This window comes from Phenylobacterium sp., assembly GCF_035309685.1.
Classification (GTDB): domain Bacteria; phylum Pseudomonadota; class Alphaproteobacteria; order Caulobacterales; family Caulobacteraceae; genus Phenylobacterium.
In genome coordinates this window covers 55,775-109,147 of record NZ_DATGEX010000023.1, presented here as the reverse complement: position 1 = coordinate 109,147, position 53,373 = coordinate 55,775, and the positions used below count along the sequence as shown (strand labels likewise).

General features: G+C 69.1%; 55 protein-coding genes and 1 tRNA gene (2 of these 56 only partly in view). 26 read left to right on the top strand and 30 right to left on the bottom strand.

The window, feature by feature from the left end; all coding sequences use genetic code 11:
- A protein-coding gene (locus tag VKQ35_RS07165) for a LysR family transcriptional regulator (protein ID WP_324359981.1) crosses the window boundary here: on the bottom strand, window positions 1-361 show its 5' portion. 566 nt of this gene lie to the left of the window's left edge; only the first 361 of its 927 coding nucleotides appear in the window; its start codon is at window positions 359-361; its stop codon lies beyond the left edge, outside the window.
- Window positions 362-551: 190 nt separating this feature from the next.
- Here VKQ35_RS07165 and VKQ35_RS07160 point away from each other — a divergent pair, with 190 nt between their 5' ends.
- Complete coding sequence (locus VKQ35_RS07160) at window positions 552-1,028, top strand: hypothetical protein (RefSeq protein WP_324359979.1); 477 nt, start codon at window positions 552-554, stop codon at window positions 1,026-1,028.
- A gap of 53 nt (window positions 1,029-1,081) precedes the next feature.
- Here the strand turns inward: VKQ35_RS07160 and VKQ35_RS07155 are convergent, their stop codons facing one another.
- Window positions 1,082-2,395 (bottom strand): MFS transporter, encoded by a 1,314-nt coding sequence (locus VKQ35_RS07155; RefSeq protein ID WP_324359977.1) that lies wholly within the window; start codon window positions 2,393-2,395, stop codon window positions 1,082-1,084.
- Between the two features lie 170 nt (window positions 2,396-2,565).
- On the opposite strand from VKQ35_RS07155, the gene VKQ35_RS07150 reads away from it, so the two are divergent.
- From VKQ35_RS07150 to VKQ35_RS07130, 5 genes are all read left to right on the top strand, one after another.
- Window positions 2,566-3,156 (top strand): sigma-70 family RNA polymerase sigma factor, encoded by a 591-nt coding sequence (locus tag VKQ35_RS07150; RefSeq protein WP_324359975.1) that lies wholly within the window; start codon window positions 2,566-2,568, stop codon window positions 3,154-3,156.
- The gene (locus VKQ35_RS07145; RefSeq protein ID WP_324359973.1) at window positions 3,086-4,081 is read left to right on the top strand and encodes a FecR family protein; all 996 of its coding nucleotides are present in this window, start codon (window positions 3,086-3,088) and stop codon (window positions 4,079-4,081) included. Before VKQ35_RS07150 ends, VKQ35_RS07145 begins: the two co-directional genes overlap by 71 nt.
- 105 nt (window positions 4,082-4,186) lie before the next feature.
- Entirely contained in the window at window positions 4,187-7,009 is a 2,823-nt protein-coding gene (locus tag VKQ35_RS07140; RefSeq protein ID WP_324359971.1) for a TonB-dependent receptor, read from the top strand.
- A 21-nt stretch (window positions 7,010-7,030) separates the two neighbouring features.
- A complete protein-coding gene (locus VKQ35_RS07135; protein ID WP_324359969.1) occupies window positions 7,031-9,154 on the top strand; it encodes an acylase in 2,124 nt (707 codons plus the stop codon).
- Window positions 9,155-9,165: 11 nt separating this feature from the next.
- Window positions 9,166-9,636 (top strand): hypothetical protein, encoded by a 471-nt coding sequence (locus tag VKQ35_RS07130; RefSeq protein ID WP_324359967.1) that lies wholly within the window; start codon window positions 9,166-9,168, stop codon window positions 9,634-9,636.
- A gap of 60 nt (window positions 9,637-9,696) precedes the next feature.
- On the opposite strand, the gene VKQ35_RS07125 is transcribed toward VKQ35_RS07130, so the two are convergent.
- Window positions 9,697-9,773 (bottom strand) — tRNA-Arg (locus VKQ35_RS07125).
- A gap of 67 nt (window positions 9,774-9,840) precedes the next feature.
- On the opposite strand from VKQ35_RS07125, the gene VKQ35_RS07120 reads away from it, so the two are divergent.
- Window positions 9,841-11,133, top strand: coding sequence for a dicarboxylate/amino acid:cation symporter (locus tag VKQ35_RS07120; protein WP_414692320.1), 1,293 nt, complete (start codon window positions 9,841-9,843; stop codon window positions 11,131-11,133).
- Here VKQ35_RS07120 and VKQ35_RS07115 read toward each other — a convergent pair.
- From VKQ35_RS07115 to VKQ35_RS07075, 9 genes are all read right to left on the bottom strand, one after another.
- Entirely contained in the window at window positions 11,130-12,410 is a 1,281-nt protein-coding gene (locus tag VKQ35_RS07115; protein ID WP_324359963.1) for a cytochrome P450, read from the bottom strand. The two genes, VKQ35_RS07120 and VKQ35_RS07115, sit on opposite strands and share 4 nt — an antisense overlap.
- A 120-nt stretch (window positions 12,411-12,530) precedes the next feature.
- Window positions 12,531-13,040 (bottom strand): CarD family transcriptional regulator, encoded by a 510-nt coding sequence (locus VKQ35_RS07110; RefSeq protein WP_324359961.1) that lies wholly within the window; start codon window positions 13,038-13,040, stop codon window positions 12,531-12,533.
- A gap of 318 nt (window positions 13,041-13,358) precedes the next feature.
- Complete coding sequence (fdxA, locus tag VKQ35_RS07105) at window positions 13,359-13,700, bottom strand: ferredoxin FdxA (RefSeq protein ID WP_324359960.1); 342 nt, start codon at window positions 13,698-13,700, stop codon at window positions 13,359-13,361.
- A 121-nt stretch (window positions 13,701-13,821) separates the two neighbouring features.
- A complete protein-coding gene (locus VKQ35_RS07100; protein ID WP_324359958.1) occupies window positions 13,822-14,268 on the bottom strand; it encodes a DUF805 domain-containing protein in 447 nt (148 codons plus the stop codon).
- Between the two features lie 32 nt (window positions 14,269-14,300).
- On the bottom strand, window positions 14,301-14,594 hold the full coding sequence (locus tag VKQ35_RS07095; RefSeq protein WP_324359956.1) for an RNA-binding S4 domain-containing protein: 294 nt from the start codon (window positions 14,592-14,594) through the stop codon (window positions 14,301-14,303).
- A gap of 79 nt (window positions 14,595-14,673) precedes the next feature.
- The gene (locus VKQ35_RS07090) at window positions 14,674-17,235 is read right to left on the bottom strand and encodes a helicase-related protein (protein ID WP_324359954.1); all 2,562 of its coding nucleotides are present in this window, start codon (window positions 17,233-17,235) and stop codon (window positions 14,674-14,676) included.
- A gap of 43 nt (window positions 17,236-17,278) precedes the next feature.
- Entirely contained in the window at window positions 17,279-17,695 is a 417-nt protein-coding gene (gene cdd, locus VKQ35_RS07085; RefSeq protein ID WP_324359952.1) for a cytidine deaminase, read from the bottom strand.
- Window positions 17,696-17,752: 57 nt separating this feature from the next.
- Window positions 17,753-18,487 (bottom strand): 5'-methylthioadenosine/S-adenosylhomocysteine nucleosidase, encoded by a 735-nt coding sequence (gene mtnN, locus VKQ35_RS07080; protein WP_324359950.1) that lies wholly within the window; start codon window positions 18,485-18,487, stop codon window positions 17,753-17,755.
- A gap of 151 nt (window positions 18,488-18,638) precedes the next feature.
- The gene (locus tag VKQ35_RS07075; RefSeq protein WP_324359948.1) at window positions 18,639-19,694 is read right to left on the bottom strand and encodes a glycosyltransferase family 2 protein; all 1,056 of its coding nucleotides are present in this window, start codon (window positions 19,692-19,694) and stop codon (window positions 18,639-18,641) included.
- Between the two features lie 192 nt (window positions 19,695-19,886).
- On the opposite strand from VKQ35_RS07075, the gene rpmB reads away from it, so the two are divergent.
- Window positions 19,887-20,183, top strand: coding sequence for a 50S ribosomal protein L28 (gene rpmB, locus VKQ35_RS07070; protein WP_324359946.1), 297 nt, complete (start codon window positions 19,887-19,889; stop codon window positions 20,181-20,183).
- Window positions 20,184-20,258: 75 nt separating this feature from the next.
- Here the strand turns inward: rpmB and VKQ35_RS07065 are convergent, their stop codons facing one another.
- Genes VKQ35_RS07065 through VKQ35_RS07055 form a run of 3 tightly spaced genes read right to left on the bottom strand, consistent with a single transcriptional unit; the run spans window position 20,259 to window position 23,730 of the window.
- Window positions 20,259-21,002, bottom strand: a complete 744-nt coding sequence (locus VKQ35_RS07065) for a dienelactone hydrolase family protein (protein ID WP_324359944.1) — start codon at window positions 21,000-21,002, stop codon at window positions 20,259-20,261.
- Between the two features lie 30 nt (window positions 21,003-21,032).
- The gene (cobT, locus tag VKQ35_RS07060; RefSeq protein ID WP_324359942.1) at window positions 21,033-22,982 is read right to left on the bottom strand and encodes a cobaltochelatase subunit CobT; all 1,950 of its coding nucleotides are present in this window, start codon (window positions 22,980-22,982) and stop codon (window positions 21,033-21,035) included.
- A 58-nt stretch (window positions 22,983-23,040) separates the two neighbouring features.
- On the bottom strand, window positions 23,041-23,730 hold the full coding sequence (locus tag VKQ35_RS07055) for a hypothetical protein (RefSeq protein WP_324359940.1): 690 nt from the start codon (window positions 23,728-23,730) through the stop codon (window positions 23,041-23,043).
- A 108-nt stretch (window positions 23,731-23,838) separates the two neighbouring features.
- Here VKQ35_RS07055 and VKQ35_RS07050 point away from each other — a divergent pair, with 108 nt between their 5' ends.
- Window positions 23,839-24,018, top strand: a complete 180-nt coding sequence (locus VKQ35_RS07050; protein WP_324359938.1) for a DUF1328 family protein — start codon at window positions 23,839-23,841, stop codon at window positions 24,016-24,018.
- A gap of 182 nt (window positions 24,019-24,200) precedes the next feature.
- On the opposite strand, the gene VKQ35_RS07045 is transcribed toward VKQ35_RS07050, so the two are convergent.
- The gene (locus VKQ35_RS07045) at window positions 24,201-25,388 is read right to left on the bottom strand and encodes a DUF3089 domain-containing protein (RefSeq protein ID WP_324359936.1); all 1,188 of its coding nucleotides are present in this window, start codon (window positions 25,386-25,388) and stop codon (window positions 24,201-24,203) included.
- A 125-nt stretch (window positions 25,389-25,513) separates the two neighbouring features.
- On the opposite strand from VKQ35_RS07045, the gene VKQ35_RS07040 reads away from it, so the two are divergent.
- Window positions 25,514-25,795, top strand: a complete 282-nt coding sequence (locus VKQ35_RS07040; protein ID WP_324359934.1) for a type II toxin-antitoxin system RelE/ParE family toxin — start codon at window positions 25,514-25,516, stop codon at window positions 25,793-25,795.
- Window positions 25,770-26,090 carry a HigA family addiction module antitoxin gene (locus tag VKQ35_RS07035; protein ID WP_324359932.1) on the top strand — a complete coding sequence of 107 codons (321 nt, stop codon included), beginning with the start codon at window positions 25,770-25,772 and terminating at the stop codon, window positions 26,088-26,090. Before VKQ35_RS07040 ends, VKQ35_RS07035 begins: the two co-directional genes overlap by 26 nt.
- A 10-nt stretch (window positions 26,091-26,100) precedes the next feature.
- Here VKQ35_RS07035 and VKQ35_RS07030 read toward each other — a convergent pair whose 3' ends face one another.
- The gene (locus VKQ35_RS07030) at window positions 26,101-26,268 is read right to left on the bottom strand and encodes a hypothetical protein (RefSeq protein ID WP_324359930.1); all 168 of its coding nucleotides are present in this window, start codon (window positions 26,266-26,268) and stop codon (window positions 26,101-26,103) included.
- 16 nt (window positions 26,269-26,284) lie between these two features.
- Entirely contained in the window at window positions 26,285-27,286 is a 1,002-nt protein-coding gene (gene cobS / locus VKQ35_RS07025) for a cobaltochelatase subunit CobS (protein ID WP_324359928.1), read from the bottom strand.
- Between the two features lie 109 nt (window positions 27,287-27,395).
- On the opposite strand from cobS, the gene VKQ35_RS07020 reads away from it, so the two are divergent.
- Complete coding sequence (locus tag VKQ35_RS07020; protein ID WP_324359926.1) at window positions 27,396-28,262, top strand: TauD/TfdA family dioxygenase; 867 nt, start codon at window positions 27,396-27,398, stop codon at window positions 28,260-28,262.
- 168 nt (window positions 28,263-28,430) lie between these two features.
- On the opposite strand, the gene VKQ35_RS07015 is transcribed toward VKQ35_RS07020, so the two are convergent.
- Window positions 28,431-28,925: a hypothetical protein gene (locus VKQ35_RS07015; RefSeq protein ID WP_324359924.1), complete on the bottom strand. Its 495-nt coding sequence runs from the start codon at window positions 28,923-28,925 to the stop codon at window positions 28,431-28,433.
- 138 nt (window positions 28,926-29,063) lie between these two features.
- On the opposite strand from VKQ35_RS07015, the gene VKQ35_RS07010 reads away from it, so the two are divergent.
- Window positions 29,064-30,905 carry a gamma-glutamyltransferase family protein gene (locus VKQ35_RS07010; RefSeq protein ID WP_324359922.1) on the top strand — a complete coding sequence of 614 codons (1,842 nt, stop codon included), beginning with the start codon at window positions 29,064-29,066 and terminating at the stop codon, window positions 30,903-30,905.
- A gap of 4 nt (window positions 30,906-30,909) precedes the next feature.
- On the opposite strand, the gene VKQ35_RS07005 is transcribed toward VKQ35_RS07010, so the two are convergent.
- Both VKQ35_RS07005 and VKQ35_RS07000 read right to left on the bottom strand, forming a co-directional pair.
- A complete protein-coding gene (locus VKQ35_RS07005; RefSeq protein WP_324359920.1) occupies window positions 30,910-31,395 on the bottom strand; it encodes a response regulator in 486 nt (161 codons plus the stop codon).
- A gap of 136 nt (window positions 31,396-31,531) precedes the next feature.
- Window positions 31,532-32,821: a metal-dependent hydrolase family protein gene (locus VKQ35_RS07000; protein WP_324359918.1), complete on the bottom strand. Its 1,290-nt coding sequence runs from the start codon at window positions 32,819-32,821 to the stop codon at window positions 31,532-31,534.
- A gap of 69 nt (window positions 32,822-32,890) precedes the next feature.
- On the opposite strand from VKQ35_RS07000, the gene VKQ35_RS06995 reads away from it, so the two are divergent.
- The gene (locus VKQ35_RS06995) at window positions 32,891-33,364 is read left to right on the top strand and encodes a helix-turn-helix domain-containing protein (protein ID WP_324359916.1); all 474 of its coding nucleotides are present in this window, start codon (window positions 32,891-32,893) and stop codon (window positions 33,362-33,364) included.
- A gap of 2 nt (window positions 33,365-33,366) precedes the next feature.
- A complete protein-coding gene (locus VKQ35_RS06990; RefSeq protein WP_324359914.1) occupies window positions 33,367-33,735 on the top strand; it encodes a DUF4180 domain-containing protein in 369 nt (122 codons plus the stop codon).
- Here VKQ35_RS06990 and VKQ35_RS06985 read toward each other — a convergent pair.
- On the bottom strand, window positions 33,732-35,636 hold the full coding sequence (locus VKQ35_RS06985) for a pyrroloquinoline quinone-dependent dehydrogenase (protein ID WP_324359912.1): 1,905 nt from the start codon (window positions 35,634-35,636) through the stop codon (window positions 33,732-33,734). The two genes, VKQ35_RS06990 and VKQ35_RS06985, sit on opposite strands and share 4 nt — an antisense overlap.
- 212 nt (window positions 35,637-35,848) lie before the next feature.
- Here VKQ35_RS06985 and VKQ35_RS06980 point away from each other — a divergent pair, with 212 nt between their 5' ends.
- Both VKQ35_RS06980 and VKQ35_RS06975 read left to right on the top strand, forming a co-directional pair.
- Window positions 35,849-36,862, top strand: a complete 1,014-nt coding sequence (locus tag VKQ35_RS06980) for an aldo/keto reductase (protein WP_324359910.1) — start codon at window positions 35,849-35,851, stop codon at window positions 36,860-36,862.
- Window positions 36,863-36,980: 118 nt separating this feature from the next.
- A complete protein-coding gene (locus VKQ35_RS06975; protein ID WP_324359908.1) occupies window positions 36,981-37,655 on the top strand; it encodes a glycine zipper 2TM domain-containing protein in 675 nt (224 codons plus the stop codon).
- 6 nt (window positions 37,656-37,661) lie between these two features.
- On the opposite strand, the gene VKQ35_RS06970 is transcribed toward VKQ35_RS06975, so the two are convergent.
- Together VKQ35_RS06970 and VKQ35_RS06965 are read right to left on the bottom strand one after the other, a co-directional pair.
- Window positions 37,662-38,621, bottom strand: a complete 960-nt coding sequence (locus VKQ35_RS06970; protein ID WP_324359906.1) for a hypothetical protein — start codon at window positions 38,619-38,621, stop codon at window positions 37,662-37,664.
- 58 nt (window positions 38,622-38,679) lie between these two features.
- Window positions 38,680-39,330, bottom strand: a complete 651-nt coding sequence (locus VKQ35_RS06965) for a J domain-containing protein (RefSeq protein ID WP_324359904.1) — start codon at window positions 39,328-39,330, stop codon at window positions 38,680-38,682.
- Window positions 39,331-39,382: 52 nt separating this feature from the next.
- On the opposite strand from VKQ35_RS06965, the gene VKQ35_RS06960 reads away from it, so the two are divergent.
- From VKQ35_RS06960 to VKQ35_RS06940, 5 genes are all read left to right on the top strand, one after another.
- A complete protein-coding gene (locus tag VKQ35_RS06960; protein WP_324360016.1) occupies window positions 39,383-39,655 on the top strand; it encodes a BolA family protein in 273 nt (90 codons plus the stop codon).
- Window positions 39,656-39,702: 47 nt separating this feature from the next.
- A complete protein-coding gene (locus VKQ35_RS06955) occupies window positions 39,703-40,209 on the top strand; it encodes a 2Fe-2S iron-sulfur cluster-binding protein (protein ID WP_324359903.1) in 507 nt (168 codons plus the stop codon).
- Window positions 40,206-41,171 (top strand): xanthine dehydrogenase family protein subunit M, encoded by a 966-nt coding sequence (locus VKQ35_RS06950; protein ID WP_324359902.1) that lies wholly within the window; start codon window positions 40,206-40,208, stop codon window positions 41,169-41,171. The genes VKQ35_RS06955 and VKQ35_RS06950 overlap by 4 nt, the downstream gene beginning before the upstream one ends.
- Window positions 41,168-43,435: a xanthine dehydrogenase family protein molybdopterin-binding subunit gene (locus tag VKQ35_RS06945; RefSeq protein ID WP_324359901.1), complete on the top strand. Its 2,268-nt coding sequence runs from the start codon at window positions 41,168-41,170 to the stop codon at window positions 43,433-43,435. Before VKQ35_RS06950 ends, VKQ35_RS06945 begins: the two co-directional genes overlap by 4 nt.
- An 84-nt stretch (window positions 43,436-43,519) precedes the next feature.
- Window positions 43,520-43,957 (top strand): hypothetical protein, encoded by a 438-nt coding sequence (locus VKQ35_RS06940; RefSeq protein WP_324359900.1) that lies wholly within the window; start codon window positions 43,520-43,522, stop codon window positions 43,955-43,957.
- A 292-nt stretch (window positions 43,958-44,249) separates the two neighbouring features.
- Here VKQ35_RS06940 and VKQ35_RS06935 read toward each other — a convergent pair whose 3' ends face one another.
- The 4 genes from VKQ35_RS06935 to VKQ35_RS06920 all read right to left on the bottom strand — a co-directional run bounded on the left by VKQ35_RS06935 (window position 44,250) and on the right by VKQ35_RS06920 (window position 47,681).
- Window positions 44,250-44,627: a response regulator gene (locus VKQ35_RS06935; protein ID WP_324359899.1), complete on the bottom strand. Its 378-nt coding sequence runs from the start codon at window positions 44,625-44,627 to the stop codon at window positions 44,250-44,252.
- A gap of 104 nt (window positions 44,628-44,731) precedes the next feature.
- Complete coding sequence (locus VKQ35_RS06930; protein ID WP_414692318.1) at window positions 44,732-46,012, bottom strand: HlyC/CorC family transporter; 1,281 nt, start codon at window positions 46,010-46,012, stop codon at window positions 44,732-44,734.
- Complete coding sequence (gene aroB, locus VKQ35_RS06925) at window positions 46,012-47,136, bottom strand: 3-dehydroquinate synthase (RefSeq protein WP_324359898.1); 1,125 nt, start codon at window positions 47,134-47,136, stop codon at window positions 46,012-46,014. Before aroB ends, VKQ35_RS06930 begins: the two co-directional genes overlap by 1 nt.
- On the bottom strand, window positions 47,133-47,681 hold the full coding sequence (locus tag VKQ35_RS06920; RefSeq protein ID WP_324359897.1) for a shikimate kinase: 549 nt from the start codon (window positions 47,679-47,681) through the stop codon (window positions 47,133-47,135). Before VKQ35_RS06920 ends, aroB begins: the two co-directional genes overlap by 4 nt.
- 66 nt (window positions 47,682-47,747) lie before the next feature.
- On the opposite strand from VKQ35_RS06920, the gene VKQ35_RS06915 reads away from it, so the two are divergent.
- Together VKQ35_RS06915 and VKQ35_RS06910 are read left to right on the top strand one after the other, a co-directional pair.
- Window positions 47,748-49,040: a hypothetical protein gene (locus VKQ35_RS06915; RefSeq protein ID WP_324359896.1), complete on the top strand. Its 1,293-nt coding sequence runs from the start codon at window positions 47,748-47,750 to the stop codon at window positions 49,038-49,040.
- Window positions 49,037-49,954 (top strand): tyrosine recombinase, encoded by a 918-nt coding sequence (locus VKQ35_RS06910; protein ID WP_324359895.1) that lies wholly within the window; start codon window positions 49,037-49,039, stop codon window positions 49,952-49,954. The genes VKQ35_RS06915 and VKQ35_RS06910 overlap by 4 nt, the downstream gene beginning before the upstream one ends.
- 83 nt (window positions 49,955-50,037) lie before the next feature.
- On the opposite strand, the gene VKQ35_RS06905 is transcribed toward VKQ35_RS06910, so the two are convergent.
- Entirely contained in the window at window positions 50,038-50,901 is an 864-nt protein-coding gene (locus VKQ35_RS06905) for a hypothetical protein (protein ID WP_324359894.1), read from the bottom strand.
- 214 nt (window positions 50,902-51,115) lie between these two features.
- On the opposite strand from VKQ35_RS06905, the gene VKQ35_RS06900 reads away from it, so the two are divergent.
- A complete protein-coding gene (locus VKQ35_RS06900) occupies window positions 51,116-52,078 on the top strand; it encodes an acetyl-CoA carboxylase carboxyltransferase subunit alpha (protein WP_324359893.1) in 963 nt (320 codons plus the stop codon).
- Window positions 52,079-52,082: 4 nt separating this feature from the next.
- Here the strand turns inward: VKQ35_RS06900 and VKQ35_RS06895 are convergent, their stop codons facing one another.
- Window positions 52,083-52,853 (bottom strand): class I SAM-dependent methyltransferase, encoded by a 771-nt coding sequence (locus VKQ35_RS06895; RefSeq protein WP_324359892.1) that lies wholly within the window; start codon window positions 52,851-52,853, stop codon window positions 52,083-52,085.
- 109 nt (window positions 52,854-52,962) lie between these two features.
- Between VKQ35_RS06895 and VKQ35_RS06890 the strand changes: the two genes are divergently transcribed.
- Window positions 52,963-53,373 carry the 5' end (the start) of a nitronate monooxygenase family protein gene (locus VKQ35_RS06890; RefSeq protein WP_324359891.1) on the top strand. The gene runs 585 nt beyond the window's last position, so only the first 411 of its 996 coding nucleotides appear in the window; its start codon is at window positions 52,963-52,965; its stop codon lies off the right edge, out of view.

Here is a 53,373-nt window from a genome sequence, read left to right as displayed (position 1 = left end):
AGCGCTCCAGGAATTCGGGAAGGATCGGGGCGATCCGCAGCACGCCGAACGACATCGGCGCCGCCAGGCGGATGTGGCCGCGCGGGGCGGCGGCGTTGGCGATGCCCTCGGCCTCGGCGGCTTCGCCTTCCGCCAGGATGTGGGCGGCGCGTTCGGCGAGTTGCTTGCCAGCCTCGGTCAGCGACAGCCGGCGCGAGGTGCGGTTGAACAGCCGCGCGCCCAGCTTGACCTCCAGCCGGCTCACCGCCTTGGACACCGTGGCCTTCGACAGCTGCAGCTCTCCAGCCGCCCGCGCGAAGGATTGCATCTGCAGGACCTTGGCGAAGATCGCCAAGCCCTCGAAGTCCGGCAGCTTCGACATGTCGGTTTCCGCAACGATCCAGGTCGTCGATTTCTATTTCTGATTCATAGCCCTGTCGACGCCAGGCTCGGACCGTTGCGGCGCCGGGAACACCGGGTCGCTGGCCGCGCGGCTACCCGGCGGGCCGGGACGGGCCCAGATGTTGCGGGTGAGGCGCCACCGCGGCGCGTCCCCCTCACAGGAGCTTTCGATGTTCCGCCCGATCGTCCCCGCGGCTCTCTCCCTCGCCCTGGCGCTGGCTTTGGCGGCCTGCGCGGCGTCCCCCGCGCCAAGCGCCGGAGCTTCGTCGGCGCAGCCCATCGCCGAAGTCCAATCCGGCGATCACCTGGTGATCGGCGGTCAGACGATCGTCCTGGCTGACGCCGAAACCCCCCAGGCCGGCGACTACGCCATGTGCCGGGCTGAAGCGGTCGCCGCGCAACAGACGGCGGCAAGGGTTCGCGCCCTGCTCGCCGACGCCCGCCAGGTCGAGGTCCATCGGGTTGCCAAGGGCCATCGGGCGCTGGTGCATGTGGATGGGCTGGACCTTGGCCTGACCCTGATCTCCGAGGGGCTCGCGGTTCGCCGGGGTCCCGCGGCGACGAACTGGTGCGTCTCGACGCGCCCGTGGAGCCAGCTCTCGGCGCGCCGGCCGCTTGTCAGCCCGGTTTGGGGCGGCCACGCCTGATCCCGCGCCGGCCAGGGCTCGCGACCGTAGCCCAGACGGCGTGGCGGTGCGCGTCAGTCCTCCGCAATCTGGCTGCGGTTGCGGGTCTCAGGCATCCGCAGATAGACCGCCAGCGAAACGCCAATCATCACGGTGACATAGATATAGAAGCCGCTCTCCACCCCGCGGCTCTTGAACCACAGCGCGACATATTCCGCCGTGCCGCCGAACAGGGCGTTCGCGACCGCATAGGGCAGGGAGACGCCGAGCGCGCGGATATGGGCGGGGAACAACTCGGCTTTGACCACCGCGTTGATCGCCGTGTAGCCGGTGACGATCAAGAGGCCGCCCAGCACCAGCAGGAAGGCCAGGAAGCTGCTCGATACGGTCTCAAGCGACTTGAAGATCACCCAGGTGAGGGCGACGCCGCCGATCCCGAAGCCCACCAGCAACGGCTTGCGCCCGACCCGGTCGGACAGCGCGCCCGCCGCCGGCTGGGCCAGCATATAGACCAGGAGCGCGGCGGTGGTGATCTCGGTGGCCGATTCCCGGCTGAACCCCGAGGTGTTGACCAGGAACTTCTGCATGTAGGTCGAGTAGGCATAGAAGGCGAGCGTGCCGCCGGCGGTCATGGCCGCCACCGTCGCGGCCTCCCGCGGGTGTTCGCGCAACAGCAGCCAGCCGCTGGAGGCCGGTCCAGCCCGCTTCTGGGCGGCCTTGTAACTGGCGGTCTCCGCCAGGCCGCGGCGCAGGTAGAACACCGCGATCGCCAGCACCCCGCCGATGGCGAAGGGGATGCGCCAGCCCCAGGCCTCCAGGTCCTTGACCGGCAGCACGCCCTGCAGGAGCAGAAGCACGCTGAGCGCGATCAACTGGCCGCTGATCAGGGTGACGTACTGGAAGCTGGAATAGAACCCGCGGTGGCGCCGCCCCGCCATCTCCGAGAGATAGGTGGCCGAGGCGCCGTACTCCCCGCCCACCGACAGCCCCTGCATCAGCCGGGCGAGCACCAGAAGGGCCGGCGCGGCGACGCCGATGCGGCTGTAGCCCGGCGTCACGGCGATCAGGAGCGAGCCCGCGCACATCAGGCTCACCGAGACCACCAGACCCGCCTTGCGGCCCCGGCGGTCCGCGTAGACACCCATGATCCAGGCGCCTATCGGGCGCATGATGAACCCCACAGCGAACACCGCCGCCGCGCTGAGCAGCTGGGCGGTGGGGTCGTCCGACGGGAAGAAGACCGGCGCGAAATAGAGGGTGAAGGCCGAGTAGACGTACCAATCGTACCACTCGACGAGATTGCCCGCGGACCCGCCGATGATCGACCTCAGCCGCTGCCCCCGGCCGGGCGCGACCTCACCGTGAACCTGCCCAACGCTCAACTGCAAACCTGCGTCCCCCGCCCTGTCGCCTACCGAAAAAACGGTCGGCGGACAAAAATCCACCATGCGCCGAAGGCTGGGGCCGGACCGCCGCGTGGTTGCTGGACAAGCGCCATGAACTATGGATCGCTCGGAGGTCGGGATGGGGGCTCGGCTCCTGAACGGGGGACCCGGCCGTGGACGAGCTGGTCAAGCGTCTGGAGTGGTTCAAGGCGGTGATCCTGCCGCAGGAAGCCGCGCTGAAAACACGCCTGCGGCGGCTGTGCCCGCCGGGTTTCGATGTCGAGAACCTGGTCGCCGAGAGCCTGGCGCGCGCCTACACGGCCGCTGACATCGACAGGATCACCTATGGCCGCGGCTATCTGTTCGCGATCGCCCGGAACCTGCTGATCGATGCGGCGCGGCGCGACACCATTGTCTCGCTCGACTTCGTCGCCGACCTCGATAATTTGCGCGCCGCCGACAACACGACGGAGGCGGCGATCTCGGCGCGGGCCGAGCTTCGCTGGCTGCAGGCGTTCGTCGACACCCTGCCGCCCCAGTGCAGGCGCGTGTTCCTGCTGCGGCGGGTGCACGACCTTTCTCTCGGGGAGATAGCGGGTGAGATGGCTTTGTCCGTTTCTACGGTGGAGAAGCATCTCGCCAAGGCGGTGATGCTTCTGGCCAAGGCCTTGGCCGAACGCGAGGAAAGCGGACTTGAGCGAACGACCCGCGACTCCGGACGAACGGCAGGCGATCGACGCCGAGGCCTCGGCGTGCGTCGCTAGGCTGCAGGCCGAGCCGGGCGCCGCCGAGCGCCAGGCCGTCTGCGACTGGATCAACGCCGACCCGCGCCACGCCGTGGCCTTCGCCAGGGCTGAAGCGGCCTGGGAAATGTCGCAGCGGCTGTGCGCCGACCCGCCGGTGGTGGGCGCGCTCCCCTGGGCCGGCGACGACGTGGTGGCCATGCTCTTGTCGCGGCGCGGCCTGGTGGGCGGCCTGCTGGCCGCCTCCTCCGCCGCCGTCGTGGCCACCGCCGCCTGGCGTTACGAGAGAGACGTCCAGCTTTACCGCACCCAGATCGGTGAGCGTCGCATCGTCGTCCTGAGCGACGGTTCGCGGGTGCAGCTGAACACCGGCTCGACCATCGAGGCGGCGATGACCGCCAAGGCCCGGAAGATCCGGCTGGTGCGCGGGGAAGCGCTGTTCGAGGTGGCCCACAACAAGGCCCGGCCTTTCCTGGTCGACGCCGGGACCGCCCAGCTTCGCGCCGTCGGCACCGCGTTCAACGTGCGCATTCGCGACGAGGTGGTGGAGCTCACGGTCACCGAAGGGGTGGTGGCGGTCAGCTCCGGCGGCCAGGTGCTGCGCAGCGCCGCCGCGCCGCACATCGCCGCCGGCGGCGGGGCGGTGATCCGCCCAGGCGCCGTGGCGCCGACCCAGCTCGACGATGCCGAGATGCGCCAGCGGACGGCCTGGCGGGAAGGCGTCATCGAACTGGACGGCGAGACGCTCGCCCAGGCGGTCGAGGAGTTCAACCGGTATCGCAGCGCCCCGATCATCCTGGGCGACGCGCGGCTCGCCAACATCCGCGTCGGCGGCCGCTTCGAGGTGGACGAGGCCGACAAGTTTCTCCTCGCCCTGGAGACCGGCTTCCCGATCCGCGCCATGCCCGCGTCCGACGGCAGCCTGCTGCTGGTCGCCAAGCCGTGATCCGCGCACCGACAAAATTTTCCACCGTAAGATAGCGGTTCGCCGAGCCCCCGCCCGTTCATCAGAACGACATATGTCGACTCTGGCGCAGGGGGCTTCCCAGACATGACGATCCACTTCCGGCGTGGCGCATGGCGCCATCAGATACTCTCCAGCGCGATGGCGGTCGCCGCGGCGAGCGTCGCCCTGCCGGCCGCGGCCGCGGAGTCCGCGGACTTCCACATCGCCGCCCAGCCCGTGCAGAGCGCGCTTAAGGCCTTGTCCGAACAGTCGGGCGCGCGACTGCTCTATCCCTTCGACGAGGTCGCCGGTCTGCGCTCGCAGGCGGTGAGCGGACGTATGTCCACGCGCCAGGCGCTGGAGAAGATCATCGCCGGCACGCCGCTGAAGATCGCCATGATCCAGGACGGGCTGATCGCGCTGACCGGCCCCGCGCAGAGCGGGGGACTGATCAAGACCAGCGCCGGCGCCGGCGCCGCGCCTCTGTCGGCCACGGCGGCGGCGACGCCCGCGGCCGCCACCGGCGACGCCACGGGCGCCGCCTCGCCCAAGGTCAGCGACGTTCAGGAATTGATCGTCACCGGCGTCCGCGGGGCGCCGCGCACGGTGACCGACAGCCCCACGCCGGTGGACGTCATCAGCAACACTGAGCTGGAGAAAACCGGACGCATCGGCGCGCTTCAGGCGCTCTCGACGCTCGTGCCGTCATTCAACCTGCCGGCGCGCGCGGGGGGCGGCACCGCCACGGTGATCGCCACCGGGGGCCTGCGGGGCTTGAACCCGGACCAGACCCTGGTCCTGGTGAACGGCAAGCGCCGTCATAAGACCGCGCTGATCAACGCCGTTTCCTCGCTCTACAACGGTTCCGTCCCCGCCGACCTCGACATGATCCCGACCTCGGCGATCGGCCGCATCGAGGTGCTGCGCGACGGCGCGGCGGCCCAGTATGGGTCCGACGCCATCGCCGGCGTCATCAACATCATCCTGAAGGACACCGAGGGCGGCTTCGTCTCGGCGAGCGACGGTGAGAACTTCGACCGCCACGACGGGCGCCTGATCCAGGTGCAGGGCGACTACGGCGTGAAGTTCGCCGACGACAAGGGGTTCGTGAATCTGTCGATCGCCACCAAGGAACAGGACCTCTCCAACCGCGCGATCCCCGTCGATCCCTCGGTGCAGATCTATCCGAAGCTGGTGCCGTCCGGCCTGCCCGACCCGCGCGAGCTGACGGTCAATCGGCTGGTCACGCTCAACTACGGCGTCCTGCCCCAGGAAGGCGTGAACTTCGGCTGGAACGGCCACTACGACCTGTCCAGCGGCGCCGAGGTCTATTCCTTCGGCACCCTCGGCCACCGGCTCACCGACCTGCCCTTCACCTTCCGCTCGCCCAACAACGTCAACACCCTGCCGCAGATCTATCCCGAAGGTTTCAGGCCCGACCTGGTGATCCGCGAACTCGACTACGAGGCGGCTATCGGCGTCCGCGGCGACTGGAACGGCTGGTCCTGGGACCTGTCCACGGACTTCGGCTCCAACCACGCCACCGAAAACACCTCGGATACGCTGAACGCCAGCCTGGGCCCGACGAGCCCCACCAGCTTCTACGTCGGCGCGCTTACGTCGACGGAGTGGGACACCTCCATCGACCTGACCAAGGCCTACAAGCTCGCCAACGACGGCAACCTGCAGGTCTCTCTCGGCGCCCAGTACAGGCGCGAGACCTACCGGGTCGACGCCGGCGACCCGAACAGCTATGCGGCCGGCCTCTATGTGATCCCGGCCGGTCAGCCCTTCGCCGGCCAACGGCCGGCGACGGAGGCCCAGGCCACGCCGGGCTTCCAGCCGAGCGACGCGTCGTCCTCGAGCCGCGGCAGCTACGCCGCCTATGGCGAGCTGGACTGGACGCCGAGCAAGCGCTTGGACCTGGGCGTTGCAGCTCGATATGAGGACTATGACGACGGCTCGGGCGACACCTTGGTGGGCAAGGCCAATGGGCGCTTCGCTTTCACCGACTGGCTGGCGATCCGCGGCGCGGTGTCCACCGGTTTTCGCGCGCCGGGCCTGGCCCAAGAGCACTACGCAGCCTCATCGAGCCAGTTCCGGCTGGTGAACAGCGTCCTGGATCTCCTGCTGATCAAGACCTTGCCGGTGAGTTCGCCCTCGGCGATCGCGCTGGGCGCCAAGCCCCTGCAGCCGGAGACCTCGACCAACTACAGCCTGGGCCTTGCCTTCGATCCGACGTCGTCGCTGACGGTGACGCTCGACGCCTACCGCATCGACATCGACAAGCGGATCGCCATCACCAGCACGCTGACCGGCGCGGCGGTCAGCAACATCCTGATCGCCCACGGCCTGTCCGGCGACCTTTCCGCCCAGTACTACACCAACGCCATCGACACCGAGACCAACGGCGTCGACCTCGTGGCCACCTGGCGGCACGACTTCGGCGATTGGGGCGCGCTGCACGCCAGCGCGGGCTACAACTACAACAAGACCAAGATCACCGGGATCATTCCCAATCCGCCGGCGCTGAGCGCACTCGGCCCGACCTTCGTGCTCTTCGATCGCGCCAGCCAGAGCAACCTGACCACCGCCTTCCCGAAGGACAAGATCGCGCTCGAGGTCAACTGGACCTTGGGGAATTGGTCGGTGAATGCGCGCGACACCCGCTTCGGGACCTACACGATCCTGCAGGACACGCCCTCGCAGGACCGCTCGTTCGGGGCCAAGTGGATCGCCGACCTCGAGGTCGCCTACAAGCTGCCGCATGACGTGACGCTGGCGGTCGGCGCCAACAACCTGTTCAACGTCTATCCGGACGCCAACGGCATCTTCAACGCCACGACCGGTTCCGGGCAGTATCCCGGCACCTCGCCCATGGGCTTCACCGGCGGCTCCTACTACGGCCGCATCCAGTGGAATTTCTGATCCGGCCGGGAGTCAGACCTGATGCGTAAACGGACCTTCCTCGGCGCCTCGCTGTTCCTGGGGTTGGGCGGCCTGCCGGCGGTGCTGGCGGGCGTGGCCGATGCGGCGGCGCCTAAGAAGAAGGCCGTCCACGGCCGCGGCGAGATCCTCTGGGACACCTATGGCGTGCCGCACGTCTACGGGAAGGACGAGGCCTCGGTGTTCTACGGCTTCGGCTACGCCCAGGCCCAGAACCACGGGGACATCGTCGTCCATCTCTATGGCGAGGCGCGCGGCCGCGCCGCCGAGTACTGGGGCCCGCAGTTCGCGGCCTCTGACCGCTGGATGCTCTCCAACGATGTGCCGGCCCGGGCGCTCGCCTGGTACAAGGCCTCGACCCCTCAGTTCCGCAAGGACCTCGACGCCTTCGCCGAGGGGATCAACGCCTACAACGCAGCCAACCCCGGCAAGATCGATCCGAAGATCGCCGTGGTGCTGCCGGTCAGCGGCGTCGACGTCATGGCCCACGCCCACCGGCTGATGAACTTCATCTACGTCGCCCCCATGGAGCGGACCATGGGCGCGCCGGTCCCAGGCGCCGGCAACAACGGCTCCAACGCCTGGGCCGTGGCGCCGTCCCACTCGGCCAGCGGGAACACCATGCTGCTGGCCAATCCGCACCTGCCCTGGCCGACCAGCTACTTCACCTATTTCGAGGCCGACCTGAATGGGCCCGGCATCAAGATGTACGGCGCGACCCAGGTGGGCCTGCCGGTCCTAAGATTCTGCTTCAACGATCACATGGGCTTCACCAACACCGTCAATTCCATATTGGGCGCCACCAACTACGAACTGAAGCTCTCCGGCGACGGCTATCTGTTCGATGGCAAGGTGCTGCCGTTCAAGACCCGCACCACCAGCTTCAAGGTCAAGCAAGCGGATGGCTCCCTGAAGACCGAGAGCCTGACGATCCGCGAGTCAGTGCACGGCCCGGTCTTCACGCGCGCCGACGGCAAGACCCTGGCCCTGCGCGTCGCCGGTCTCGACCGGCCCGACGGTCTCAAGCAGTACTGGGACATGGGGATGTCGAAGAACTTTGCGGAGTTCGAGACCATCCTGAAGCGGCTGCAGGTGCCGACCTTCAACATCGTCTACGCCGACAAGGCCGGCCACATCCAATACATGGACAACGGCATCCTGCCGAAGCACCCCAAGGGCGACATGGCCTTCTGGCGCGGCGACGTGCCCGGCGACACCTCAGAGACGCTGTGGACCGAGGTGCACAGCTACGCGGACCTGCCCAAGGTCGTCGACCCGCCCACCGGCTGGATCCAGAACACCAACGATCCGCCCTGGGTCGCCACCTATCCGCAGGTCATCCGTTACGAGGACTATCCGTCCTATGTGGCGCCGCCCGGGCCGGAATCGCTGCGCTCGCAGCAGTCGGCGCACCTGCTCGCTGACGACAAGAAGCTGAGCTACGACGACTTCGTCGCCCACAAGCTGTCGACCCACACGCTGATGGCCGACCGCGTCCTGCCGGACCTGGCCGCCGCCGCCCAGGGCGATCCCGATCCGGAGGTCCGGGCGGCGGTGAGCCTGCTGAAGGCCTGGGACCGCCAGACCGTCGCCGACAGCAAGGCGGCGCTGCTGTTCGAGACCTGGGCCAATCTTTTCGCGCCCAACAACTTCACCAGCCTCGCCAACTACAAGGTCAAATGGCAGGCCGCCGATCCCATCGGCACGCCCAAGGGGATCGCCGACCCGGCCAAGGCCGTGGCGATGCTGAAGGCCGCCATCGTCGAGATGAAGCAGCAGTACGGCGCCATCGACCGCCCCTTCGGCGAGGTCTCGCGCTTCGCCATCGACAAGGTCGACCTGCCCGGCAACGGCGGTTTCGGCAACACCGGCATCTTCCGCACCATCACCTGGGGCCCGCTCAAGGACGGCAAGCGCGTTCCGGTGCACGGCGAGACCTGGGTGTCGCTGGTGGAGTTCTCAACCCCGATCAAGGCCAAGGGCCTGATGAGCTACGGCAACGCCAGCCAGCCCGGCTCGCCGCATCGCTCCGACCAGTTGCAGCACCTATCCGACAAGACCCTGCGCACGCTCTGGTTCGCCCGCGCCCAGGTCGAGCAACACCTCGAAGGCCGCACGGCCCTCTAAAGGAGATGAAGATGATCCGCCGCACTGCGCTCCTCGGCCTCGCCGCCGCCTGCGTTCTCACCGCCGCCCCGGCCCTGGCCGCCAACCCGCATGACGGCAACTGGACAGCCGTTGTCTCCAAGGCGCCGGGCAGCACGATTCCCGAGGGCTTCAAGCTGACCATCAACTTCAAGTTCGGCGACAACCACCTCGTCTACCACTCGGCCAACACCACCAACGCCGCGAAGCCCTATATCAGCGACCACGAGACCACCCTGGACGGCAAGGTCGCGCCCTTCCCGAACCAGGAGCGCTTCAACCAGGTGTCGGTGACCCAGACCGACCCCGACAACCTGCAGATCCTCAAGATGAAGGACGGCGACGTCATCGCCGGCGAGTTCTGGACCTTCAGCAAGGACGGCAAGACCGCTGTGCGCCGCGGGATCGGCAAGAATCCCGACGGCAAGTCGCATGCCTATCAGGAGCACTTCGTCCATCAGTAGTCCGGAGGGGATGAGCTCCTGACGACGACGAGGTTCAGCGGCGCCGTCAGACTGATTGGTTGGCGGCCCGGGAGGGACTCGAACCCCCGACCTTAGCTTTAGGAAAGCTCTGCTCTATCCGGCTGAGCTACCGGGCCACGCGAGGCGCGTGATAGCCTAACCGGAGGGGCGTGGGAACGCCGGGAGTCGGGGGTAGGTCGGCGGATGGGTTTCTTGCGGGTTTTCCGGCAGCTCTGGGTGCAGGTGCTGATCGGCACGGCGCTGGGCGCGCTCGTCGGCTGGCTCTGGCCGCACTTCGGCGCCTCGCTCAAGCCGCTGGGCGACGCCTTCATCAAGCTGGTCAAGATGGCGATCGCGCCGGTGATCTTCTGCACGGTGGCCGCCGGCATCGCGCGGATGGGCGACCTGAAGGCCTTCGGGCGGCTGGGCGTGCGGACGCTGGTCTATTTCGAGGCGGTCTCGACCTTCGCCCTCCTGATCGGCCTGGTGGTCGGAACCGTGCTGCATCCGGGCGCCGGCTTCAACATCGACCCCAGGACGCTGGATCCCTCCATCGGCGCCGGCTACGCGGCCAAGGCCGCGCACGGCGAAAGCCTGGTCGACCACCTGATGAACCTGATCCCGGACACCTTCCTGGGCGCGTTTGCCGGCGGCGACCTCCTGCAGGTGCTGCTGATCGCCATCCTGACGGGGTTCGCCTGCACGGGCCTTGGCGCGTTCGGCGACAAGACCGCCGGCGTGCTGGAGGGAGTCGCCAAGCTGTTCTTCGGGATCATCGGGGTGATCGTGCGGCTGGCGCCCCTGGGCGCCTTCGGCGCCATGGCCTTCACCATCGGCAAGTTCGGCGTGGCGTCGCTCGCGCAGCTGGGCGCGGTGGTGGGGACCTTCTACCTGACCAGCCTGCTGTTCGTGCTGATCGTGCTGGGGGTTATCGCCCGGCTGAGCGGCTTCTCGATCCTCAAGTTCCTGGCCTACATCCGCGACGAGCTGCTGATCGTGCTGGGGGCCTCGTCGTCGGAGGCGGCGCTGCCGCTGATCATGGCCAAGCTGGAGCGGCTGGGGGCCGGCAAGACCACGGTCGGGCTGGTGATCCCCACCGGCTATTCGTTCAACCTCGACGGCACCAACATCTACATGACGCTGGCGACCCTGTTCCTGGCCCAGGCGACGAACACGCCGCTCAGCCTCGGGCAGGAGGCGACCCTGCTGGGCGTGGCCATGCTGACGTCCAAGGGCGCGAGCGGCGTGGCCGGCGCGGGCTTTATCACGCTCGCCGCCACCCTGGCGGTGATCCCCGACCTGCCGATCGCGGCGCTCGCCCTGCTGGTGGGCGTCGACCGGTTCATGAGCGCCTGCCGCGCGCTGACCAACTTCGTTGGCAATGGGGTCGGAACCCTGGTGATCGCCCGCTGGGAAGGCGACCTCGACCGCGAGAAGCTGACCGCCGAGCTGGACAAGGGTCCGGGCGAGGAAGTGGCCCTGCTGGACAGCGTCTAGGCGACGATCCGCACCGGCAGGGCCGTGTAGCCCTTCACGAAGTTGGACTGCAGCCGGCCCGGCTCGCCCACCACCTCGATGCGCTCGAAGCGCTTGAGGATCTCCTCCCAGACGACGCGCAGCTGCATTTCGGCCAGCCGGTTGCCGACGCAGCGGTGGATGCCGAAGCCGAACGCCACGTGCTGGCGCGGCCGCTCGCGGTCGATGATGAAGCGGTCCGCGTCGGGGATCACCTCCTCGTCGCGGTTGCCCGAGACGTACCACATGATCACCCGGTCGCCCTTCTTGATGGCCTTGCCGCCGAGCTCGGTGTCGCGGGTGGCTGTGCGGCGCATGTGGGCCACCGGGCTCTGCCAGCGCACGATCTCCGGCACCGCGGAGTCCAGCAGGGCCGGGTTGGCGCGCAGCCGGTCGTAGGCGTCGGGATAGTCCTGGAAGGCCATCAGGGCGCCGGTGATCGAATGGCGAGTGGTGTCGCTGCCGGCCACGGTCAGCAGCATGATATTGCCGAAATAGCCTTCCGGCCGATCGCCCTTGCGGGTCACCGGGTCGTGGCTCAGCAGCGAGATCAGGTCGTTGGCCGGCGGGCCGTCCTTGCGCGCGTCCCACAGGCCGATGAACGGCATGACGAGCGGCATGAAGGCCTGCTGGCGCTCCATCATCTGTTCCATGGTCATGTCGGCCGGCGGCGGGCCGGAAAGCGCCATGTCGGAGATCTTCGGCAGGTTGCGGCGCTGGTCGAAGGGATAGTCGAAAAGGGTCGCCAGCATCTGGCTGGTCAGCTCGATCGAAACCTTGTCGACGAAGTCGAAGGTCTCGCCCACCGGCAGCTCGTCGAGGATCGCCGCGGCGCGTTCGCGGATCAGCGGCTCCATGGCCGCCATGCCGGCGGTGGAGAAGGTCGGCGTCACCACCCGGCGCTGGGCGTCGTGGTCCGGCGGGTCGAGCGCGATGAAGCTGGAATCGTCGCTCGGCTCCTTGGCGTCGGCGATCATGATGCCGCCGAGCTCGGAGGACGAGGAAAAGACCTCGTGGTTGGAGTCCACCGCCACGATGTCCTGGAACTTGGTCACCGACCAATAGGGGCCGAACTCGCTGTCGGCGCAGTAGTGGACCGGGTCCTCGCGCCGCAGCCGCTCGAACCAGGGCCAGTGGGTGTCGCTGGTGAAGTGGCTGACGTCCGAGACGTCGAAGGCGTCGAGCGGCGTGGAATAGGCCCGCTCGCGGGCCTCCTTGGCTAAGGCGTTCCGGGCGATCGCGCTGGCGTCATCGGCCATGACCTTCGTCTCCCCACCATCCGCTGCTGGCCGGAGGCTCGCGCCATTGCGGACAAGGGGTCAAACGAAAACGCCCGAAGCGAACTCCGGGCGTCTCGTCATCGCGATGGATCGCGCGACCTAGGCCGCGACGGCCTTGATCAGCGACTTGTTGAGGATGCCGATGGCGGCGTCGCGGTCGATGCGCTCGATGGCGGCGACTTCGCGGGCCATGCGGTCCAGCGCCGATTCATAGAGCTGACGCTCCGAATAGGACTGTTCCGGCTGGTTCTCGGCGCGGTGCAGGTCGCGCACCACCTCGGCGATGGAGATCAGGTCGCCGGAGTTGATCTTGGCTTCGTACTCCTGGGCGCGGCGCGACCACATGGTGCGCTTCACCCGGGCGCGGCCCTTCAGCGTGGTGAGCGCCTGGGTCACGACATTGGTTTCGGCGAGCGCGCGCAGGCCCGAGGCGCGAGCCTTGGCGGTCGGCACCCGCAGCGTCATCTTCTCGTGGTCGAAGGTGATGACATAGACTTCCAGTTTCAGACCGGCGACTTCCTGGGTTTCGATCCCCTGCACCTGACCAACCCCGTGGGCCGGATAGACGACGTGATCGCCAACCGAGAAATCATGACCGCTCTTGCTCATAGAAAACCCTCTCAAAATGCCGGGTCCGGACGAACGCGGACCGCAGATGCGCTACCGCCAAGCGACAAAGCCATGCTCTCCGCGAAAAGGCCGCGGCGGCATCGTCGTTTGGGGCGGAAGTAGACCTCTTAAGACACCCTTCGCCTGTCGCCGGAGCTATCCCTCATGGACTGCGCCGCAACGGCGTTTCTTCAGATCGATGAGCAAGGCTGAAGTCAGCCTGTGCGCCACATCGTCCCTAACGGTAACATAAAATGAAGCCGAATGAAAGGCTTGCCCCGGAAGGGGCGCCGGCGCGTTCCGACGGGGCCCGCGAGCTCAGGAGCCGCGGCCGGGCTTCTCGGAGAAGTATTTCTCAAGCTTGCCGGTCTCGCGCTCGAAGTCTTCGGCGTCGGCGGGCGGTTCGCCCTTGACCGTGATGTTCGGCCAGACCTTGGCGTAGTCGGAATTGATCCGCAGCCACTTGCCGTCCGGGTCGTCCTCGGTGTCGGGCTTGATCGCGTCGACCGGGCACTCCGGCTCGCAGACGCCGCAGTCGATGCACTCGTCCGGATTGATCGCCAGGAAGTTCTCGCCCTCGTAGAAGCAGTCGACCGGGCACACCTCCACGCAGTCCATGAACTTACATTTGATGCAGGGATCCATCACGATGTAGGTCATGGCGGGCGAGGGGCCTTCCGGACTGCCGAGGTAGGGCGCGGGTTTTTCACGGTCCGGCGGCGGGATGTCAATGGCGCCGCGTCGAGGGCTCCCCGAAGGAATTCTGGCAGCGGCGTCAGGTCTAGCTGAAGGTGTCCGCGAGGCGCTTCCCGGCTGGACGTCCCGGCGGGTCGCCATATTCGTTGCGCTTGGCTTCGCCGGGGAGCGCACCCAGGCCGACGATGGCGATCAGGGAGATCAGAGCGCCCGCGAGCGTCGCGGCCATCGGCGGCAGGAAGCCCTTCGCTGCAAACAGCATCACGGCCACGAAGACATTGATCACCGGTGCAAACCAGCCCGAGTAGCCAAGGTCGTGAAGCCGCCGGATCATGGCGAGCAGCATCGGCAAGCCACAAAGCTGAGCGAACGCTGCGGCGCCGGTCATCCCGATGACGATTTCGAGGATCAGCAGGGGCACGAGCCAGGCCCAGTATTCCCGCCGCCGGCCGCGGCCCGCGATCCACTTGGCGAAACCCCGCTGTTTCGGCTCGGCCTTTCCGTCGGCGAGCCCGCGGACGTCGTTGGTCATCTGCCGCCCCCACAATCCGGGACGACTGTGGCTCAGCTTGCCGGCAGCGTCGAGTAGAGCGTTCGCGCCTCTTTCGGCGGCCCGCGGCGTTCGCCGAGCGACTCGATCTTCACCGCGATCAGCTTGCCGCCGAGCGCGAAGACCAGGGCGTCGCCGACCTTCAGCGAGCGCGCCGGCTTGTCGACGCGGTTCTCGTGGCCGGCGCGGGTCAGGCGGATGCGGCCTTCTTCGATGAAGTCGGCGGCCAGGGTGCGGGTCTTGAAGAAGCGGGCGCGCCAGAGCCAGACGTCGGCCCTCGTGGCTTCGGTGGGGGCCGGTTCGCTCATCTTGCTTCGCTCCTGGCGGAGCTTCGCAGGACGGGTCCGGCGCTGGGGGCACGTCCTCCGAAGCCTTGGCGAAGGAGGGTCATGAGCGGCCTTGCGCGGCGCGGCGCCGGCGGCGGGGCCGGCGGGCGGGCGCGGGCTCCCCCTGCAGGGCGGCCAGCGCCGCGAACGGCGAGTTGGGGGCGACGATGGGACGATGTTCCACGGCGAAGTCACGCTCAGCGCGACGCCGCCAGGCGGTGGCCTCGCCGGCGCGCTTGATCGCAGCATAGCCCAGGCCCTTGAGGATTTCGCGGGCCTCGTCCGGGCTCCAACCGAGCTCCTCGCGGGCGGCGTCGGAGAACAGCACGCCGCCGCCCTGCCTGACGCCGGCCCGCAGCAACTCGTCCAGCCGCTCCAGCTGCTCCACCGGCACGGCCCAGGCCTTCACCGCCCGCAGGCCGAAGGCGGAGAGCGCGCGCGGCGAGGGCGTCTGGGGCGGCAGGCGGCTCGGCTTGTAGCCCACCGGCCGCCAGCCCGGTGCGTCACGGCCGGCCAGCGCCTGCGTCAGCAGCCGCGCGTCCGGCCGCAACAGGCTCGGCATATAGACGCTGAACGCCCCGAGCTTGACGCCGAGGCCCCGCAGCATGCGCCGTTCCACCTGACTTAGCGCCCGGGCCTCGGCGCGGACCTGGGCGCGGTCCAGCACGCCGCCGGCCTCGATCAGCCGGAAGGCGAGGCCGCGGGCCAGGCCCTTGATCCTGCCGTCGGCGACCGCGGCCTCGAGCTTGCGAAGCCCGCTGAGGCGCCGTCCCGCCTCGCCGGCGACGAAGGCCTCCAGCCGATGCGCCGCCCGCTGGCGCGCCGCCTCGTGGCCAAGCTCCCCCAGCAGCCGCACGCGGGGCCGGAAGGGCTCGCCGCCGGCCAGCACGCCCGCCGCCTCGCCCTGCCACAGCACCACGCCGTCCGGCGTCAGCGCGAACGCCTCGTCGGGCTCCGCCGCCAGCTTGCCGAGGCGCCGCGCGATCTCCGGCCCGACCGCATGGGTCGCCGCGGCCCGCAGCGCCTTTTCCTCCAGGACCGACGAGCCCTGCGCCGCCTCGAACCGCACGCCGGTCAGCCGGCCGACGAAATGACCCTCGACGGTCACCGCGCCGTCGGCGCCGACCCCGGCCAGCATGTCCTCGCGCACCCGAAGACCGCGCATCAGCGCGCTGGTCCGCCGGTCGACGAACCGGGCCATCAGCTTCTCGTGCAGGGTGTCGGAGAGCCTGTCCTCCAGCCCCCTCATCTTCCCCTGCCAACCACTTGGGTCGGCCAGCCAGTCCGGCCGGTTGGCCACATAGGCCAGCGTGCGGACGCTGGAGAGACGCTGCGCCAGCGTGTCGATCTCGCCGTCGGTGCGGTCGAGCTGGCCGTACTGCCTGGCGATCCAATCCTCCGGAATCCGCCCCCTATTTGTGCTGTGGGGGCCGGTGGTCAGGTGGAGGAAGAATTCCTTGGCCAGGGCCAGGTGCTCGTCGAGCGCCAGCTTGCGGAAGTCCGGCGTCTGGCAGCATTCCCAGAGCCGCTCGATCGCCGCGCGGCCTTTCGCGCGGTCGGCGATCAGCGGGTCCTGGGCGAGGTGACGCAGGGTGGTCTCGTCCAGCGCCTCGGCCGACAGCTTCAGCCCCTCGCGGTCCGGCGTCTTGGCCAAGGACTTCAGCAGGCCCGGCAGGGAGCCGAAGTCGAGCCTGGAGTTGCGCCATTCCGCCCCGGTGACCGGCTCGAAGCGGTGCTCCTCGACGGCCAGCACCAGGTCCTCGTCCATGTCGTCGGCCTCGCCGGTGACCCCGAAGGTCCCGTCGCGCTGATAGCGGCCGGCGCGCCCGGCGATCTGGCCGACCTCCTGCGGATAGAGGAAGCGCGTCCGCTTGCCGTCGAACTTGGTGAGGCCGGCGAAGGCCACATGGTCGACGTCCATGTTGAGGCCCATGCCGATGGCGTCGGTGGCCACCAGGAAGTCGACCTCGCCCGACTGGTAGAGCGCCACCTGGGCGTTGCGGGTGCGGGGCGAGAGCGAGCCCATCACCACCGCTGCGCCGCCCCGCTGGCGGCGGATCAGCTCGGCGATGGCGTAGACCTGGTCGGCGCTGAAGGCGACGACGGCGCTGCGCCGGGGCAGGCGGGTGAGCTTCTTCGGCCCCGCGTAGGTCAGCGAACTGAACCGCTCCCGCGTGATGATCTCGGCGTGCGGCAGCAGGCGGCGCACCAAGGGCGCCATGGTTCCTGCGCCCAGCAGCATGGTCTCCGCCGTCCCCCGCGCATGCAGCAGGCGGTGGGTGAAGACGTGGCCGCGCTCCGGGTCGGCGCAGAGCTGGATCTCGTCGACCGCCAGGAACTCGACCTCGCGGCTGAGTGGCATGGCTTCGACCGTGCAGACGAAATAGTGCGGCCGCGGCGGGACGATCTTCTCCTCGCCGGTGATCAGGGCCACCGAACGGGCGCCGCGCAGCTTGACGATGCGGTCGTAGATCTCGCGGGCCAGCAGGCGCAGCGGCAGGCCGATCATGCCCGACGCGTGGCCCAGCATCCGTTCGACCGCCAGGTGCGTCTTGCCGGTGTTGGTGGGGCCGAGCACGGCCACCAGCCGGGGAGGGGCCACGCCTGTGGTGCGGTCGCTCATGTGCTTGAACTTGGGGTCCCCAGCGGAGTCGGGCAAGCGGCAGTTAGACGCGGTGGCCGGCTCCAGGTTCCAGGCGGAAGCCCAGAGGCAGCAATTGCTCGATTGTCCGGCGCGCAAGCTCGCCATCGGGCGAGACGGCGACGATCTCGCAGCCGTCCTGCGCGAACTCGAAGATCTTCTGGCGGCAGCCGCCGCAGGGCCAGACGGTTTCGGGCAAGGAGGAGGCCACATAGACGCAGCTGATCCGCGTGGAGCCCTGGGTCACCGCCGCGGAGATGGCGCTGGCCTCGGCGCAGAGGCCCTGCGGATAGGCGGCGTTCTCGACGTTGACGCCATAGCAGACGCGCCCGTCGGTGGTTTCGACCGCACAGCTCACATGGACGCCGGAATAGGGCGCGTGCGCATTGGGCAGCAGGCGTTGCAGTTCGGCGACGATCGCGCGGGTGTTGGCTCGGCTCATGAAGGGGGTGCGTCCCGGAAGCCTGTGGGACGAAGAACTCTAGGGCGGGGCGTTGCGTCAGTCCATCGCGGCGAGGATCGCCAGGAGGTCCAGCACGCAGAGCGCCGAGTTGTGCGCCGCCATCTGGGCCATCTGCGGATAGGTCAGGTGGCTCTCCTCGCCGGCCAGGTCCGAGAGGGTGCGGATGACGTAGAGTGGAACGTCCCAGGCCTGCGCGACCTGGTTCACCGCGCCGGACTCCATGTCGATGGCCTGGGCGGCGAAGCGGGCGTGCAGGGCCTCGCGGGTCTCGGCGCAGTTCAGGAAATAGTCGGCGGTGACGATGCCGCCCAGCCGCACCGGGGCTTCCACCTGGCCGGCCAGAACCTCAGCCAGGCGCCGCAGGGTTTCGCGGACCGCGGCTGGGACCGGCGATAGAAAGGCGAGCTCCGGCGCGCCGAGCGGCACGAGACCCGACTCCGTGGAGGTCAGCCGCCCGTTCGCCATCACCCCGTAGTCGTGGATCGCCAGCCGGTCGGCCAGCAGCACCGCGCCCACCGGCAGCTCAGGATCGAGGCCGCCGGCCACGCCGCAGAAGATCAGCCGGGTGGCGCCAAAGACGCTCAGTAGCAGGGTGGCCGCGGCCGCGGCGTTGACCTTGCCGATGCCGGCCTGGGCCAGCGCCAGCGGCTCGCCCTCGAAGCGGCCGCGCCAGACCCGTGTCGGCCCATGCCGTTCCGGCTCGGCGTCCACGTCCAGCCGGGCGCGGAGCGCGGCGATCTCCTCGACGGTGGCGCACAGGATGCCGAACACGACTTGGCCTGAAAGAGGATGGCTAACGACTTGGCGCGGTTGGGCGGGAACAGGGGCAAAACGAATCGGGACCGAATCAGCTATCGCGCCAGATTCAGCCTTTGTTCACCGCAACATATTGTATCTCAACGAGCTTCGACCACAAGGCCATTTAACCCTGCGCGCGCAGGCGCTGGGCGAGGGCGGCGTATTCGGCGGCCTTCTGCGGGTCGCCCAGGGTCTCGTGGAAGATCGCCAGGTTGTGCGCCGCCATGTGGCCGCCGCAGCCGTAGACCGCGCCCTCCAGATCGGGACGCTCGCCGATTTCCAGGCAGCGCTTCCAGGCGGATTCGGCGATCGGCAGGAAATGCTCCTTGGCCATGCTCGGGGCCTCGCCGGCGGCTTCCAGGTAGATGTGCCCGACGATGAAATAGAAGTCGGGCGAGTCCTCGAAGTTGGCGACCTCGGCGTCGGCGAGCGTCAGCGCCTCGGCCAGCTGCCCGTTGGCCTTCAGCATCATCAGGGTGCGCACCACCAGGGGATGGCGGTAGCCGGCGTCGGGCGGCGCGAGCCGCAGCGCCTCGGTGAAGCAGAAAGCGGCCTGCGGATGGCGCTGGCGGGCCTGGTGCTCCTTGGCGAGCTGGAACCAGAGATAGGGGTCGTCGGGCGTCGCCTCGAGTTCGCGCATCAAGAGGGTCTCGTTGCGCGCGCCTTTGCGGTCCAGGTTCTCGGCGGTGTAGCCGTCGTGGCCGATCTCCAAGGGCAGGGGCCGCTGGGGCAGGTCGCTGACCGGCTGCTCGTGGATTCGGCCGGCATAGCGCACGCCGCGCGGCAGAACGCGCGCGATCCAGGCCTGGCTGGCCGCGCCCGGCTGATCGTCGATCAGGCTGCGGACCCGGATGGCGCCCAGGAAGCCACCGCCGCCGGGCGGCAGGACCTCGGCGCTCAGGCCGTCGGTCCCACGGTCCAGCCATTCGTCGGCGTCGAGGATGAGGTTCCAGTCCGCGTCGGAATGGTTGAGCGCGGCGTTACGCGCCGCGGCGAAATCGTCGCACCAGACGAACTCGTGGACCTCCGCCCCAGCGGCGCGGGCGATCTCGCGCGTGGCGTCGGTCGAGCCGGTGTCGAGCACGATCATCCGGTCGACGTGGGCGCGGGCGCTTGTCAGCGCGCGGGCGATCGAGCGCGCCTCGTCGCGGGCGATCATCACCAGGGCCAGCCGGGTCACCTGCCTCGTCCTCCACTCATCCTCGTGCGCCCGTCCGTGTATAGGGAGGGTCGCCGCCTGAGGGAAACTTCGCCAGGGCGGGCTCGAATTGGCCGCCTTACCTTGACGTGGAGGCCGCCCTTCCTCTATATCGCCCGCTCTCGCGCGGGGCCCGCCCCGCTGCGTCCCTATTCTCGCGAAGGTTTTCGTCCCATGTCGCGTCGTTGCGAACTCACCGGTGTCGGCCCGATGGTCGGCCACAATGTGAGCCACTCGAACATCAAGACCAAGCGCCGCTTCCTGCCCGCGCTGTCGCCCGCGACCCTGCAGTCGGACGCGCTGGGCCAGTCCTATCGCCTGCGCATCACCAATGCGGCGCTGCGGACGCTGGATTTCCGCGGCGGGCTCGACGCCTTCCTGCTGAAGGCCGGCGACGACGAGCTGTCGCCCAAGGCCCTGAAGATCAAGCGCCAGGTGAAGGCCAAGCTTGCCGAGCAAGCCGCCGCCTGACCCGCGCTGAACGAGGTGTCGTTCCGAGGAGGGCCGCTGGCGACAGCGGCCCTTTTTCGTGCCCGATAGTCCGGGCTACTTCAGCACGCTGTCGAACAGCGCGACCAGCTCGATCCAATGCCGCTCGGCCGCGTCCTTGTCGTAGACCGGCATGTCGGTGGGCACCCAGCCGTGCCGGGCGCCTTTCCAGATGGAGACCTGCGCGTCGACGCCGGCGGACTTGAGCGCCGCGTCCAGCCGTTCGCACTGGGCCTCGTCGAAGCTGCGGTCCTCATCGGCCCCGGCGATCAGCAGCTTGGCGGTGATCTTGGGCGCCAGGTTGTGCGGGCTGTCCTCGGCGTCCGTGGCGAGGTTGCCGCCGTGGAAGGAGGCGGCCGCGGCGATCCGATCGGGGAAGGTCCCGGCGGCGCGCAGCGCTATGCCGCCGCCCATGCAATAGCCGGTGACCCCGACCTTGCCGGGCTTGGCCTGCGGCTGCGTCGTCAGCCAGTCGAGGTAGGCCTTGGTGTCCGCCATCTGCTTTTCGGCGTCGGTGGAGGCGCGAAGCTTCGCGAACAGCGCGCCCATCTCCGGGTCGCCGGCGCGGGCCTTGACGATATCCAGCGGCGGATAGGGCCCGGCGCGCCAGAAGACGTCGGGCAACAGGACGTAGTAGCCCGCCTGCGCCAACCGCTCGCCCATCTCGAACATCGCCGGGCGGATCGCCGGCGCGTCCATGTAGAGGATCGCCGCGGGCCAGGGGCCGTCGCCACTGTCGGGGGTGAAGACGAAGGCCCGGGCGTCGCCGTCAGGCATAGAAATGGAAACGTCGGTCTTCATCGGACTGCTCCCGTAGAGATGTTGTCGGTGTCAGGCGACCGCGCGGCGCACTTCCTTGAAGGTCGACCGCTTCGCGGGGCCTGAGGGGCCCTGGGTGTTCGGCGGCGGCGCCAGCAGGTTGGCGTTGCGACGGGTGACCGCGCGCGGCTCCTCCTCGAAGAGCTCGGCCAGCTGATCGGTGATGGCGCCGGCCAGCTGCTCCACGTCGACGATGGTGACGGCGCGGCGGTAGTAGCGGGTGACGTCGTGGCCGATGCCGATGGCGATCAGCTGCACCGGGCTCTTGGCCTCGATCTCGCCGATCACCTCGCGCAGGTGTCGTTCCAGGTAATGGCCGGAGTTCACGCTCAGCGTAGAGTCGTCCACCGGCGCCCCGTCGGAGATCACCATCAGGATGCGCCGCGCTTCCGGGCGGCCGATCAGCCGCTGGTGCGCGCACATCAGGGCCTCGCCGTCGATGTTCTCCTTGAGCAGGCCCTCGCGCATCATAAGGCCGAGGTTGCGCCGGGCGCGCCGCCAGGGGGCGTCGGCGGCCTTGTAGATGATGTGGCGCAGGTCGTTCAGGCGGCCGGGTTGCGGCGGCTTGCCGGCCTTCAGCCAGTCCTCTCGGCTCGAGCCGCCCTTCCAGGCCCGCGTCGTGAAGCCGAGGATTTCGGTCTTGACCCCGCAGCGCTCCAGGGTGCGCGCCAGGATGTCGGCGCAGACGGCGGCCACCATGATCGGCCGGCCCCGCATGGAGCCGGAGTTGTCGATCAGGATCGAGACCACGGTGTCGCGGAACTCGGTGTCCTGCTCTTCCTTGAAGCTGAGCGGCGCGGTCGGGTCGACGATCACCCGGGTCAGGCGCGCCACGTCGAGGATGCCTTCCTCCAGGTCGAAGGACCAGGAGCGGTTCTGCTGGGCGAGCAGCTTGCGCTGCAGGCGATTGGCGAGCCGGCTGACGACGTTCGAGAGGCTGGCCAGCTGCTGGTCGAGGTAGGCGCGAAGCCTGGTCAGCTCCTCGGCGTCGCACAGCTCCTCGGCGGCGACGATCTCGTCGTGGGCGGTGGTGAAGACCTTGTAGGTGACGACCTTGCCCTCGCCCTTCAGGTCGGGGCGCGCGGGCTGCTCGCCGTCGCCCATGTCGGGCGGCTCGTCGCTGTCCTCGGCGTCGGGGTCGTCCTCGGCCTGCATCATCTGGGAGTCGGCGTCCTCGCTTTCGCGGTGGGTCGCGTCGTTCTCGTCCATCGAGGCCTGCTGCGGGGACTTGCCCTCGCCATCGCCTTCCTCGTTGTCCTCGCTGGCGTCGGGTTCGCCCTCTTCGCTGGAGCCGTCCTCGTCGTCCGGCTGTTCCGGGGCGTCGGACATGTCCTCGCCCATCTTCAGGTCGCGGATGATGGCGCGGGCGATGCGGGCGAAGGCCTTCTGGTCCTGGACGGCCTCGGTCAGGCGGTCGAGGTCGGCGCCGGCCTTGGCCTCGATCTCGTCGCGGAACAGGTTGACGAGCGGCTGCGCCATGGCCGGCGGCTTGTCGCCGGTCAGCCGCTCGCGGACCATCAGGGAGACGATGTCGGCGTAGGGCGGATTGGCCAGCGCCTCGACCTGGTTGAAGGCGCGCTTCGCCCAGGCCTGCTCGTGCACCGCCTTGAGGTTCTCGCGCACGCCGCCGAGCGCATTGGCGCCGATCGCCTCGAGCCTCGCCTGTTCGATGCCGTCATAGATCGGCTGGCCCTGGACGGTGTTGGGCCGCGCCTTGGCGTGGGCGGCCGGGTCGTGGTGGGCGATGCGCAGCGCCATCTGGTCGGCGAAGCCGCGGATCCGGGCGGCGTCGATGCTGGTCAGGTCGCGGGGCGGATGGGGCAGCACCGCGCGGTTGCCGGAAAGCTGCGGGCCCTCGCCGGAATAGACGATCTCCAGGTCCGGCGACTCGGCCAGCGAGCGCGTCGCGTTGACCAGCGCGCGCTTGAAGGGCTCCAGCGGACTTTCCGGGTTCTTGGCCATGTTGGGTCGTCTTAGAACAGCCGAGGCCTCGCGTGAAACAGGGATTCGAACCGGTGGCTCAGCCGGCCAGCCGTTCGTAGATGTGCAGGCGGTCGCAGACGCCCGGGAACTGCGGGATCGTCACCGTCTCCAGCGGGCGGAAGGCCTGCGCCAGGACACCCCGCAGGGTCTCGTCGCCGGTGAGGGTTCCACGGTCGTCGAGGATCAGGGCGGCGCGCCGGCCGGGGGCGAGGCCCAAGATCGCCTCCGCCGCCCAGGGCTCCCCCTCGCTGGGCCAGCTGCAGAAGAGGTCGCGGTCGGGGTATTTGCGCACCGCCTCCAGAGCGCCGAGCTGTTCGACCGCCCCGCGGTCGGCCACCGCGAAGCCGTACTTCGTGTCGCCGGCGGCCAGATCGGTGGCGATCATGTCGTGGCCGGCCGCCCGGAGCAGGGCCGTCCAACAGCCCGCGCCCGCGCCCACCTCGACGATCGGGCTCAGCCGGCGCAGGGCGGCGACAGCTTCCGCGCAGGGAATGGCGAACCCCCACTCGCGCACGAAGGCCTTGCGGGCCAGCCGCAGGTTGGCGGCTTCGGGCGCGTCCGTGTCGTCGGGGCCCGCGAACCCGCGCGACCGCAGGTCGGCCGCGGGGGGCGCGACGCCGCTCGCCACCCACTCGGCCATGCCGGCGAGCGGGCTGGCCGCCAGCAGGTCGGCCTGCATCCGCTCGTAGATGACGCGGGCCTGGGCGATGACGTCGGATTCGTCCATGCGCCGATCCTAGCAGAGGCGCGTCGCCGCGGCCTCGGAACGCCACGGCCAAGGCTGCGTTTGGCTCCCAGGTCCCGCGACCCGCGGGCGTTTCTAGGAGAGAGCGTCATGCTCAAGTGGGCTTTGATCTTCGCCATTGTCGCGCTCATCGCCGGAGCCCTGGGCTTTGGCGGGATCGCGGGCGCGGCGGCCGGCGTCGCCAAGATCCTGTTCTTCCTGTTCGCGATCGGCTTCCTGATCTTCGTGGCGCTGGGCGTCATGGCCGGCAAGAAGATCGCCGGCGACTAGCCACCGCCGCCTCCGGCGAGGGGCTTGCTCGGGGACTAACATCCCTCCTCTTCAGGGGAGGGACAGACGGCGAAGCCGTCAGGGTGGGGAAGTGTGGGTCAGCGTGCCGAGTCGGCGCTCCGGCCCGCCATTCCCCACCCGTCTCGTTTCACTCGACACCCTCCCCTGAAGGGGAGGGATGATCATTTCTTCTTCGCCAGCCAGGCCTTGCTCTCCTGGCCGACCACCTCGACCAGGTTGCCCATCATCAGGTTGGCGTCGATCAGGTGCAGGCCCCAGTCCTCGCTGATCTTGCCGTTCGCGCCGACCACGTCGCCCTCGATGGTTTCGGTGCGCGGGCCGCCCGGCACGGCGTTGATGTGCACCTCCAGATAGGAGAAGCCGTTCTTGTTGACGCACTCGCCGGTCAGGAGGCCGGGGACCGAGATGAACGGCGTCGTCGGGTTGGGCTTGCCCTTCACCCACACCGTCTTGGGCATGGCCGCGCCACTGATCGGCGGGCTGTTCGACAGATAGGCGTGCAGCTCGCCCTTGCCGCCGCCCAGCGCCGCGGCGTTCTCGCAGGCCGCCACCTGATCGTCGTTCGGCGCCTTGCCGAAGCGGCTGTTGGCGGGCGGCGGGATGGTGTCGCGGAAGCTGGAATAGGCGATCACGCAGCCGGTCTGGCTGGGCGACTTGCACTGCGGGATGGTCTTGAAGAGCCCGGTCTCCTTGCCCTTGTCGATCGGCAGGCGGGTGCCCATCAAAAGCGCCGAGACCAGCTTGGCCTGCACCGGCTTGCCGTCGATCTCCTTGCTGATCAGCTGGGTCAGCACGCCGGAGCCCTGGGAATGGCCGATCAGCACGACGCCGCGGCCGTGGTTCTCGTGCTCGAGGTAATAGTTCCAGGCGTCGAGCACGTCGTTGTAGCCGACCTGCCGCGAGGCGGGGTCGCGCGCGCCCGGCACGACCTGGCCGGCGATCCCGGCCCGCAGCGCGGTCAGCGTGAACTGGCGGTACATCGGCGCATAGATCCGGCACTTCGATCCGAACCGCGCGAGCTGCGCCTTCACGACGTTCAGCTCCTCCGGCCCGATGTTCATGGTGCTGACCGCGCCCGGATCGTTGGAGACGGTCGGATAGACGTAGAAGCAGTCGATCGGCGCCTTGGGATCGGCCTTGAATTTCTCGACGCTCTCGCTGCCGTCGGCCTTCACCACCGTGGTGGTCAGGTCGATGGCGCAGGCGTCGCCGGGCTTGCCGGTCCAGCACAGCCAGTTGGCCTTGTTGGCGTAGTCGTTCTTCGGATAGGTCGCCTGGGCGTGGGCGCCCGCGCCCGCCATGGCGATCGTCGCGCCAAGCGCCAGCGCGCCGAGCATTTTCCTGGTCATCAGATCCCCCTCAAAATTGTTGGTCAGTTGTGCCTAGAGGATCGCGCGCCTCAGGAGGGGGGTCCAGCCCAATGTTGCGAGCAAACTTTGTTGACGTATAACGTTATGCGTTATATCTATCGTTCATGATCCGCAGCTTCCGAGACCGGGAAACTGAACGGGTCTGGGGCGGCGAACGGTCCCGCCGGCTGCCACCCGACATTCAGGACGCCGCGCTTCGGAAACTGCGGATTCTCAACCAGGCGCGCCGTTTGGACGATCTGCGGGTCCCGCCGGGAAATCGCTTGGAAGCGTTGAGTGGAAACCGGCGCGGCCAGCACTCGGTGCGGATCAATCAGCAATGGCGGATTTGCTTCCGCTGGAACGATGGACACTGCGAAGATGTCGAAATCTGCGACTATCACTGATGACGCGAACTGGCTCGCGAACCCGACGCCGGGAGATATCCTGATGGAGGAGTTCCTCAAGCCGATCGGCCTCAGCCAGACGGCCTTGGCCCGTGCCATCGGCGTGTCGCCCCGGCGGATCAACGAGATCGTCCTCGGCAAGCGCGCGGTGACAGCCGACACCGATCTGCGCCTGTCCCGCTATTGGGGCATCAGCGATGGCTTCTGGCTCGGCTTGCAGGCCGACCATGATCTGATGCAACGTCGTCGCGAGCTTGGGGTGGCGCTCGAGAAGATCGCGCCGCGCGCGGCTTGAGGCCTTAGCCCTAATCCTCGCCTTCGAGCTCTTCCATCAGGTCGTTGAAGACGCCGATCACCTCGTCGAGCTGTTCCGCGCTGGTCGCGAACTCGACGACATCGCCGTCGTCGTCCGTCAGCCTCAGCACGAAATCGTTCGCCCGGACTTCGATCGAGAACTTGGCGAGCTGCTTCATCGCTGAAGGGGCGCCCCTAAGCCACCCGCACCCGCGCCGTGCTCTCCGGCAGGTCGGTCCCGAACGCCCGCTGGAAGAACTCCGCGACCGTGCCGCGCTCCAGCTCGTCGCACTTGTTGAGGAAGGTCATCCGGAAGCCCAGCGCGATGTCGCCGCCGAAGATCTCGGCGTTCTGGGCCCAGGTGATCACGGTCCGCGGGCTCATGACCGTGGAGATGTCGCCGTTCATGAAGGCGTTGCGGGTCATGTCGGCGACGCGGACCATGGCGGCGATGGTGCGCTTGCCGTCGGCGGTGTTGTAGGTCGGCGCCTTGGCCAGCACGATCTCGGCTTCCACGTCATGGGCCAGGTAGTTCAGGGTCGTGACGATCGACCAGCGGTCCATCTGGCCTTGGTTGATCTGCTGGGTGCCGTGATAGAGCCCGGTCGTGTCGCCAAGGCCGATGGTGTTGGTGGTGGAGAACAGCCGGAACCAGGGGTTCGGGCGGATCACCCGGTTCTGGTCGAGCAGGGTCAGCTTGCCCTGCGCCTCCAGCACCCGCTGGATCACGAACATAACGTCCGGGCGGCCGGCGTCATACTCGTCGAAGACCAGGGCGATCGGCCGCTGGATCGCCCAGGGCAGCATGCCTTCGCGGAATTCGGTGACCTGCTTGCCGTCCTTCAGGACGATGGCGTCCTTGCCGACCAGGTCGATGCGGCTCACGTGGCTGTCGAGGTTCACCCGCACCAGCGGCCAGTTCAGCCGCGCCGCCACCTGCTCGATGTGCGTCGACTTGCCGGTGCCGTGATAGCCCTGGACCATCACCCGGCGGTCGTGGGCGAAGCCGGCGAGCAGCGCGCGCGTGGTTTCGGGATCGAACACATAGTTCGGATCGAAGTCGGGGACGTGGGCGTCCCGTTCCTTGAAGGCCGGCGCCTTGAAGTCGAAATCGACGCCAAAGGTCTCGCGCGCGTTGACCTCGTGGTCGGGGACCAGCGTCAGCAACTTGTCGTCTTGGATGTCGAAAGCGGTCATGGTGCGGTCCGATTACAGGCTTGCCGGGACGGAGGCAAACGGGTGTTTCTAAGGGCCGCGCGCCCGCGAGCGGCGTGAGGAGCCGAGGCCACACCTCAAGGTGACAAGCATGGACGCCGTACTGGACTATCGAACGATCGAGGTGACGCCGCAGCCCACCGGTTTCGGCGCCCTGATCACCGGTCCCGACCTTAGCCGGCCGTTGCCGGAGGCCGTGCTGGAGGAGGTGAAGGCGGCCTGGGCGCGCCACGGGGTGGTGGCCTTTCCCGACCAGCCGCTCAGCCTGGAAGCCCAGGAGGCGTTCACGCAAGCGATGGGGGGCTTCGGTCACGACCCCTACATCAAGCCGATGGCGGGCCATCCCAACGTGCTGGAGCTGCGCCGCGAGCCGGACGAGAAAGCCACCAACTTCGGCGCCGGCTGGCACTCCGATTGGAGCTTCCAGGCGGCGCCGCCGGCCGCCACCATCCTGCATTCCAAGGTCGTCCCGCCGGTGGGCGGCGACACCCTGTTCGTCGACGCGGCGCGGGCCTACGAGGCCCTATCGCCGGTGATGCAGGCGATGCTCGCGCCCCTGCAGGCCGTGCATTCGGCGCGGCAGTCCTACGGGACCAAGGGCGTCTTCGCCAAGGACACCGCCAAGCGGACCATGGAGATCATCGTCTCCGAAGAGGCCGACGGCTCATTGACCCACCCGCTGGTCCGCACCCATCCGGTGACGGGCCGCAAGGCGCTATTCGTCTCGCCGGTCTACACGGTCGGCGTCGAGGGCATGACGCCGGAGGAGGCCAAGGCGATCCTCTCGTTCCTGTTCGCCCACCTGACCCAGGACAGGTTCATCTACCGCCATAAGTGGCGCGAGCAGATGCTGCTGATGTGGGACAACCGCTGCACCATGCACTTCGCCGAAGGCGGCTACGACGGCCACCTGCGGTTGATGCACCGGACGACCGTGGCAGGGGATGTGCCGAGGTGAGCGGTGTCCTCCTCCCCTTGTGGGAGGAGGTGTCAGCGAAGCTGACGGAGGTGGGGTTTTGCTTCGCCGTCCGCGCGATACTACGTTTCGGTCAGAGCTGGGGCTTCTGAGAGACCCCACCTCCGACCTGCTGCGCAGGCCACCTCCTCCCACAAGGGGAGGAGGACGCTACTTTTTGCGCGGCGCCGGTTTCTTGGCCGCCGGGGCCTTCTTCGCGGGCGCCGTCTTTGCCGCCGGCGCCGAGCCGGTCTTGCAGGTCGCCGCGTGGATCTGGGCGGTGAGGTCGTTGTTGACCTTGATCAGGCGGTGGACGTCGTCCTGGATCTTGAGCAGCGCCTCGGCGTCCTTGTAGGTCTGCAGCGCCTGTTTGTCGGAGGCCGCGGCCGCGACTTTCTGGCCGACCATGATCACCGAGAGCAGCACCAGTTGCAGGAAGGTCTGGGCGATCCAGGCGACCAGCGCCGCCGTCCCTGCCTTGATCGCCTCGGGCAGGCTGATCAGCGCCAGGATGGTGAAGGCATAGGCGCACCACATCGTGCCCACCGCGTTCGTGATCACAACCGCGATCTTGCCGTTGATGCTTTCCAGCTCGGCCTTGGTGGTGTGCGGCCCTGCCTTGGTCCGCTCAGCGATCCGCTCGTTCGGTGTGTGCTCGACAGTCATTCGCCCATGCCCGTTTTTTGAGTTCGGAAATCGTCGGTCAGGCTTAGGGCCGCCTCGGGGGAGCGTCAACGAAGCCGCCCGGTTGCGGAGGGACTACACCTGGGCCAGGGTCGCGCCGCGGTGACGGGGAGCGTAGCGATGGTAAGGACGGCTTGGCGGCGCGCGGTCGCCTTGGGACTCGGGCTGGCGGCGGTGTTCGGGGGCTCTGTGCTGGCCCAGACGAGTTCCGCACCCCTGTTCTCCACCTGCGGCAAGGGCGACATGGCGCCAGCGTGCCACGCGATCCGCGGCGACCGCGCCTCGGGCTGGGCGGCCCAGTCCCGGGCCGAGGTCTTCGCCCGTCACGGCATGGTCACCACCAGCCAGCCGCTGGCCGCGCAGGCCGGGCTCGAGGTGCTGAGGAACGGCGGCAACGCGGTCGACGCCGCGGTGGCGACCGCGGCGGTGCTGAGCGTGGTCGAGCCGATGAACGTGGGCGTCGGCGGCGACCTCTTCGCGATCGTCTACGTCGCCAAAGAGCACAAACTCTACGCGCTCAACGCCAGCGGGATGGCGCCCAGCGGCGCGACCCCGGAGCATTTCGCGAGCCTCGGCTACCACGCCGACCCGAAGAACTGGGGGACCGGCTCGGGCATGCCGCAGGGCGGCATCCTGCCGGTGACGGTGCCGGGGACCGTCTGGGGCTGGGACGCCATGCTCAAGCGCTTCGGCACGCGGCCGCTGAAGGCCATGCTGGCGCCCGCCGCGGCCTATGCCGAGGAAGGCTTCCCGGTCAGCGAGCGCATCGCCGACGACTGGCGCCTGCTGAACGCGCTCCCCACGGTCGGCTGCTGCAAGACGCTGGACCCGGACTCGGTGGCGGTCTGGTACCCGGGCGGCAAGCCGCCGGTCGCGGGGCAGATCTTCCGCAATCCCGGTCTCGCCAAGACCCTGCGCCTGATCCAGGCCCAGGGCCCGGACGCCTTCTACCGGGGCGAGATCGCCCAGGCGATCGTCGCCAAGTCCGCCGCGCTCGGCGGGACCATGACCGCCGCCGACCTCGCCGCCTACAAGGGCGAATGGGTCGAGCCGGTGCACACCAGCTATCACGGCCACGAGGTCTATGAGCTGCCGCCGCCGTCGCAGGACTGGGGCGCGCTGGTGATGGTCAACGTGCTGGAGCAGTGCCTGCCGGTCTGGGCGCCTGGCCAGACGCTGGCCCGCCTTGGCCCGCGCAGCCCGCTCTACTGGCACCTGATGGTCGAGGCCAAGAAGCTGGCCTACGCCGACCTCATCGCCTTCAACGCCGACCCGGATTTCGTGAAGGTGCCGATCGAGCGGCTGCTGTCCAAGGCCCACGCCAGGGAACTGTGCGCAAAGGTCGACCCGAGGCGGGCGTCATCGACCGGACCGGCTGGCGAGGCGGACGGCGCCGGCGACACCATCGTGCTGTCGACCGCCGATGAGGCCGGCAACATGGTCTCCTGGGTCAATTCCAACTTCTCCGGCTTCGGCTCGGGCCTGACGGTGCCCGGCTACGGCTTCGTGCTGCACAACCGCGGCGGCCTGTTCAGCCTCGACCCGAAGTCGCCCAATGTGATCGCGCCGCACAAGCGCCCCTACAACACGCTCGCCGCCGGCTTCGTCATGGATGGCGACCAGCCGCTGATGAGCCTCCTGCTGATGGGCGGCGACATGCAGGCCCAGGGCCACGGCCAGGCGCTGGTCAACATCTTCGACCTGGGCGCCAACCTGCAGATGGCCACCGACATGGCCCGCTTCCGCCACACCCAGGTGCCCAACCGCCTGGTGTTGGAGCGTCCGCTCTATGACGCGGTCGGCAAGGAGCTGGAGGCCATGGGCCACAGGCTCGGCCCGCCGGACAGCGGCGCCATGGGCGGCTTCCAGTCGATCGCCGTGACCTCGCCCGGCGACAAGGCCAAGCGGGTCTACCGCGCCGGCTCCGACCACCGGAAGGATGGCCAGGCGGCGGGGTTTTAGCGGGCTAGAGCTCGATCTGGTTTGCGGCCCGGGCCGCGGCCTTCGCGGGCCGGCGAGACATGAACCGCCGCGCGGCCAGGCCCTCGGTCAGCCGCTTGGCGAAGGCCCCGACGGTGAAGGGCTTGGAGAGGAACCCGTCCGCCCCGACCACGCCGGCCTCCATGACCCGCGCCTCGGTGGCGTGGGACGAGACAATGATCGCCGCCGCATTGGCGATCTTCGGTTCCGGCGCGCTGCGGATCAGCCTCACGAACTCGAGGCCGTCCTCGCCGTCCATCTCGATGTCGACGAACATCACGTCGATGGCGTGGGACCTCAGGATCATCAGGCCTTCGGAGCACGTGCCGGTGCGATAGATGCGCCGCACACCCAGGCCGCGCAGAACTTCAGAAATCAACGTCCGCGTGTTGGCATTGTCATCCAATACCAGAACGGCAAGGTCCTGCAAGTTCAGGTAGTTGCTGATCGCCTGATTTGCTTGCGGATACATCGTAGAGTTGCGTGTCCGTTACTTGGAGTGCGACGAATGCGCACGGTCTAGGTTGAGCCCCCTAACGGTTGCCTAACAACGTTCGTCCAGCGGCAAGAAAAATTCTGTGAAAAGCCCTGGCTCGCAAGACCTTGCCTCACGGCTGCCGATAGACCTTGCCGCCCTTCATCACGAAGCCGACGGCCTTCAGCGCCGCGATGTCCTTTGTCGGATCGCCCTGGAAGGCGGCGAGATCGGCGACATAGCCGGCCTTCACCTCGCCCATCGAAAGCGCGCGGCCGAGGATCTGGGCGTTGGTCTTCGTCGCTGCGGTCAGCGCCTGGATGGGGGTCATGCCGTCCTTCACCATCCATGCGAGCTCGCGCCAGCTTTCGCCGTGCGGGAAGACCCCCACGTCGGAGCCCGCGCCGATGATCACGTCGGCCGCCAGCGCCCGCTTGAAGGCGCCCGCCGCGGCCGTCATGCCGGCCGTCGGCGGCGACTGGCCGGGGACATAGTGCTGGAAGTAGATCGAGGTCGCTTCCGGCGCGGTCAGGGTCGGGACGTAGGCGACGCCCTTCTCCCGCATCAGTTTGAAAGTGCCATCGGTCGCGCCATAGCCGTGCTCGATGGTGTCGACGCCGGCCAGGACGGCGTTGCGGATGCCCTCGTCGCTGGCGGCGTGGACGGCGACCGGGCGGCCCGAGGCGTGGGCGACCTTCACGGCGGCGGCCATCTCCGCCTCGGTGAGGGTGGGTTTGGTCTCGCCGTTCGGGCCGGTGCGGTAGTCGGCGTAGAGCTTGATCCAGTCGGCGCCCATGGCCGTCTGTTCGCGCACCGCCTTCATCATCTCCGCCTCGCCGGAGACCTCCTGGGCGCCCTGCGGCAGGTCCATGTCGGCGCGGAAGCCCTTCTTGGGGCCGTAGGAGCCGGTGGCGACGATGGCGCGGGTGGCGACGAACAGGCGGGGCCCCGCGACGATGCCTTCGTCGATGGCGCGCTTCAGCTGCACGTCGGCGTCCGCGGCGCCCTCGGTCCCCAGGTCCCGCTCGGTGGTGAAGCCGCTCATCAGGGTCCGCGTCGCGTCGCGGCCGGCCCGCAGCACGCGGTAGGTCGGCGGCTCCTTCAGCACCTGATCGTCCCAGACCACCTCGTTGTAGGCGTGCAGCAACAGGTGCGAGTGCAGCTCGATCAGGCCCGGGATCAGGGTCTGGCCGGGGAGGGCGATGACCTGGGCCCCCGCGGGCGCCTTGACCTCGGCCTTGGGCCCGACGCCGACGATCTTGCCGCCGTCGACCGCGACGACCCAGCCCGTATGCGCCGCCGCCTCGCCCGGCGTCCACACCGCCGCCGGCTCCAGGAGATAGCGGCTCGGCTCCACAGCCCCGACTGTGGAGGCCGCGAGCATGGCCGCGGCGGCGATGGTCCCCAATAGGGCTGTTTTCACTGCGTTTGACTCCTCAATAGGGAGTGATAGAGAGCAATAAGGAACAACACCCTCGGAGCCCCGACTCCCATGTCGGAAGAAGTCTACACGGTCGAGCAGTTCGCTGAACGGCTGAAGCTGCACCCCAAGACCGTGCTGCGGTTCATCAAGGACGGCCGCCTGCGGGCGGTGAAGGTGGGCAAGTCCTACCGCATCCTGCGCACCGAGATGGAAGCGACCATGACCGGGGTCTCGCCGGAGCTCGCGCTGGGCGCAGCCGAGGCCTTCCGGCGCGCCGCCGTCAACCGCACCGAAGCCGGCCGCGTCCGCGTCGGCGCGCGGGTCACCAGCATCGTCGACCTACCGGGCGTCGAGCCGCAGGCCGCCGAGCGGCTGGCCCGCATGCTGCCCGCCGCGCGCACCGGCCAGACCGCGCACCCCGAGCCGATGAGCCTCGACGTCGCCTACGATCCGGTCACCCGCAATCTGAAGGTGATCGTCGTCGGCTCGCCCGCCGACACCGCGGCGATGCTGAAGATGATCGACGTCCTGAGCGAGGACTGACCATGGGCGAGATCCGCAACCTCGCCGGTCAGCCGGTCTATGTCTGCGCGCCGGATGGCCCGTCGCTGGCCGACGACCGCGAGCTCTCCGGCCTGATCGGAGACCTCTACGGCGCCGGCGCCCGCATCGCCGCCATACCACTGGCCAGACTGGGTCCGGACTTCCTGCGCCTAGGGAGCGGCGTCGCGGGCCACGTCCTGCAGAAGCTGGTGAACTACCGCTTCCAGGTCGCGATCCTGGGCAATGTCTCCGCCGCTGTGGTGAAGAGCGAGCCGCTGCGCGACTTCGTCCGTGAATCCAACCGCGGGACGACGGTGTGGTTTGTGGATGACCTCGCCGCGCTGGAAGCGAAGCTGATCGCTGCCGGCTAGGGAAGGGCGAAGGCGACGACGGCGTCGCCCTGGACCTCCTCATCGACTTTGGCCGAGCCGCCGGCGGCGACCACCACGTACTGCCTGCCGCCGACCGCGTAGGTCATGGGCGTGGCGTGGGCGCTGGCCGGCAGGGCGCCGCTCCACAGCTCCTTGCCATCGACGGCGGAGAAGGCGCGCAGCGTCTTGTCCATGGTGCCGCCCTGGAAGATCAGGCCGCCGGCGGTGACGATCGGCCCGCCGAGCACGATGGAGCCCTTGGCGAAATGGCCGACGCCGGGCGCCAGCTCCTCCAGGCTGCCCAGCGGGACCCGCCAGACGATCTTGCCGGCGCCGAGGTCCAGGGCGACCAGCTCGCCGAAGGGCGGCTTGATGCAGGGCACGCCGGACGGCGCACGCAGGAACTCGCGGCTCATGGCGTAGGGCGAGCCCAGCTGCATGGTGGTCTCGGCGCGCAGGTCACCCTTGTCGCCCTTCACATATTGGGCGGCCGGGATCATGCGGACCTTGGCCGGGATGTTGCTCACCGAGACGATCAGCCGGCCGTTGACCCCGTCCCAGGCAAACCCGCTCCAGTTGATGCCGCCGACGTTGCCGGGGATCGCCAGAATCCCCCGCTCGCTGGGCGGCGTGAAGATCGCATGGCCCGAAAGGCCGTTGATCGTGTCGGCGCAGAACTTGCGGTCGGCGTCGGTGAGGCCGCCCACGGCCTCCGCGCCCTGGCTCTGCGGCACGAGCGCGGGGGTCGCCGCCGGGAACGGCTGGGTCGGGGAGCTCTTCTCGCCGGTGAGCGTGCTCTGCGGCACGGGGCGCTCCTCGACCGGCAGCGCCGGCTTGCCGGTGACGGGGTCCAGCGCGAAGACCATGCCGGTCTTGTTGCCGGCGATCACCGCCTGGACGCTGCGGCCGTTCAGCCTGAAGCGGGTCAGCATGGGCGCCGCGGCGGTGTCGTAGTCCCAAAGGTCGTGGTGGACGAGCTGGAAGCCCCACCTGAGCTTGCCGGTCCTGACGTCCAGCGCCACCACCGAATTGGCCCAGCGGTTGTCGCCGGGGCGAAGGCCGCCCCAATAGTCGGGGCTGGCGCTGCCGGTCGGGACCAGCACCGTGTGGCGGGCGGGATCGGCGCTCAGCACCGACCAGGCGTTGCCGGCGCCCGTGTTCCAGTTGCCGGGATTGGCGTCTTTTGGCGCCTGCAGGGGCTCCCAGGACCAGAGCAGCTTGCCGGTTCTGGCGTCGAAGCCACGCACGACGCCTGAGGGCATGTTGACGCGCGCGTTGTCGTCGATCGCCGAGCCCACCACCACGACACCGTCGAAGGCGATGGGCGGCGAGGTCATGTGGTATTGGCCAGGCGTGTAGCGGGCGACGTCGCGCAGGCTGACCTCGCCGCCGGTTCCGAAACCTGGGCAGGGCGCGCCCGTTGCGGCGTCCACCGCCACCAGCCGCGCATCCAACGTCGCCTCATACAGGGTGAGCGCGCAGGCGGCCCCCTTGCCGGCTTTCGGATCGCGCCAGGCGGCGAGGCCCCGGTTGATCAGGCCGTCGCCGTAGGGCTTGGCGCGGTCGAGCGCGGGGTCGAAGGCCCAGAGCTGTCGACCAGTGGCGGGATCCAGCGCGATCACCCGGTTGAACGGCGTGGTCAGGTAGAGTCGCCCGTCGAGCATCAGCGGCGTGGTCTCGAAGCCGCTGCGCGGGCCGCCGCCCTTGGTCTTGCCGTCGGAGACGTCGCCGGTGTGGAAGGTCCAGGCGGGCTTCAAGTTGGCCACATTGGCCGGCGTCACCTGGGTCAGCGGCGAGAACCGCGTCCCCTGCAGGTCGCGTCCATAGGCGGCCCATTCGTCGGCCTGCGCCGTCGTCGCGATCGTCGCCACAGCCGCGGCGGCCAGCATTGAAATCCGCATCTCATCGCTCCTGAACCGATCCCCTCGCGGGGTTGGCGGCGCCATCGCATCCTGCCGCGTCCGGACGCTAGCAGCCAGGGACCAGCGGCGTGGCCGCAGGGTCATCCGGCGCCGACCGCGGGACGAGCGGCGGATGGGCGGGGACGAACGGAGGAGGCCTTGACGGCGCCGCGCTGAGACCGTTTCTCCTGCCCGGCTTCAGGGAGCACCAGATGCAAACGCGCCGCGTGGGTCCGTTCGAGGTTTCGGCGATCGGTTTTGGCTGCATGGGCCTGTCGAGCGGCTATGGCGGAAAGACGCCCTGGTGGCGGGCGGACCGGGTGCTGAAGGACGCGCTCGACGCCGGTCACACCTTTTTCGACACGGCCATGGTCTACGGCTTCGGCCATAACGAGAAGCTGGTCGGCCGGGTGCTGGGCAAGCACCGGCCAAGGATCACCATCGCCTCGAAGTGCGGGATGATGGTCGGCAAGGAGCGGCGGATCGACTCCACGCCGGCCAATATCAAGGCCAATTGCGAGTCGAGCCTGAAGCGGCTGAACACTGACGTGATCGACCTCTACTACCTGCACCGCTGGGACAAGCGCACGCCGATCGAGGACGCGGTCGGGGCGCTCGCGGATCTTGTCGCCGAGGGAAAGATCAGGACCATCGGACTTTCGGAAGTCTCCGCGGCCACGCTGCGCCGCGCGCACGCCGTCCATCCGATCACGGCCCTGCAAAACGAATATTCGCCCTGGACCCGCAATCCGGAGCTGGGCGTCATGCAGGCCTGCCGCGAACTCGGCGTCACCCTGGTCGCGTTCTCGCCGGTCGGCCGCGGTTTCCTGGCGGGCGGCGCCAGCGACCCGTCGAAATTCGTCAAGGGCGACATGCGCGCCGGAATGCCCCGATTCCACGGCGAGGCCCTGCAGGCCAACCTGAAGCTGCTGGCCGCCTTCACGGCGCTTGCCCGAGAGGCCGGCTGCACGCCGGCGCAGCTCTGCCTGGCCTGGCTCCTGGCCAAGGATCCGACCATCGTCTCGATCCCCGGCACGACCAACAGCGCTCACGTCGCCGAGAACGCGGCGGCGGGCGACATCGTCCTGCCGCCTGAAGTGGTGGCCAAGGTCGATGCGCTGATCAACGAGCGCACCGTCACCGGATCGCGCTATCCACCCAATATGCAAAAAGCGGTCGATAGTGAGCTGACGCCGGCGGAGGCAGCGGCTCAAGCTGCGGCCTGACCGGGCGCCGATTGGCGGTCGGCGCCTGCAACATTGAGGCCTTGGATTTCCACATCTCCGCCCTAAATCAGGCTTAGCCCTAGGGCGATCAGCTCAAGCTCGCGGAGAGGAGATCATCATGCGAGGAAAGCCAGCCGATACCGGCGCCAGGGTTCTGGCCATCGCGCTCTCGCTGGGCCTGACGCTAGAGGCCACGGCCGCCGCGGCCCAGCCCTATGGACCGCCGCCGCAGTACTCCGGCGGCCCGCCGGTCGCCCCGCCGTCCGGCCAGTACGCCCCGCCGCCGCCCGGCTATGAGCAGCCGGGCGCCGTCTATGACGATCGCGCCCAGCGCTATGACCGCGAGTACGCCGACCGCTATTCGCAGTGGGCGGCGCGCTACTGCGTCGACAAGCGCGACAACAACGCCGCCGCCGGCGCGATCATCGGTGGCATCCTGGGCGCGGTGGTGGGCTCCAACGTTTCCGGCCGGCATTCGAAGACCGGCGGCTCGATCATCGGCGGCGCGCTGGGCGCCACGGCCGGCGCCGCCATCGGCCGCAACGCGGCCGAGAACTCGCCAGACTGCCCGCCCGGCTACTACGTCCGCGCCGGCGCGCCGCGCTTCTACTACGCGCCGCCGGGATATGGCCCGCCGCCGGTCTACTACGCGCCGGACTGGTACAATCCCTGGGCCTTCGAGGGCGGCGTCTGGCTCTATCGGCCCTATCGGTACTGGTACTGGTCGCACAACGACTATTGGCGTCCCGACTACCGGCCGGGCCGCTGGGACTATCACTACCGCCGCTGGTAGGCCGCTCTACGGCGCAGCGATTTCGCGCAGGATACGGCTGCCGATCTCGCTGCGCTGGGCCGCCAGGTATTCCTGCGGATTGATCGAATAGAGGCCTTTCAGATAGGCCACATCGTAGCGCGTCAGCCCCGCGGGGTCGGCGCCCGCCGGGCAGTCCGGGTTCAGGAAGTCGAGGATCGTCTCCAAGTCGCTGCAACCCTTCACCTGTGAGGCGTGGGCCAGGCTCAGCATGGCGATGTCGTCGGCGATGGCGCCGATCTGGTGGCCCACGATCTTGTTGGCGTCAATGACCACCAGCACGCCCACGAACTGGCTCTCCAGGCGTGACGTCAGCCGGCTGCCGGCGCTGCCGGTCGGCAGGCGATGGAATTCGTCATCGATTTCCAGGGCGCCGCCCTCCGCCCTGGTGCCGGTCATGTACCAGGCCTGGATCGGGCGATTGACGAGCGCCATCCGCTGGGCCTGAGCCGCGTAGTGGAAGCCCAGCATCTGGCCGTGGCGTTTGCGGACGTCGTCCATCAGCGCCTGGGGATTGGTGGTGAAGGCGATGAGCAGGTTCGTCCGGCACGGGAAGTTGCGGTTCGGATGTTTGTCGATCGGCGCGCCGACGCTGGCGGCGACCTGCTTCACGCGCGCGGAGACATAGGCGTCGAAGGGCGCTGTCAGGCCGCCGGCCTGCGGGCATACCGGCCCGCCCCAGCGGGAAAGCTGGTCGATCCGGCTCACGGCGCTGTGGCCTTCGACGAAGCGGTTCACCAGGGCCGGCAGCTTCTCCTGCTCCGCCTTCGGCGCCGTGACCGTGACGCTGTCGACGGTGGTGGACGCCTGAGCCGACGAGGGCGGCGTGACGGCGCTCGGCGCCGGCTGGTCTGGCGCGTTGCGGGCGCTGGCGATCTGAAGCGGGAGCAGGGCGAGAATCGCGGCGGCGAGGATCGGCGCGGCCCGCGAATTCGATCTGCCGTTCATCGACCCTCTCCTTGGTCCGCTCCCTCTCGGCTTCGCCTGGGGGAGAGGAGATTCACGTTTAGACCATCCCAGCCTTGCGCAGGGACTGATAGGCCTTGATCACCCGCTGCAGGCGATGCTCGCCCGCCCGGTCGCCGCCGTTGGCGTCGGGGTGCAGGCGACGCACCAGCTCGGTGTAGCGGGCGCGGATCTTGGGGCCGTCGGCGTGGCTGTCGAGGTCGAGGTCGGCCAAGGCATTGCGCTCGATCTTGCCCATGGCCCGCTCTTCGGGCTCGGACGTGGGCTTGCCGCCGTTCTTGCCGAAGATGTTGAAGGGGTCGCGGTAGCCCTCGCCCTTGCGGAATTTATTGGAAAAGGCGGCGGCCTCGCGGCTCATCCGCCCGGCCTTCATCTCCCAGGTGGGGCGCCCGCCGGTGAACAGTTCTTCCTGTTGGCGCCGCCGGACCTCGCCCTCGCTCATCCCGGCGAAGAAGTTCCAGTTGCGATTGTACTCGGCCGCATGCGGCTGACAGAACCAGTAGTGCTCGTTCAACAGGTCCCGCGACTTGGGCGCCCGCGCGCTGGCCGCCAGCCGGCAGCCGGGGTGGTCGCAGGCCCGCTCGCCGGGCTTCAGCGCGTTGACATCCTCGGCGCGCGCGTCCTCTTCCGGCTTGGGCGGCCGGACGCGAATGTCGACGAAACGCGGCTTGTATTGAAACGCGGCGGGCATGGTCCAAGTATGGGGCCGAGATAATCCCTTTCAAGAATTGAAGATGCCGACGATGGGCGCCATATTCGATGCCATCCAGCAGAAACTGACCGACGCCTTCGCGCCCACCAGGCTCGAGATCGAGGACGATTCCGGCCGCCACGCCGGCCACGCGGGCGCCAGTCCGGGCGGCGAAAGCCATTTCAACGTGACCATCGAGTCGGCCGCCTTCGCGGGCGCCGCCAAGGTGGCGCGCCAGCGGATGGTCTATCGGGCGCTCGCCGAGGAGTTGGCCGGCCCGCTGCACGCGCTCTCGGTCAAGGCGCTGGCGCCAGGTGAAATCTAGCGGCTAAACTAAACAGGCGTTTGAGTTCGCTCCCGGGAGGCCTGCGCTTGAAGACCACGATCACCGTGAACGGCGAGGCGCGCGCGCTCGACCTCGACCCGCGCACCACCCTGCTCGACGCACTCCGCGAGACCCTGCGTCTGACCGGGACAAAGAAGGGCTGCGACCACGGCCAGTGCGGGGCCTGCACGGTGCTGGTCAACGGGACGCGGATCAACAGCTGCCTGTCGCTGGCGGTGATGCACGACGGCGACGCGGTCACCACCATCGAGGGCGTCGGCCAGGTGGGCGCGCTCGCGCCCATCCAGCAGGCGTTCCTCACCGAGGACGCTTTCCAGTGCGGCTACTGCACGCCCGGCCAGATCTGCTCGGCGCTCGGCATGCTGGCCGAGGTCGCCGCCGGCTGGCCCAGCCAGGAGACCGCCGACCTGACCGCGCCGATCCGACTCACCGACGACGAGCTTCGCGAGCGGATGAGCGGCAACATCTGCCGCTGCTCGGCCTATCCGCAAATCGTCGCGGCGATCAGGTCGGTCGCGGGAGAAGCCGCATGAGGCCGTTCACCTACGAGCGCGCGACCTCCGCCGAGGGGGCGGTGAAGGCGGCCGCTGAAACGCCCAACGCCCGCTTCATCGCCGGCGGCACCAACCTGCTCGACCTGATGAAGCTGGAGATCGAGACGCCGGCGCATCTGATCGACGTGGGCCGCCTGCCGATCGCCGCCATCGAGGATACGGCCGACGGCGGTTTGCGCATCGGCGCCATGGCCAGCAACAGCCATGTGGCCGCCGACGCCAGGGTGCGGTCGCGCTATCCGGTGCTGACCCAGGCCATCGTGGCGGGCGGTTCGGGGCAGCTGCGCAACAAGGCCACGACCGGCGGCAACCTGCTGCAGCGCACCCGCTGCGCCTATTTCTACGACACCTCCAAGCCCTGCAATAAGCGCGCGCCCGGCTCCGGCTGCGGGGCGCTGGAGGGCCTCAACCGCAACTCGGCGATCTTCGGTGCGAGCCATGCCTGCATCGCCACCCACCCGTCGGACATGGCCGTGGCGCTGACCGCCCTGGACGCGACGGTCGAGACCCTATCGCCCTCGGGCCAGGCGCGGAGTTTTTCGATCGTTGAGCTGCATCGGCTGCCGGGCGAGACGCCGGACGTCGAGACCCATCTGATCCCAGGCGAGTTGATCACCGCCGTCGTCCTGCCGCCGCCGCCGATGGACGCAAAAGGAGGGGGCGGACAGGTCTACCGCAAGGTCCGCGACCGGGCCTCCTACGCCGCGGGCCTGGCCAGCGTGGCGGTGGCCGGCGGCCGGATCGCGCTGGGCGCCGTCGCCCACAAGCCGTGGCGGGCGGAGAAGGCCGAGGCGGCCCTGGCGCTCGGATCGAGCGGTGTCGAGGCTATCGCCGTCGAACTGTCCGAAGCGACCCACAGCCACCGCAACGGCTTCAAGATCGACCTGCTGCGGCGGCTGGTCCCGGTCGCGATCGCGCAAGCCAACGGGAGCGAGGCATGAGCTCGGTCATCGATTGGGAAAACACGCCCAACCCGGTCAAGGAGAACCGCGCCGGCAACATCGGCAAGGCGGTCGACCGCTACGAAGGGCCGCTGAAGGTCACCGGCGCGGCGCCCTACGCCTATGAGGTCGAGCCCCCATCGCCGCCGGCCTATGGCGTCTTGCTCTCCGCGCCGATCGCCAAGGGCCGGATCACCGGCACCGACACCGCTGCGGCCGAGGCCTCGCCCGGGGTCCAGCTCGTCTGGACCTACAAGAACGCCCCGGCCCAGGGACCGCGTCCGCCCCGCTACGACTTCTTCACGCCCTCGCCGCGGCCGGCGCTGGAGTCGGACCGCGTGCACTTCTTCGGCCAGCAGGTGGCGCTGGTCGTGGCCGACACCCTGGAGAACGCCCAGGCCGCCGCGGCGCTGGTGCGGCTGGACTTCGAGGACGACGACAAGGCCGTGATCCTGCACGACCACCGCGACGAGGCGGTGCAACCGCCCGGCGAGTCCGACGTCGAGATCGGCGACTTCGCCAAGGCCTTCGCGGAAGCGCCGGTGACCGTCGACGATGTCTGGCGCACGCCGCTGCAGAACCATTGCCAGATGGAGCCCTGCGCCACGACCGCCTGGTGGGACGGCGACCAGCTGACCGTGCACACCTCGGTGCAGATGGTGCGGTTCGCGCAGAACTCGCTCGCCGAGACCCTGATGATCCCGCACAAGCAGGTGCGCCTGCTCACCCGCTATGTGGGCGGCGGGTTCGGCGGCAAGGGCTCGTTCTACGAGGACCTGGTGCTGGCCTCGCTGGCCGCCCGCGAGCTCGGCCGGCCGGTGAAGATCGCCCTCACCCGCCAGCAGATGATGCATGGCACGGTGCATCGGCCGGCGACCGAGCTGCATGTGCGTCTGGGCGCGACGCGGGACGGGCGGCTGACCGCCATGTCGCTGATGACCACGACGCACTGCGACCGGCGCGGCAATTTCACCGAGCACGCCTCGAACTTCGCCCGCAACCTCTACGCCGCGCCCAACCGGCTGACCGGACACAGGCTGGTGCGCCTCGACCTGCCCGTGGCCAGCGCCATGCGCGCGCCCGGCGAGGCCTCGGGCACGCTCAGCCTGGAAGTGGCCATGGACGAGCTGGCCGAGAAGCTCGGCATGGACCCCATGGAGCTGCGCATCCTCAACGAGCCGGAGAGCGATCCGGAGACCGGCAAGCCGTTCTCGATCCGGCAATTGGTGCGCTGCATGCGCGAGGGCGCCCAGATCTTCGGCTGGGACCGGCGCAACCCGGTCCCGGGCCAGGTGCGCGAGGGCCGCTGGAACCTCGGCGTCGGCATGGCCGCCGCCATCCGCGGCAACTTCCTGCTGCCGGCCAAATGCAGTTTCACGGTGGACGCGGACGGCGTGATCACCGTGCGCCAGGGCATGACCGACATCGGCACTGGCACCTACACGGTGCTCGCCCAGATCGCCGCCGAGACGCTCGGCGTGCCGCTGGGCGACGTGCGTGTCGAGATCGGCGATTCCGAGCTGCCGCCGGCCCCCGGCTCCGGCGGCCAGTTCGGCGCGGCGACGGCGGGCTCGGCGGCGCTTGACGCGGGCATGAATCTTCGAACCGCCATCGCCGAGCTGGCGGCGGCCGATCCGGCCTCGCCGCTGTTTGGCGGCCCGACCGCCGACGTCACCTTCCAGGACGGCGTCATCGCCATCGCCAACCGCTCCGAACGGCTCTCAGACCTGATCCGCCGCAACTGCCCGGAGGGCTTGACCGCCGAGGGCGAGGTGCGCCCCGCCGCCGACGCCGGCCAGTGGAGTTCGCACACCTATGGCGCCCACTTCGTTGAGGTGGCGGTCGACACCGTCACCGGCGAGGTCCGCACGCGGCGCATGCTGGGGGTCTTCGCCGCCGGGCGCATCCTCAACTGGAAGACCGCGCGCAGCCAGCTGACCGGCGGGATGATCTGGGGCGTCGGCTCGGCGCTCGCCGAAGGCAACGCCGTCGACCCGCGCTACGGCTCGCTGATCAACCAGGACCTGGCGGGCTATCTGGTGCCGGTTCAGGCCGACATCGGCGAACTCGACGCCATCATGCTCGACGAGGTCGACGACAAGGCCAATCCCATGGGCATCAAGGGCGTCGGCGAGCTCGGCATCTCCGGCGCCGGCGCGGCGGTGGCGAACGCCATCTACAACGCCTGCGGCGTGCGTGTGCGCGACTACCCGATCACGCCGGACAAGCTGCTGGCTGCGATTATGGCGGCCGAGCGGGGATAATCGCCGCAACGGTGTCGATTTCGGGAGAGCTCGTGCGACGTTCTGGTGAGAGGCCAACCGGGGCGCCTCAAACGGGAGCGGGCCATGAACGTCCAAGCGCAGATCGACGCCTATATTTCCGGTCAGCCTCAGGCAAAAAGCGAAGACCTGCGCGAGCTGCACCGGCTCGTTCTTGAAATATCGCCGGACAGCAAGCTGTGGTTCCTCGATGGACGGAACGGCGAAGGCAAGGTCGTTTCCAATCCAAACATCGGCTACGGCTCGCAGAAGATAGAATACGCCGGCGGCGAGACCCGGGAATTCTACCGGGTCGGCCTAAGCGGCAATTCGACCGGGATATCCATCTACATCATCGGCCTCGAGGATAAGACCTACTTGTCCAGGACCTATGGCGGGCGATTGGGAAAGGCGAGCATCACCGGATATTGCGTCAAGTTCAGGCGCATCAAGGATATCGACGTCGGCGTAGTCGAGGAGATGGTCGCAAACCACATGGGCAAAGGGCGCGCGGGCGAATTGTAGTCGCCGCTTTGGCCAAAGGCGGTCTTTGGCCCCAGGTCCCCAGCGACCTGTTCCAAAAATGGAAAACACTGGTTCCCGAATTGCGTCTAACGCGGTGTCGGATCGTACCTATCTCAGGCGTCTTGAAGGCGAGCTTCTACGTGAAGCCTGGGCTTTCGAGACTTCGAGGGAGACGGGACGTGAAACTTATCTTGCCACTGGCGACGCTGGTTGGCGCTGTGACCCTGCTGTTCAACAGCTGGGGCGCGCTGAGCCTGAGCTACCTCTAGAAGGCCCCTAGCCGACGCTCCTCTCAGGCGACGCGGGCCCGCAACTCGCCGAGCACGCGCGCCAGGTCGCCTTCGCGGAACGGCTTCTGCAGCACCGGGGCGCCCCGGTCGGTGTCGCGAAGCCCCGCATCTCCATAGCCGGTGGCGAAGGCGAAGGGCACGCCCTGCTCGCGCAGGATATCGGCCAACGGGAAGATCGGCTGGCCGCCCAGGTTCACATCCAGCACCGCGCAGTCGATCTCAGCGCCCTTGGCGAGCTCTACGGCCTCGTCCAGGCGCGAGGCCGGGCCCACCACCTGGCAACCCATGTCGGAGAGCATGTCCTCGATCAGCATCGAGACCATCATCTCGTCTTCCACCACCAGGACACGCAGTCCGGCGAGGGCGGCGACGTCGGTCATTCAAGGCTCCGGTCCAGGTCTTCGTCAGCTCGGCGGCCAAGCAACAGGCGTTGTCCCATACAATCAAGTGCGATTTTCAGTTGTGTCGGGCGTCCGACGCTCGCTCAACCGTCCTCGCGCGGGTCGGCGGGCCAGATCTGCAGCTTGGTGATGCGGTTGACCTTGCGCTCCAGCACCCCGAAGCGGTGGCGGTGAAAGCTGAAGGTCTGGCCCGCGTCCGGGATGCGCCGCGCCTCATGGATCAGCAAGCCCGCGACGGTGACCGCCTCGTCGTCCGGCAGGTCCCAGTTCAGCGCCCGGTTGAGGTCGCGGATGGTCACCGAGCCATCGACGACGACCGAGCCGTCGGCGGCGGTCTTGACGCCGCTGGGCGCCACGTCGTGCTCGTCCTCGATCTCACCGACGATCTCTTCGAGGATGTCCTCCAACGTCACCAGCCCCTGCAGGGCGCCGTATTCGTCCACCACCAAGGCGAAGTGGATGCGGCGCTTCAGGAAGGCCGAGAGCTGGTCCTTCAGGCTGGTGGTCTCGGGGATGAACCAGGGCTCGCGGACGATGGCGTCCATGTCGATGGCCTCTATTCTCCCGTCCGCTTCGTGCAGGGCGGCCAGCAGGTCCTTGTTGTGCAGAACGCCGACGATGTTCTCCGGCTCGTCGCGGTAGAGCGGCACGCGGCTGTGGCCGGTGGCCAGCGCCTCGGCGAGGATCTGGCGGGGCGTCTGATCGGCGTCGATGGTGGCGATGGCGTTGCGGTGGACCATCACCTCGCTCACGTCCATCTCGGCCAGGTCCAGCACGCCGCCCAGCATCCAGCGGTCGTGGCTCTCCACCAGCCCCTCGGCGTGGTGGTATTCGACCGCGCCGCGGATCTCCTCGTGCGCGGCCAGCACGTCCATCTCCATCCCCAGATGCACGCCGAACAGGGTGAGGGTGCGGCGCACCACGTACTGAACGCCGAAGATGATCGGCCCGAACAGCTTCACCACCACCAGCGTCGGGGCCGACAGGAGGCGCGCGATATCGTCCGACCGCAGGATGGCGATCGTCTTGGGTAGGATCTCGGCGAAGACCAGGATCAGCACGGTCATCACCGCGGTCGCCGTCGCCACGCCCAAGGCGCCGGGGATCACCTTGGCGAAGACCGAGCTCGCGAGCTCGGTGGCCAGGATGTTGAAGATGTTGTTCCCCAGCAGCACCGCGCCGATCATCATCTCGCGGTCGCCGAGCAGGCGGTTGACGCGGCGCGCGGCGCGGTCGCCATCGCGGTCGAGCTGGTGCATCCGGGCGCGGCTCGCGCCGGTCATCGCCGTTTCGGCCGCCGAGAACAGGGCCGAGGCCGCCAGCAGGGCGAAGACGACCGGGGCGAGCGCCATCAGCGCGGCCATCAGGCGGCTCCTTCCTGCTGCAGGAACGCGGCCGCCGCGCCGGGGTCGACCTGTTTGGCGACAAAGGCCTCGCCCAGCCTGCGGGCCAGGATGAAGGTCAGCTCGCCGTCCTGCGCCTTCTTGTCCTGCGCCATGTGACGGACCAGCCGGTCGGCGGCGAAGGGCCTGGCGGAGACCTCGGCCAGAGTGGTCGGCAGGCCGGCGGCGGCGATCGCGGCGGTGGCCCGGGCGGCCTCCTGGCTCGGACAGAGGCCTTGCGCGGCCGAGAAGCGGAAGGCGAGCGCCATGCCGGCGCCCACCGCCTCGCCGTGCAGCAGGGCCGCGCCATAGCCGGTCTCGGCCTCAAGCGCGTGGCCGAAGGTGTGGCCGAGGTTCAGGAGCGCGCGGCGGCCCTGCTCGGTCTCGTCCTCGGCGACGATCTCCGCCTTCATTTCCACGGACCGCGCGACGGCGTGGGCCAGCGCCGCCGGCTCGCGCGCCAGAACCGCCGCGCCATTCGTCTCCAGCCATTCGAAGAAGCCGAAATCGCCCAACAGGCCGTACTTGATCACCTCGGCGTAGCCGCAGCGCATCTCGCGCACGGGCAAGGTCGCCAGCACATCCAGATCGGCCAGCACCAGCCTGGGCTGGTGAAAGGCGCCGACCAGGTTCTTGCCGCGCGGCGTATCGATGGCGGTCTTGCCGCCCACCGAGGAGTCGACCTGCGCCAAGAGCGTCGTGGGGATCTGCACGAAGTCGATGCCGCGCTTGTAGATGGCGGCTGCGAACCCCGCCAGGTCGCCGACGACCCCGCCGCCGAACGCGGTGATCAGGTCGCCGCGGTCCAGTTCCAGGGCCAGCAGCCGGTCGCTGACGTCGGCCAGGCCCTCGAAGCTCTTGGTCTGTTCGCCGGGCGCGACGATCACCGGCCAGACCGCGATCCCGGCGCGCTCAAGGGCCGCGGTCAGCCGCGCGCCGTGCAGGCCCCAGACGGTCTGGTCGCTGACGACGGCGGTGCGGCGGCGCTTCAGCAGCGGCGCCATGGCCTCGCCGGCGGCGTCGATCAGGCCGGCGCCGACCAGGACCGCATAGCTGCGGTCGCCCAGCCCCACATCGATCCGGCGCACACCGGGCTTGGCGTTCATGGCGCGGGCGCCTCGAGGTGCTCGGACAGCGCGCGGATCAGCTGTTCGACGGTGACATGGTGGGCCTCGTCGCCGGTCTCCACCACCACGTCGGCCTCGCCATAGGCCGGATAGCGCGCCAGCGCCTGCGCCTCCAGCACCTCCAGCGGATCCTTGCCGATCAGCAGGGGGCGCGTGTCCTTGCGCGACACCCGCCTGGCCAGCACCGCCAGGTCGGTCTTCAGCCACACCGAGATCGCCCGGGATTTGATCAGCTCACGGGTCTGCGGGTTCATGAAGGCGCCGCCGCCGGTCGCCAGCACATGCGGCTCCTGATCCAGCAGGCGGGCGATCACCCGGCGCTCGCCCTCGCGGAAGGCGTCCTCGCCCAGGTCGCCGAAGATATCGGAGATCGAGCGGCCGGCCGCCAGCTCCACCTCGGCGTCGGCGTCGCGGAACGGCAGATCGAGCGCGTTGGCGAGCCGGCGCCCGACGCTCGACTTGCCCACGCCCATCAGGCCCACGAGGGCGATGGTGCGGCGGCGCAACGGTGCATAGCGGTCCATGAACGGCGAACGTCTACACGAGGAGGCGCTCTCGCGCCAATCTGCCGCCCCGGCTATGATCGGGCCATGTTGCGTCGTCCCTGCCTGATCGCCGCCTTCATCGTCGCCGCCTCGGCGGTCCCGGCGCTGGCGCAGGAGCCGCCCATAAGCGCCCCGGCCGCGTCGCCGCCGGCGTCCGCGACCAGCCTGCCGCCCGCCAGGCCCCCGGCGACGGCGGAAACCAGCGTCGAGGTCTCCACCCTGGCCGCGCCGGACGCCTTCACCACGCCCGGCCGCGCGACCGGCCTGCCGCCCACGCTCTGGCGCGGGGCCTCGGTGAAGACTGCGCGCACCGTGCTCGCGCTGCTGCAGACCCGGACGCTCTCGCCGGCCGCCGCGGCGCTGGCGAGGCGCGTGCTGGCGACCGGCGCGCCGGGCCCGCAGGGCGCTGGGACCGATCCCGCCCTGGTGGGGTCGCGGGCGAGCGCGCTCCTGGCCCAGGGCGACGTCAAGGCGGCCGCGGCGATCCTTTCGCGCGCGCCAGGGATCGACCGCAGCCCAGAGCTGGCCCACGCCGCGGCGGAAACCGCGCTCCTGACCGGCGACGACGCGCGCGCCTGCAGCGTCGCCGAGGGGCTGACCAGCGGCCGCGACGAGGTCTACTGGCTGCGGCTGCGCACCTACTGCCAGGCGGTGGCCGGCCACGCAGATCAGGCGCAACTGACCTTCGACCTCGCCCAGACCCAGGCGCGCGACCCGATCTTCGGCCGGCTGATGACCGCCAAGCTGACGGGCGCCGGCAATCCCGGGGCGGCCTCGCTGCGCAACGGCCTCGACTACGCCCTGTCGCACGGCCTGGGCCTCGATCTCGCCGTCGCCAAGGCCTCGCCGGAGGTCGCCGCTGCGCTGTCCGGCGCCGATCCGCAGGAGCCGCTGTTCGACGCCGCCGCGGCGTCACCTGAGGTCGCTCTGCTGGTCGAGCCGCTGATGAAGGGCCAGGCGGTCCACGAGGTGATGGTCAAGGCCCTGGTCGAGGCGGCCGGCGGCTCCGATCCGAAGGCCCGCGCCCGGGCTCAGGCCGCGGCCCTGCTGGCGCTCGGCCTTTCCGGCCCCCTCGACGCCGAGGCGCGTGGGGATTTCGCCGCCCTGAGCACGCCGGAAGGCAGGGCGCCGGTGGGCCGCGACCTGGCGCTGGACGCCGCCGCCGATCAGAAGCTGATGGGCGAGGCGGCCCTGCTGGCGCTGTGGACCAGCGCCGAGGCCGGGCCGAGCGGCGTGGCGATGGGCGACCGGGCCCGCATCGTGCGCGCCCTGCACGCCGTCGGCCTGGAGGTCGACGCCCGCGCCTTCGCCCTCGAAGGCCTGATCGCGCTGAAATGAGCGGAAGCGGGGGAGCCTGGGCCGAGGCCTTCCTGGAGATGATGTCGGTCGAGCGCGCCGCGGCGAAGAACACGCTGACCGCCTATACGCGCGACCTGACCGACGCCTCGGGGTTCCTGGCGGGCCGCGGACGCGACCTCTCCGACGCCTCGGCGGAGGACGTGGAGGCCTATTTCGCCGCCTTGGGCGCGCGGGGCCTGTCGCCGGCGACGGCGTCGCGGCGGCGCGCGGCCGTGCGGCAGTTCTACCGCTTCGTGCTGGGCGAGGGCTGGCGGCCCGACGACCCCTCACGGCGGGTCGAGGCGCCGCGCAAGGGCCGCTCGCTGCCCAGGGTGCTGAGCCGCGCCGAGGTCGACGCGCTGATCGCCGCGGCGGGCGCCAAGGACGGGGCGCAGGGTCTGCGCCTCGCCTGCATGGTGGAGCTGGCCTACGCCTCGGGCCTGCGCATCTCCGAACTCACCGGCCTGACGCTGGCGGCGCTCGCCCGCGATCCGGCCTATCTGATCGTCAGGGGCAAGGGCGGCAAGGAGCGGCTCGCCCCGCTCAACGACGCCGCGCGGACGGCCATCAAGGCCTATCTGGAGGTCCGGCCCGGCTTCCTGCCGAAGGGCGATAAGGCCAATCCCTGGCTCTTCGCCTCGCGCGGCAAGGAAGGCCGGCTGACGCCACGCCGCTTCGCCCAGCTGCTGGACGAGGCCGCCGCCGACGCCGGCATCGACCCGGCCCGGGTCAGTCCGCACGTCCTGCGCCACGCCTTTGCGACCCACCTGTTGGAAGGCGGAGCCGATCTGCGGGTGGTGCAGACCCTGCTCGGCCACGCCGATATCGGCACCACCCAGATCTACACCCACGTGGCCGGCGACCGGCTGGCCGAGGTGGTGGCCTCGAAACATCCGCTCAGCCGCAAGCGCTGAGGCCCAGAATACTGACAGAAGGGCAGCCGAAAGGCCGCCCCTTGCGGAACGGCCTCCCAGCTCTCCAGAGCACGGATCAGGCGTTAGCCGGTGATCCGATAGCGGCCGTCGGCGTCGGGGCAGACGCGGACGTAGCGCACGTCGCGGCCGTCCCGGTCGATCGGGGCCGGGGCCAGGCGGCAATGCATGCGATTGTAGTAGGCGTAGTCGTAGCGCCCGCTGCGGAAGTCCGGCGCCTCGCGATAGGTGATGGTGTCGTTGTAGCTGTAGTAGGGGCCGTGGGCGTCGCAGCGGTAGCGGTCGTGGGCGGCGCCCACCGAGCCGCCGATGCCGGCGCCGACCACGCCGCCGAGGATCGAGCCCGCGGTGCGGTGGCCGGAGGCGGCGATGTTGGAGCCTAGCGCCGCGCCGGCGATGGCGCCCAGGATGGTGCCGGCCGTGGCGGCGCTGTGGTCGTTGCGGCATTCCACCGGACCCGGCGCCACATAGACGGTCGGGCGGCCATAGTCGCCGGCGACATAGGGACCCCAGCGGCCCGTGTCCCAGACCGGCGCGGGGCCATAGACGCGGACATAGGCGCCGTAGCCGTAGCGGGCGTCGTAGTCGGCCCGGGCGCGTTCCCATTGCGCGTGGCGGCGCTCGTAGTCGGCGCGCGCGGCCTGATAGTCGGCGCGGCTGGCTTCGTAATTGTCGCGGCGCGCGTCATAGGCCTCGCGACGGGCGTCATAGGCGTCCTTGCGGGCCTCGTAGTCGCGGCGGTCCTGCTGGTACTGCTCCTGATCGGCGGTCGAGGGACCGGTCTGCTGGTACTGCGGGCCGGGCGGCGGCTGGTCCTGCGGGTCGCGCTGATATTGCTGCGGCTGGTATTGCGGCTGCTGGGCGAAGGCCGGCGCGGCGGTCGCCAGCGCCAGGACCGAGGCCATGCCTAGTCGAAGGGCGGTGTTCATGGTCGTCTCCAGTTTTTTCCTCGAAGCGCCGGCGGCAGCGTCACCGCTTCGCGCATCGTCGGCCCCAACAACCCCTGATCTGCGACACAGGTTGCATGAACAGAACCGCAGGAACGCCGCGCGGAACTTCAGTCCCGAACCCCGCGCTCTTGTGAGGCGGCGCCATCCCGCCTAATTTCCGGCCCCGCCTCGGCAAAGGACCAAGTTTCCGAACATGGCTGTGCATTACCTCGAGTTCGAGCGGCCGATCGCCGACATCGAGACCAAGATCGAGGAGCTGTCCAAACTGTCGGAGACCTCGGCTGCCGGGAATTTCGACGCCGAGATCGAGGCGTTGCGGGCCCGCGCCCAGGAAATGCGCCGCGACGCCTACGCCAACCTCGACGCCTGGCAGAAGACCCAGGTGGCGCGCCATCCCGACCGGCCGCACTTCGTCGACTACGCCGGCGGGCTGATCGACGACTTCGTTGAGCTGAAGGGCGACCGCACCTTCGCCGACGACCAGGCGATCATCGGCGGCCTGGGCCGGTTCCGCGGCCGCCCGGTGGTGGTGATGGGCAACGAGAAGGGCCGCGACACCGTCACCCGCGTGAAGCACAACTTCGGCTACGCCCGGCCCGAAGGCTACCGCAAGGCGATCCGCCTGATGGAGCTGGCCGAGCGGTTCAAACTGCCGATCATCAGCCTGGTGGACACGCCCGGCGCCTATCCGGGCGTCGCCTCCGAGGAGCGCGGCGTGGCCGAGGCCATCGCGCGCTCGACCGAGAGGGGCCTGATGCTGGGCGTGCCGATGGTGGCGGTGATCACCGGCGAAGGCGCCTCGGGCGGCGCCATCGCGATCGCCTGCGGCAACCGGGTGCTGATCCTGGAGCACGCCATCTACATGGTGATCTCGCCGGAAGGCGCGAACTCGATCATCTGGCGCGGGGCGCAGACGCCGGACGCGGCCGCCAAGGCCATGAAGATCACCGCCCAGGACCTCTTGGGCCTGAAGATCGTCGACCGGATCATTCCGGAACCACCCGGCGGCGCTCATTCCGACCCGGAGGCGACCCTGAAGGCGGTGGGCGACGCGGTGGAAGAGGAGCTGAAGGCCCTGGAGGGCCTGACCCCCGACGAACTGCGCAAGCAGCGCGCCGACCGCTTCTACGCCATCGGCCGCACAGGGCTGCAGTAGGCGCTCAAGGCCGGCCCACGACCAGCCGCAGCGCGCCCTCGAAGGTGGCTTGGGTGCGCAGGTGGCCGTAACGCTCGTCCCAGCGCCCGGAGGCCAAATCCTTCGACAGAGCCTCGACGAAGCGCGCCTCGACGCCGGCATCGACGAACCCCCAGGACGACTGCGCCTGACGCACCTGCGGCTCCAGCATCCGCTCAGGGCGGCCGTAGAAGGCCTCCAGGAAGCCGTCCGTGCAGTCGAAGGGGACGGGAACGGAGAGGATCTCGCTCCGGGCGCCGATCCGCTCGGCGAGGTAAGCCATGGACGGCGTGCGCTTCGCCTCGGCGGACAGCAGTTCCGGCGCGTAGTCGGTGATCCACAGACGATCGAAGGTGTCGGCGTCCCCGGCCATGATCACGATCGGCCCGCGCGTCACCCGACGCAGTTCGGCCAGGCCCGCGTCGAGGTCGGCCCACTGGTGCACCGTGTAGATGGCCATGGCCGCGTCCACCGACTGATCGTCCAGCGGCAGCTGCTCAGCAAACCCGATGATCGCGGGGCGGTCCGGCGGCCGTTGCGCGCGCATGGCGGCCGAGGGTTCGATGGCGATGACCCGCCGGTCCAGCGGCTCGTAGGAGCCCGCGCCCGCGCCGACGTTGAGCACCGTTTTCGCATCGCCCAGGGCGGCGTGGACCATGGCCTCGATGCGCGGGTCCGGCCTTCGCCGCTGCGCGTAGCCGCCGCCGTGGGTGTCGTAGTCGAAGTCGCCGCCCCGAATGGCGTTCGCTGGTGTCATGGGCCGTGCTTAGCGCGCGGAACCTGGCGCCGCCAGATCACAGGGCGCTTGCCTGACGCCCCGTCACGGGATTGAGTATGATCCAAACAACTGTTTGGAGGGACGTCCCATGGCGCTGAAGACCCGCTTCACCGAGATGTTCGGCATCGAGCACCCCGTCGTCCAGGGCGGCATGCAGTGGGTCGGCCGCGCCGAGCTGGTGGCCGCGGTGGCCAACGGCGGGGGCCTCGGCTTCATCACCGCGCTGACCCAGCCGACGCCGGAGAAGCTGACCGAAGAGATCGCCCGCTGCCGCACCCTCACCGACAAGCCGTTCGGCGTGAACCTGACGATCCTGCCGGCCATCAAGCCGCCGCCCTACGCGGAATACCGCCAGGCGATCATCGAGGCCGGGATCAAGATCGTCGAGACGGCGGGCAACAAGCCCATCGAGCACGTCGAGGAATTCAAGAAGCACGGGATCAAGGTGATCCATAAGTGCACCTCGGTGCGCCATGGCCTGTCGGCCGAGCGGATGGGC

Excerpts from the sequence above, each read along its gene's own strand:
- VKQ35_RS07160 (WP_324359979.1), top strand. The coding sequence starts at position 552 with ATGTTCCGCCCGATCGTCCCCGCGGCTCTCTCCCTCGCCCTGGCGCTG.
- VKQ35_RS07140 (WP_324359971.1), top strand. The coding sequence starts at position 4,187 with ATGACGATCCACTTCCGGCGTGGCGCATGGCGCCATCAGATACTCTCC.
- VKQ35_RS07135 (WP_324359969.1), top strand. The coding sequence starts at position 7,031 with ATGCGTAAACGGACCTTCCTCGGCGCCTCGCTGTTCCTGGGGTTGGGC.
- VKQ35_RS07130 (WP_324359967.1), top strand. The coding sequence starts at position 9,166 with ATGATCCGCCGCACTGCGCTCCTCGGCCTCGCCGCCGCCTGCGTTCTC.
- VKQ35_RS07120 (WP_414692320.1), top strand. The coding sequence starts at position 9,841 with ATGGGTTTCTTGCGGGTTTTCCGGCAGCTCTGGGTGCAGGTGCTGATC.
- VKQ35_RS07115 (WP_324359963.1), bottom strand. The coding sequence starts at position 12,410 with ATGGCCGATGACGCCAGCGCGATCGCCCGGAACGCCTTAGCCAAGGAG.
- VKQ35_RS07110 (WP_324359961.1), bottom strand. The coding sequence starts at position 13,040 with ATGAGCAAGAGCGGTCATGATTTCTCGGTTGGCGATCACGTCGTCTAT.
- fdxA (WP_324359960.1), bottom strand. The coding sequence starts at position 13,700 with ATGACCTACATCGTGATGGATCCCTGCATCAAATGTAAGTTCATGGAC.
- VKQ35_RS07100 (WP_324359958.1), bottom strand. The coding sequence starts at position 14,268 with ATGACCAACGACGTCCGCGGGCTCGCCGACGGAAAGGCCGAGCCGAAA.
- VKQ35_RS07095 (WP_324359956.1), bottom strand. The coding sequence starts at position 14,594 with ATGAGCGAACCGGCCCCCACCGAAGCCACGAGGGCCGACGTCTGGCTC.
- VKQ35_RS07090 (WP_324359954.1), bottom strand. The coding sequence starts at position 17,235 with ATGAGCGACCGCACCACAGGCGTGGCCCCTCCCCGGCTGGTGGCCGTG.
- cdd (WP_324359952.1), bottom strand. The coding sequence starts at position 17,695 with ATGAGCCGAGCCAACACCCGCGCGATCGTCGCCGAACTGCAACGCCTG.
- rpmB (WP_324359946.1), top strand. The coding sequence starts at position 19,887 with ATGTCGCGTCGTTGCGAACTCACCGGTGTCGGCCCGATGGTCGGCCAC.
- VKQ35_RS07065 (WP_324359944.1), bottom strand. The coding sequence starts at position 21,002 with ATGAAGACCGACGTTTCCATTTCTATGCCTGACGGCGACGCCCGGGCC.
- cobT (WP_324359942.1), bottom strand. The coding sequence starts at position 22,982 with ATGGCCAAGAACCCGGAAAGTCCGCTGGAGCCCTTCAAGCGCGCGCTG.
- VKQ35_RS07055 (WP_324359940.1), bottom strand. The coding sequence starts at position 23,730 with ATGGACGAATCCGACGTCATCGCCCAGGCCCGCGTCATCTACGAGCGG.
- VKQ35_RS07050 (WP_324359938.1), top strand. The coding sequence starts at position 23,839 with ATGCTCAAGTGGGCTTTGATCTTCGCCATTGTCGCGCTCATCGCCGGA.
- VKQ35_RS07045 (WP_324359936.1), bottom strand. The coding sequence starts at position 25,388 with ATGACCAGGAAAATGCTCGGCGCGCTGGCGCTTGGCGCGACGATCGCC.
- VKQ35_RS07040 (WP_324359934.1), top strand. The coding sequence starts at position 25,514 with ATGATCCGCAGCTTCCGAGACCGGGAAACTGAACGGGTCTGGGGCGGC.
- VKQ35_RS07035 (WP_324359932.1), top strand. The coding sequence starts at position 25,770 with ATGTCGAAATCTGCGACTATCACTGATGACGCGAACTGGCTCGCGAAC.
- VKQ35_RS07030 (WP_324359930.1), bottom strand. The coding sequence starts at position 26,268 with ATGAAGCAGCTCGCCAAGTTCTCGATCGAAGTCCGGGCGAACGATTTC.
- cobS (WP_324359928.1), bottom strand. The coding sequence starts at position 27,286 with ATGACCGCTTTCGACATCCAAGACGACAAGTTGCTGACGCTGGTCCCC.
- VKQ35_RS07020 (WP_324359926.1), top strand. The coding sequence starts at position 27,396 with ATGGACGCCGTACTGGACTATCGAACGATCGAGGTGACGCCGCAGCCC.
- VKQ35_RS07015 (WP_324359924.1), bottom strand. The coding sequence starts at position 28,925 with ATGACTGTCGAGCACACACCGAACGAGCGGATCGCTGAGCGGACCAAG.
- VKQ35_RS07010 (WP_324359922.1), top strand. The coding sequence starts at position 29,064 with ATGGTAAGGACGGCTTGGCGGCGCGCGGTCGCCTTGGGACTCGGGCTG.
- VKQ35_RS07005 (WP_324359920.1), bottom strand. The coding sequence starts at position 31,395 with ATGTATCCGCAAGCAAATCAGGCGATCAGCAACTACCTGAACTTGCAG.
- VKQ35_RS06995 (WP_324359916.1), top strand. The coding sequence starts at position 32,891 with ATGTCGGAAGAAGTCTACACGGTCGAGCAGTTCGCTGAACGGCTGAAG.
- VKQ35_RS06990 (WP_324359914.1), top strand. The coding sequence starts at position 33,367 with ATGGGCGAGATCCGCAACCTCGCCGGTCAGCCGGTCTATGTCTGCGCG.
- VKQ35_RS06985 (WP_324359912.1), bottom strand. The coding sequence starts at position 35,636 with ATGCGGATTTCAATGCTGGCCGCCGCGGCTGTGGCGACGATCGCGACG.
- VKQ35_RS06980 (WP_324359910.1), top strand. The coding sequence starts at position 35,849 with ATGCAAACGCGCCGCGTGGGTCCGTTCGAGGTTTCGGCGATCGGTTTT.
- VKQ35_RS06975 (WP_324359908.1), top strand. The coding sequence starts at position 36,981 with ATGCGAGGAAAGCCAGCCGATACCGGCGCCAGGGTTCTGGCCATCGCG.
- VKQ35_RS06970 (WP_324359906.1), bottom strand. The coding sequence starts at position 38,621 with ATGAACGGCAGATCGAATTCGCGGGCCGCGCCGATCCTCGCCGCCGCG.
- VKQ35_RS06965 (WP_324359904.1), bottom strand. The coding sequence starts at position 39,330 with ATGCCCGCCGCGTTTCAATACAAGCCGCGTTTCGTCGACATTCGCGTC.
- VKQ35_RS06960 (WP_324360016.1), top strand. The coding sequence starts at position 39,383 with ATGGGCGCCATATTCGATGCCATCCAGCAGAAACTGACCGACGCCTTC.
- VKQ35_RS06950 (WP_324359902.1), top strand. The coding sequence starts at position 40,206 with ATGAGGCCGTTCACCTACGAGCGCGCGACCTCCGCCGAGGGGGCGGTG.
- VKQ35_RS06945 (WP_324359901.1), top strand. The coding sequence starts at position 41,168 with ATGAGCTCGGTCATCGATTGGGAAAACACGCCCAACCCGGTCAAGGAG.
- VKQ35_RS06940 (WP_324359900.1), top strand. The coding sequence starts at position 43,520 with ATGAACGTCCAAGCGCAGATCGACGCCTATATTTCCGGTCAGCCTCAG.
- VKQ35_RS06935 (WP_324359899.1), bottom strand. The coding sequence starts at position 44,627 with ATGACCGACGTCGCCGCCCTCGCCGGACTGCGTGTCCTGGTGGTGGAA.
- VKQ35_RS06930 (WP_414692318.1), bottom strand. The coding sequence starts at position 46,012 with ATGGCCGCGCTGATGGCGCTCGCCCCGGTCGTCTTCGCCCTGCTGGCG.
- aroB (WP_324359898.1), bottom strand. The coding sequence starts at position 47,136 with ATGAACGCCAAGCCCGGTGTGCGCCGGATCGATGTGGGGCTGGGCGAC.
- VKQ35_RS06920 (WP_324359897.1), bottom strand. The coding sequence starts at position 47,681 with ATGGACCGCTATGCACCGTTGCGCCGCCGCACCATCGCCCTCGTGGGC.
- VKQ35_RS06915 (WP_324359896.1), top strand. The coding sequence starts at position 47,748 with ATGTTGCGTCGTCCCTGCCTGATCGCCGCCTTCATCGTCGCCGCCTCG.
- VKQ35_RS06910 (WP_324359895.1), top strand. The coding sequence starts at position 49,037 with ATGAGCGGAAGCGGGGGAGCCTGGGCCGAGGCCTTCCTGGAGATGATG.
- VKQ35_RS06905 (WP_324359894.1), bottom strand. The coding sequence starts at position 50,901 with ATGAACACCGCCCTTCGACTAGGCATGGCCTCGGTCCTGGCGCTGGCG.
- VKQ35_RS06900 (WP_324359893.1), top strand. The coding sequence starts at position 51,116 with ATGGCTGTGCATTACCTCGAGTTCGAGCGGCCGATCGCCGACATCGAG.
- VKQ35_RS06895 (WP_324359892.1), bottom strand. The coding sequence starts at position 52,853 with ATGACACCAGCGAACGCCATTCGGGGCGGCGACTTCGACTACGACACC.